The sequence below is a fragment of the Thalassospira sp. ABL2_045 genome, assembly GCF_056161285.1.
On the sequence record NZ_JBSWYV010000013.1, the window covers coordinates 1 to 57,289 of the forward strand.

The window sequence follows — 57,289 nt, forward strand, 5'->3', positions numbered from 1 at the left end:
GCGCCGGCCTGTCACGCCGGAGGCCGCGAGTTCAAGTCTCGTCACTCGCGCCATTCCCTCCCTGATGGGAATGATGAACAAAAAAAGCGCCGCGATTTATCGCTGGCGCTTTTTTGTTTTCCCTAGGACTTTTCCCAAACAAACCGGCGAAATCCGCCAGTGCATTTTTCTTTGTAAAATCGGTCAAAAAACACTTGCCACCCAGAGGCGGTCTTTATATAAACCGCGCCACGCACAAAGCGGGTGTAGCTCAGTTGGTTAGAGCGCCGGCCTGTCACGCCGGAGGCCGCGAGTTCAAGTCTCGTCACTCGCGCCATTCCCTTCCTGATTGGGGATGATGCACAAAAAAAAGCGCCGCGATTTATCGCTGGCGCTTTTTTTGTTTCCGACGTGATCATCGTGCCAGCCCCGCCGCACCCTTTTGGGTATACTTCCCGACAAATTACGCAACTAAAAGTTTGAAGTTTTGTCGCAGAATCTGTCTTTTGATGAATTAGACAGCAATACTGACCGACTGATCATTGATTAATCGTATAAATTATGCTCAGCTCCACAGGCATTTAGCAAACACTTGCAGGCCGCCCCACTTAATATTCGGGCCTGAAGGCGTAAACCAAACCCCGGATGGCTGCGAAGATGAAGCTATTTCGCCTCCGGCCTCCAGTTGGTTGCCTATCAGTCCACGCCTTGGCCTGCAGTCCCACAACAACAAACGGGAGGCGCATCATGCGCAAATTTATCGCAGGGCTGGTCATGGGGACCGCGCTCGCTACCGCACCTTTGATGGCACAGGCCGAAACGCCGAAAAATGCCCTCGTCATGGCGTTTGCCATTGATGACATCATCACGCTTGATCCGGCACAGATTTTCGAGTTTTCCGGCGCTGAATATGCCGGTAACACCTATGACCGTCTGATCGGTTTCGACAATGAAGACGTCTCCAAGATCTATGGCGTGATTGCCGAAAGCTGGGAAGTCTCCGAAGACGGCAAGACCTTCACCTTCAAAATCCGCGATGGCATCGAATTCGCGTCGGGCAATGACCTGACCGCCGAAGATGCTGCCTTCTCGCTGCAGCGCGTGATCCTGCTTGATCAGTCGCCGGCCTTCATTCTCGGCCAGTTCGGTTTCACCGCCGAAAACGTCAAGGAAAAGATCTACGCCGCTGACGAGTCCACCCTCGTCATGGAAGTCGACCAGCCCTACGCACCGAGCTTCGTGCTCTACTGCCTGACCGCAGGCGTTGGTGCGGTTGTCGACAAGGAAGAAGTCCTTGCCCACGAAGTTGACGGTGACCTTGGTCATGAGTGGCTGAAAACCAACTATGCCGGTTCCGGCCCGTTCAAGCTGAACAAATGGACCGCGGGTGAAAGCCTCAGCCTGACGGCGAATGAAGATTACTGGGATGGCGCACCGGAAATGAAGCGCGTCATTATCCAGAGCGTCAAGGAAGCAGCCGCCCAGCAGCTCCTGCTGGAAAAAGGCGATATCGATATTGCCCGTAACCTCGAAGCCGATCAGCTGGCCTCGATTTCCGGCAATGACGACATCAAGCTGCTCTCCAAGGGTAAAGGTGCGCTCTGGTATCTCGGCCTGTCGCAGAAAAACGAATATCTGTCGAACCCGAAAGTCCGCGAGGCGCTGAAATACCTTGTCGATTACGAAGGCATTTCCGAAACCATCCTGGCGGGTCGTTCGCAAATCCATCAGGCCTTCCTGCCGGAAGGTTTCCTGGGTGCCTATAACGAGAACCCCTACTCGCTTGATATCGAAAAAGCCAAATCCCTTCTGGCCGAGGCCGGTTATCCGGACGGTTTCAGCGTAACCATGGATACGCGTAACACCACCTCGATCATGGCAATGGCACAGTCGATCCAGGCAACCTGGGCACAGGTCGGCATCAATCTGGAAATCATTCCGGGCGATGGCAAACAGACCCTGACCAAATACCGTGCGCGTCAGCACGATATCTATATCGGTCGCTGGGGCCCGGACTATCAGGATCCGCACACCAACGCATCGACCTTTGCCTGGAACCCGGACAACTCCGACGATGCCGCTGCCAAGCCGCTGGCATGGCGTAACTCCTGGGATGCGGGTGATCTGACCGCGAAAACCGATGCCGCCACACTTGAGCGCGATGACGCCAAGCGTGCCGAAATGTATGTCGATCTTCAGAAAGAAGTTCTGGAAACCGGTCCGTTCGTGATCATGTTCCAGGAAACCGAAATCGCATCCATGCGCGGTAACGTGAACAACTTCGTCCTCGGTCCGTCATTCGATAACAACTATTATCGTTACGTCACCAAAGACTAATCTCGACGAAGGAGACAACGGTCGTAATGTCCGCTGTTAAACGCAATAAACGGGACGGGCGCAACCGCGCCCGTTTCGCTTCCGGCCCCGCTGCAACTGTACTGCGGCTGGTCTTTTCACTTGCCATTACATTCTTTGGCCTGCTGCTTGTCACCTTCCTGATCGGTCGTGTGTTGCCGATTGATCCGGTTCTGGCAGCGGTTGGTGACCGCGCCCCGCAAGCTGTCTATGACCGCGTGCGCGAGGAAATGGGTCTCAACCTGCCCCTCTGGCAGCAATTCTTTATCTATATTTCCAATGTCCTGCAGGGCAATTTTGGCCAGTCGGTGCTGACGTCCAACTCCGTGCTGGATGACATCAAGCGCGTGTTCCCGGCAACCCTTGAACTGGCAACCCTTGCAACCATCATCGGTGTATTACTTGGCATCCCGGCTGGCGTCTTTGCCGCCATCAACAAGGGGAAATGGCCTGATCACGTGGTCCGCGTGATTGGTCTTGCCGGTTATTCCATGCCGATCTTCTGGCTCGGCCTGATGGGGCTTCTGGTATTTTATATGAAGCTCGACTGGGTCGCAGGTCCCGGACGCCTTGATTCGTTCTATGTCGATTTCATCGAACCGACCACCGGTCTGATGCTGATTGATACCCTGATCGAAGGCGACATGGATCTGTTCTGGAACGCGGTCTCGCACATTATTTTGCCGGCCTCGATCCTTGCCTATTTCTCATTGGCATATATTGCGCGCATGACACGGTCCTTCATGCTCGAACAGCTGAGCCAGGAATACATCCTGACCGCACGGGTCAAAGGCATTTCCGAACACCGCATCATCTGGCGCCATGCGCTGGGCAACGTCATGGTGCCGCTGGTAACCGTGATTGCATTGTCTTACGCCAACCTGCTCGAAGGATCGGTTCTGACCGAAATCATCTTCGCCTGGCCGGGCCTTGGGCTTTACATCACCAACTCGTTGCTCAATGCCGATATGAACGCGGTTCTTGGCGGCACGATTGTGGTAGGTGCGGTCTTTATTGGCGTGAACATGCTTTCTGACGTGCTCTACCGCCTGCTCGACCCCAGAGCGCGGAGATAATCATGACAACACAGACAAACACTTCGCAACCATCGCAGACCGGCCTGAAACAATGGCTGACCTCCGATACGCCAAAATCGCGTTGGCAGGCCAAATGCGGCCGCGCCTGGCTTGGCTGGATCAAGTTCACCGAAAACCGCCTTGCGATGATCGGGCTGTCAATCGTCATCGGGCTAATTCTGGTGACGATCTTTGCGCCGCTTCTGGCGCCCTATGATCCCTTGGCCGCCGATCTTGCCAACCGTATTCAGCCGCCCAGTGCTGAACACTGGTTCGGCACCGATCAGTTGGGCCGTGATATCCTGTCGCGTCTGATCTACGGCGCACAATATACGCTGCTGATTGTGGCCCTGGTCGCAATTACGGCCGCCCCGCTTGGCCTTCTGGTCGGCACGGCTGCGGGTTATTTCGGTGGCTGGATTGATGCCACACTGATGCGCATCACCGATATCTTTCTGGCCTTCCCGAAACTGATCCTGGCCCTTGCTTTTGTCTCCGCGCTTGGACCGGGTCTGGAAAACGCCATTCTTGCCATCGCCATTACCGCATGGCCGCCCTATGCCCGTATCGCACGTGCCGAGACCATCACCGTGCGCAAGTCCGATTTCATCGAAGCCGCCCGTCTTCAGGGGGCGTCGAACATGGGTCTGATTTCCGGTCACATCATGCCGATGTGCATCAGCTCACTGGTCGTGCGTGTCACCCTTGATATGGCCGGTATGATCCTTATTGCGGCGGGTCTTGGCTTCCTTGGTCTTGGTGCTCAGCCGCCAATGCCGGAATGGGGCGCCATGGTCTCCGATGGTCGTCAGTTCCTGCTTGAACAATGGTGGGTGGCCACGGTTCCAGGGCTTGCCATCTTTATCGTTAGCCTTGGCTTCAACCTTCTGGGTGATGGCCTGCGCGATGTTCTTGACCCGCGTGGAGGCGATTGATCATGTCCAATGAAACCCTTCTGTCGGTCAAAAACCTCGAAGTAACCTTCAACACGCCCAAAGGGGATGTCCATGCCGTGCGCGGTGTGACCTTTGATCTTGGCCGTGAACGACTTGGCATTGTCGGCGAATCAGGCTCTGGCAAATCCCAGACTGGGCGTGCCATTCTGGGCCTGACCGCTGCCAACGGCAAAATCACCGCTGATCAGCTGAAATTCCATGATGTCGATTTGGCAAACCTGACGCCAAAACAATGGCGTAAGGTGCGCGGCGCACGCATTTCCATGATCATGCAGGATCCGAAATATTCGCTGAACCCTGTCATGACCATCGGGGATCAGATCATCGAAGCCTACCGCGAGCACCACAAGGTCAACGCCAAGGAAGCCCGCCACCGCGCAATTGATATGCTTGATGCGGTTAAAATCCGCGATCCCGAGCGCGTGTTTAATTCCTACCCGCACGAAGTTTCAGGCGGGATGGGACAGCGCGTCATGATCGCCATGATGCTGATCCCCGATCCCGAACTGATCATTGCTGATGAGCCGACCTCGGCGCTTGATGTCACCGTACAGCTTCAGGTCATGGCCATTCTTGATGACCTGGTCCGTGATCGTGGCATGGCGCTGATTTTCATCAGTCACGACCTGCAACTGGTTTCAAGCTTCTGCGACCGTGTATTGGTCATGTATCAGGGCCACGTGGTCGAAGAAATCAAGGCCTCTGCCCTGCACGAAGCCAAACACCCCTACACCAAGGGGCTCCTCAACTGCTTGCCAACAATGGATGGGGATCATGCCGATCTGCCGATCCTTGAACGCGAAGCAAGCTGGGCCGAAGGGTAAGGGGAACGCAAATGATTGAAATCAACAAACTCAATGCCTGGTTTGACGACAACCACGTTCTCAAGGATGTCGACATCAAGGTGCCGAAAAACGGATCCTATGGCCTCGTTGGTGAATCGGGTTCGGGCAAATCGACGGTGCTGCGCACCATCACCGGCCTCGTCGATGACTGGGAAGGCGAAATTCTCGTCAATAACAAGGAACTCGGCCCCAAACGCGACAAGGATTTCTATCGCCTTGTGCAAATGGTGTTTCAGGACCCGTTCGGATCGCTGCATCCGCGTCATACCATCGACCGCATCCTGACCGAGCCGGTCAATATCCACGGGCTTGGAAATTCTGACGGTCGTGTCGTGCAGGCACTTGAACAGGTCGGGTTGGATAACTCCTTCCGCTTCCGCTATCCGCATCAGCTATCCGGGGGGCAGCGCCAACGTGTTGCGATTGCCCGCGCCCTGATCCTTGAACCCAAGATTTTACTGCTCGATGAACCGACCTCGGCCCTTGATGTGTCTATTCAGGCCGAAGTACTTAATCTGCTCAGTCGCTTGCGCCGCGAGCTTGGCCTGACCTACATTATGGTCAGTCACGACCTCGCCGTGGTGGCGCACATGTGCGACGATATTGCCATCATGAACCATGGCCGTATTGTCGAACGCGCCACCGCCAACCAGTTGGCTGAGGGCACGCTTGAACATCCCTACTCCCAACAGCTCTACAAGGCTGCTGGCGGCTATGACCGCGCCGTTATTGACAGCTTTGTCGACTGGGACTGACCGGAGATACCATGACTTCTGCCACCACGCTTAGCTTCGCAACGCCCTTCGCACCAGCCGACAGCAAACTGACCAACTACCAGCGGCAACACATCCCGGCCTTCACTTGGGATGCCCATGCCTGCCTGCCGCTCGATGAAAAAACCCCGGCAGACCTGCTTGATACCTATGTCGCGGGCCATGTGGATTATGTCTGCGTCAATGTCGGCATGGATATGAACAGCGTTGCCCATATCCTGCGCGTGATCGCGGCCTTCCGCGCCAAGATCGCCGCCCACCCCGACAAATACATGCAGATCGAAACGTTTGAGGATCTGGAAATCGCCAAATCCAAGGGGCTGCTGGGTGTCGGATTTGATCTGGAAGGCTCGGTCATGCTCCAGGACATGCCCGAAATGGTGCCGGTCTTTGCCAAGCTGGGCGTCAAGCAGATTCACTTTGCCTATAACCGCAACAACTCGGTCGCCGGTGGTTGCCACGATGTGGATATCCCACTGACCGACCTGGGTGTTGAAATGGTCAAGGCCGTCAACACCAGCGGCATGATCATGGATTGCTCCCACACCGGACGGCAAAGCTCGCTTGATATCATGCGGGTGTCATCCAAACCGGTCGTCTTCAGCCACGCCAATCCCAAGGAACTGGGTGGTCATGAACGCTGCATTGATGATGAACAGATCAAGGCCTGCGCCGATACCGGCGGCGTGATCGGCATTTGCGGTTTCCAGCGTTTCATCAAATCCAAAAACGCCCCGGAAGTCCCCGACATGATCCGCCACATCAAATATGCGGTTGATCTGGTCGGGATTGACCATGTCGGCATCGGGCTTGATACCATGCCCTCTGTCGCCGGTACAAACGACTTCCCCGATGGCGTCGATAAGGATTATTACTGGCCCGCCGCAAGTGGTTATGGCCCGGCAGCCGGTGGGGCTGCGGTGTTTGATCCGCGCAAACTCCCGGCCCTTGCCGATGCCCTGATTTCAATCGACTATTCTACCGATGACGTCGATAAAATCATGGGTCAAAACTTCATGCGTGTGGCCAAGGCAAGCTGGTAAGATGAAACTCTTAACAGGACTTAGTTCACAAGGTACTTGTGATGATCGTCAGTCTTAGTGACATACGAACTAACCCCGCTGGGTTTGCAGCGATTGGAATGCTAGCGAACCAGTTGCAGAATAGAAGAAATGAGCACGTTCAGATCGACTGTAAGAGTTTGAACTGGATGGATGCCAACATGGCCAGTGCTTTAGGTGGCTTAATAAGTCTCTACGCATTAAGTGGTCTGAATTTCAGCTTTATCAACTTAAAGCCGCGAATCGTTACTATTTTATCCAAAAACGGTTTTTTGCTTAATAAAGCTGTCGACATTCACAATACGACGATTAAATACACGACATTTACACTTGATGAATCTATCCGATTTTCCGAGTACACGGAGCAATACCTGAACACACCAAACATCCCGCTTATGACAACCAGTGTTAAGGATAAATTTTTCGAAGGGCTGGACGAGATTTTTGGAAATTGCTCGATTCACAGCCAGTCACCGACCGGCGTGCATGCATGTGGCCAAATTTATCCCCACCAACACAGAATTGTCTTCACAATTTCAGACGTAGGAGTCGGGATCCCACCACTAGTTCGAAGACAACTTCTTCGCGAATTAACCGATGAAGCCTGTATTGATTTGGCAATGCAAGAAGGCTTCACAACTCGCTCGCTCGATGTACCTGGTGGCTTAGGCCTCAAGATTGTGAAACAATTTGTTGAGAAAAATAAGGGAAAGTTAATTGTCGTCTCTCAACGTGGCTACTGGGAGTTAACGGCCACTGGTTTGAAAGCAAGTCCCATTTTATATCCATATCCGGGAACCTCTGTTAGTATTGAGATTCGAACGGATGATGAAAACGTGTACGATGTCGATGAACACATCGACTTGCAGTCGTTATTCTAGGAGCTAGCGTGAACGTGTTAAAAGTCATAGACGTAGTTGGCACTGGTATTTGCGTCGCCGTTGAAGATGGTCATTTGCTTCATGAAGAACTGTACAAACGCCTAAAAAAGGAAGAGATGGTTCAGATATCTTTCGAGGGCGTTAGGCGCCTAACCACTGCGTTCCTAAATTCCGGAATAGGCCAGCTCTACAACGAATTCGACGAGGAAACTATAAGAAGATTGCTTAGTGTTGCGCCAAACACTGAGCCTCAAAAAGCTGGTCTCATTAAAAAGGCAACTGATAGAGCAAAACAGTTCTATCAGTTGCAAAATTCCGTCTAGCTAATGCCAGCACATCTAATTGATAAAATTCAAGAAGCGCCAACGAATAAAAAGTTCTTTTTTGACACCAACGTTTGGCTGCACCTTTATGGGCCTCACTGCAACTATAAAGACCCTAAGGTTCAGGCGTACTCAAATTTCCTCAAGATTATTCTCGAAGCTCAAGGAAACTCTATTTTTATAGACTACCTTGTGATTGCAGAATTCATAAATAGGTATGTTCGTGATACTTTCCGGCTCCAGCACGAGCAGGATTTCAAGAACTTCAAAGAGTTTCGCAGTTCAGATGAGCATACTTCCATAATCGAAAGCTTATCAGACGAACTATTTCACATTACACAAGACACTGAGACCATTTACTGTGACTTGGCCGAGTTAGATTTGGACTCACTGATCAAGCAAACTGCCGAGGGCAAATCGGATTTCAATGATGTCGTAATACTGACAATTTGTGAGATTAGAGACCTTTGCCTAGTTACAGACGACGCAGACTTCCCTGTCGACAAAATTGAAATATATACACAAAATACAAAACTCGGCGCTTAAGCGCCAATTTTCATCTTCGCTAAACATGCACAAGCCGTCTGAATTGTCCCGGCGATGTGCCGGTCATCGCCTTGAAGCCACGACTGAACGCGGATAGTTCGCTATATCCCAGATGTTCGGCGATATCGGGGATCGGAAGGTCGGTCAGGCGCAGCATGTCGCTGGCGATGCCACCGCGCACTTCTTCGCGAATTTTGCGAAAGCTTGTGCCTTCCTGATCAAGTTCGCGCTGGAAGCTGCGCAGGCTCATGGAAAATTCATCCGCCGCGTCATGAACATCAATCTGACGGTGCCGGCACAATGTCGCGACAATCCATGCCTTGGTCGCGGTCGGCAGATCGACATTCTGTTCAAGCCGTTCGGCGCGGGTCTGAAATTCCGTAACCAACTGCCAATGCCGATCCGGATCGGCGTTTTTCATTGGCTTGTTTAAAAGCTGTGCTGGCAGGAAAAGGGCGTTTTCGCGCTGCCCCAACCGCACCGGACATTTGAAATGATTTTGAAAAATGCCTAATCCACGGTCATTTCGGTGTTCAAAATCAATGCAGTTTGGCTGCCAGTCATCGCCAAGGGCTGCGGATAACAGCGAATGAAATGACGCTTCGCTGAAAATTGCGTCCTGCGTTCGGGTGCGCACGGCATGCTCGGCAATGCGGTACGATAGCTTTGCCTGACCATCCTCGACCGATAGTGAAAAGGATGTGCTGCCCTGAAGGGTCGGGAAAAAGCGCGCGAATTTTTCAAGCCCATGGCCCAGCGTCGGCGCGCTTAAAACCATCTCGGCATGTTTGCCCAGACCACGGCAACCCCATGTATCGCCAAGGAATAATCCCAGTGCTGGATTGTTGGTGGCGTCTGATGCCAGCTCCAGCATGGTGGTAAAAATCATCAAGGGCGTTGATTGCGGCGAGATAAAAAGCCCTGCCCCGGCAAGCCCCGCGCGCGCAGAAAGCCCTACATGATCGATGCCGGACTCACCAAGCATTCCCATCACGCTGTTTAGAACCGAACGGTCAATGGCACCCGAAACACGTTTCATGGGTTATCCATTCCATGGGCAGTTACGAATTCAACGCATTCAATTGATGTGCCAATTGAACGACACCTGCCCATCTGATGCCAGCCGCAGCGATCATTTTGGCACCAAATGTCAAATACAGACCGCCTTGGTTTGGCTAGCGTTTTAGAAATAGAAAAATACAAAATCGCCGATCAGGGAAATCGCGCTCATTCGACATCCCCCGATGGTCAAACGCGTTTGTCGGCAATTGCCTTAAGTCCTGGGAACAACGTCCATTCAAACCCCCTCCGCGCCACCAACGCGGTTGCTATTGCCTGTGTTCGGCCGGCGTGATCCGGCCGGCGATCAGACACCTTCATCAGGGAGAATAAGAATGGATAAATGTTGCAGCAGTGAAAAGGTCGAGGTCACCCACCCGCTTCAGCCCCTCACGGCCGAGGAAATCAACAAGGTCGCCGATATCGTGCGCGCCGATCCGCCTTACGGCGAGAATACCCTGTTTGAAACCATTGAGCTGATGGAACCCGAAAAGGACGAGTTGGCTGATTTCAAACCGGGTGACGCGATTGCGCGCAAGGCACGCGTCAATGTGTTTGATTCGACCAAGGTCAGCGTCACCAAGCTCGTGCTTGATCTCGACGCTGCCAAGATTATCTCGGCCCAGGAACTGCCGGGCAAACGCCCGATGATCCAGCTTGAACAATTTGTCGAGATCGAGGAAATCGTCTGCTCCGACCCGACCTTTATCGCCGCGTGCAAAAAACGCGGTATCACCGACATGTCGATGGTCTGTGTGGATCCCTGGTCAGCGGGTAATTTCGACAAACCGGGCGAAGAAGGCCGTCATCTGGCGCATGTTTTTTGCTGGCTGCGCAAACGCGAAAATTCCAACTTCTATGCCAACCCGATCGAAGGCCTGAATGCAGTTGTCGATCTGCTGTCCAAGGAAGTCATCCGGGTAGATGATTATGGCGGCGCCCCCATCCCCGAGGCCGAAGTCAATTACGAAGCCGATTTCTTCGAAGAAGACGAATTCCAGCCCAAAGCCAAGCCGATCAATGTTGAGCAGCCCGAAGGTGTGAACTTCAAGATGGACGGTAACAAGATCACCTGGCGCAACTGGGAACTCGTGATTGGCTTCAATGCGCGTGAATCCCTGACCCTCCATGACATCAAATTCAATGGCCGCCCGATTGTCCATCGCGCGTCTATTGTTGAAATGACCGTACCCTATGGCAGCCCCGATAACGGCCATTATCGCAAAAACGTCTTTGATATCGGCGAATATGGCATCGGCAAGCTGGCCAATTCCCTGACGCTGGGCTGTGACTGCCTTGGCGTGATCAAATATCTTGATGTCACGCTCAACACCATGAATGGCGAGCCGTGGACGATTGAAAATGCCATCTGCATCCACGAAGAAGACGCTGGGTTGCTTTGGAAACACATGGATTTCCGCACCGAACGCACCGAAAGCCGCCGCAACGCCAAGCTGGTGATTTCCACCATCTGCACCGTCGGCAACTATGAATATGCGCTCTATTGGTATCTGTTCCTGGATGGCATGATCGAATTTGAAGTCAAGGCAACCGGCATCATCAACACCGCCGCCTGCCTGCCCGGTGAACCCGGCAAATATGCGGTTGAGGTCTCCCCGGGTGTTGCCGGTCAAATCCATCAGCACATCCTGTGCGCGCGGCTTGATATGGCGATTGATGGCTATGGCAACAGTCCGGTTGAATGCAACACCTTTGCCGAGGAGCCCGGTCCGGAAAACCCATATGGCAACGCGTTCTTTGAAAAGGAAACCGTGCTGGAATCCGAACTGGCCGCTGCGCGCAAAACCAACCCGGCCTCGCAACGCTACTGGAAGGTCGTCAATCCCAACAAGCTTGGCAAAACCGGTCGTCCCGTGGGCTACAAGCTTGATGCCACCAATTGCGTCACGCCGTTCATCAACCCCGATTATCCATCGGGCAAACGCGCAAGCTTCATTGAAAACCATGTCTGGTTCACTGCCTACGATCCCGAGGAACGCTTCCCTGCCGGTGATTTCATGAACCATTCCGATGGCCGTGGCGGGCTGACCGATTTCATCAAACAGGATCGCGGTCTTCAGAATACCGATCTTGTCATGTGGCATGTCTTTGGCCTGCACCATCAGGTCCGCATGGAAGATTTCCCGGTTCAGCCCTGTGTCACCACCGGCTTCAAGCTGATGCCGATGGGCTTCTTTGATGGCAATCCGGGCATCAACCTGCCGCCGGAAAAGAACGATGCCAGCTGCCCGGCAAAATGCTGATCTGATTTTGGCAATCAGGACATGACATCATGTCGATCCATTATGTGATCATCAGTGGCCTTTTGCTGGGTCTTGCCAGCAGCCTGCATTGCGCGGGGATGTGCGGGGCAATTGCCTCGAACATCCTTGCCGCAGGCGGCCTGCATAAGGGTCCTGCCAACCGGCAATTCCGTGCGCTTGTATTGATGCAGATCGGGCGCAGCACGACCTATGTTCTTGCGGGTCTAGTCGTCGGCGGGATTGGCGGCGCGTTTGATGCCATTCTGGTCACCGCCGGCTGGCAGCCGGTCTTGTGCGTCATTGCCGGGATGGTCGTGATTTATTCCGGTCTGGCGGTCATCGGTGTTGCCCCGGCCCTCCACCGCCTTGATCGTCTTGTGCCGAAACTCCTGTTTCAAACCGCGTTGCGCCCGGCATTGGCAGGCGCCCCAACCAACGGGAGCGCTCCACACACCACGCCAACACCAAACACCACCCCCACTACTGCGTTCCGGGCCGGGCTTGGCAAAGTCTCACTCGGTGCCGCCCTTGGCCTGACACCCTGTGCGATGGTCTACAACGCACTTCTGACCGCTATGATGAGTGGCACGGTCGCCAAGGCCGGACTGTTTATGGCCTGCTTTGCGCTTGCCGCCCTGCCCGCGGTGGTTTTCGCCGCACTTGGCATCAACCTCCTGCACCGGTCAGCAACGCGTGATCACTTGGGGAAAATCGCCAGAAACATGATTGCCTGCGCACTGATTGCGGTCGGGCTGCTCACCCTTGGCGAACCGGCGATGGGCCTGATTGCGCTCTGCCTGCCTGCTTAATCCGAAACAGTCGCGGTCTGACCGACCTCTGCAGGTAGTTCAAGATACAGCTCAGCCCCACCAAATTCATGCACCAGGTCCCCGGCCCTCAGCGTGACGCCAGTGATTTCGGTCGGGATCGAAACACCGGACAGGGACCGGGTAAAGGGCTGCTCATTAACATGCGGATGGGCCAGAACACGCTCCCCCAACACCGCGCCATCCGGCCCGATCACCTGCCAGACATTGGCATAGTGATCCCAGCCGGTATCTTCATGTGCCACGGTCACATCAAACCGATAGGTATCGCTGCCAGTCTTGGTCGCCTTGGCGGCCACCACATCGGCCTCCCCGGCATGGGCAGCGAGCGAAAAGAACAAAGCCCCGCCAACCAAAACCAGACGGGTCATCATACGGGACAGGGCGTGGCTCTGCATGGCGGGGCTCCTGAATTTGTTTTGGTTTTGGTTTTGGCTTAGGCGTCTGCCTCGTCGCGGCGGACCTGGCGCGGGCGGCCTTCGGCGTCGATGGCAACAAAGGTAAAGGTCGCTTCGGTCACCTTGATGCGCGGTGGCTGATTGCGGCGCAGCACCCAGGCTTCAAGATGCAGCACCATCGATGTGTTACCAATGCGTTCGATATCGCCATAGACGCAGACGGTATCACCGACATAAACCGGCCGATGGAATGTCATGCCGTCAACCGCAATGGTCGCTACACGGCCTTCGGCAATCTGGCTGGCCAGCACGCCACCGGCAATATCCATCTGCGACATCAGCCAGCCGCCAAAGATATCCCCACTCGGGTTGGTATCTGCGGGCATGGCAAGGGTTCGGGTACACAAATCACCACGCGGCATGGTGCTTTCTGCGAAAAGGGCTTGCTCTTTCTCTTTCGCCATCAGGCTCACTCCAGTTTGCGGCATGCACATTGCGGCTGCCATTTTTTTATTGGACCTCCCGGTCGCGGTTTTCTGCATCCAGTCTTTGCGAAAATATGATCGGAATTGGCGACCACCACTTGCAATGGATTCAAAAACACATTTTTATGGTCGGTGCGCACCGATCATATGGTACGAACCGATAAAGATATGGTACTCGTTTAGCGCCGAGGCTTCCAAGCCCTGAATATAGACGAACAGATATACGGTATTGGGCCTTGTTTTAACACAATAAAAGAAGTTGCGTTCCGGGGCATGACCGACCTTTTTGAAGATTCAAACCAGTCCACCGACAAAGCCTATTCCGCCAAGGATATTGAAGTTCTCGAGGGGCTTGAGCCCGTCCGCAGACGCCCCGGTATGTATATCGGCGGCACCGATGATGCAGCCTTGCACCATCTGGTCGCGGAAATTCTCGACAACTCCATGGACGAAGCGGTCGCAGGCCACGCCGACTGGATCGAACTGGAATTGCAGCAGGATAATACCGTGCTGGTGCGTGATAACGGGCGCGGTATTCCGACCGACCCGCATCCGAAATTCCCGGATAAATCCGCCCTTGAGGTCATCCTGACCACGCTGCACTCCGGTGGTAAGTTCTCTGGCAAGGCCTATGAGACGTCGGGCGGTTTGCACGGCGTCGGGATGTCGGTCGTGAACGCACTGACCGAGAAATTCCGCGTCGAAGTCTGCCGTGATCGCAAAATGGTGTTCCAGGAATATTCCAAAGGCACCCCGCTCGGTCCGCTGCAGGATGGCGGCGCGATCAACAACCGTCGCGGCACCACGGTTATTTTCAAACCCGACCCCGAGATTTTCGGTGCACGCGCCAAGCTCAAGGCCGCGACCATCTTCCGCATGGCGCGCTCCAAGGCCTATCTCTACAAGGGCGTTGAGATCCGCTGGTCGGTTGACCCGTCGCTTCTGACCAGTGACGACCCGACCCCGCAGCAGGAAGTACTGAAATTCCCCAACGGTATTCTCGATTACCTCGAGATGACCCTTGAAGGCCGCGAAATGATCACCGACCGTCCGTTTGCGGGCGAAGGCAAGTTTTCAGACAGCCCCGGCCGTGTTGAATGGGCGATTGGCTGGCCGGAAAGCGGTGAAGGCTATTTCCATTCCTATTGTAACACCGTCCCGACCCCGCTCGGCGGCACGCACGAGGCTGGCTTCCGTTACGCCCTGACCAAGGCGATCAAGGCCTATGGCGATATGCTGGGTCAGAAAAAGGCATCGGCGATCACCGCCGAGGATGTCTTGGGTGGTGGCTGTGTGATGCTGTCGGTCTTCATCCCGGATCCGCAATTCCAGGGCCAGACCAAGGAAAAGCTTGGCACGCAAAACGCGACCAAACTGGTTGAAACCGCCATTCGCGACCATTTCGACCATTGGCTGACCGGGGATACGGAAAACGCCAAGCGTCTGCTTGAACGCATTATCCTGCGCGCTGAGGAACGTCAGCGCCGCAAGGAGAAAAAGGAAACCAAACGTCAGTCGGCCACCCGCCGTCTGCGTCTGCCGGGCAAGCTTGCCGACTGTTCGCGCTCAATCGCCAGTGGCACTGAAATCTTCCTGGTGGAGGGTGATTCCGCAGGCGGGTCTGCCAAACAGGCCCGTGATCGCGAAACCCAGGCTGTCCTGCCGCTGCGCGGTAAGATCCTCAACGTAGCATCGGCGACCCGCGACAAGATGATGGCCAACCAGGAAATCAAGGACATGATCGAAGCCTTTGGCTGCGGCTCAGGCTCCGATTTCCGCATCAATGATCTGCGTTATGAACGCGTCATCATCATGACCGATGCTGATGTCGACGGCGCGCATATCGCATCCCTTCTGATGACCTTCTTCTATCAGGAAATGCCCGGTCTGATCGAAGGCGGGAATCTCTATCTCGCCATGCCGCCGCTTTATCGTCTGACCCAGGGCGGCAAATCGGTCTATGCGATGGATGACGCCGAAAAAGAAGTTCTTGTCGAAAGCGAATTCAAGAACCGCAACAAGGTCGAGATTTCCCGCTTTAAGGGTCTGGGTGAAATGCCCCCGGCCCAGCTGCGTGAAACCACCATGGCCCCTAAAAAACGCACACTTCTGCGCGTAACCCTGCCGGATGCGGCCGAACCGGATGCACGTGGCCAGACCAAGGATCTGGTCACCCGCCTGATGGGTAAAAAGCCGGAATTGCGTTTCCAGTTCATTCAGGAACATGCCCGTTTCGTCGAAGATATCGACGTCTGATCGGCACCAAAAACCAACACTCAAAACCCGGCCAATGAGCCGGGTTTTTTTATGCCTGTTTGTGAAAACCATCACTTTCCTTTGGAAAAAGCCCCGTCAGGACGTGACTTTGGCCATTTTCAGACAATATCTAGGCAATGGGCGAGTACTTATCCAATCCACCAAAGGAATTCTCCAATGAGTTCGAACACACGCAAACTGACGAAAAAGGCGGCAAAACGCTGTATGTCTCTGGCCACGGTAACAACCGGTATTCTGTTATTGGCCGGGTGCAGCGTCGCCTCAATCGAACGTGCCCATTACAATGTCACCGAAGTCGAAAGCTTCAAGACCGATGGCGCACCAAGTCATGTCATGATGCTTGAAGTGGTTGATGCGGATAACACCTTCACCGACGCGTTCTGGACCGATGCCATGTCAAACCATGGTTTCCCGCCGCGCCTGCGCTTTGTTACCGATCCGGCTGACGTTGGTGCCAACGAAACCCTTAACCCGGAAAGCCGTCTGGTCGCCGTGGTTAATCCGGAAAACGCAACCCGCCGCGGCAAGCTCTGTACGGACCCGCAATCGGTTGGCATGGGCGAAACCGGCAACGATGTCGCTGTACGCTTTGGTTTTTGCTATGGCGACAAAATCATTTCGGAAACCCGGGGACATTTCAGCAAGGACCAGCTTGCCGAACAGATCGAAAGCAACGCCGACACGGTCAACTACCAGCTGTTCCCGCGCAATATGCTGAAAACGGGCGACAAGCACTGCAGCCCGTTCCTGCCGAACTGCTAACGCTTCAGAAGCTCGGCAAGAGCTTCGGCAAAGACGTTCGGCTGCTCTAACGGCACATAGTGCCCGGCACCGGCAATTTCCTGATAAATCGCACCGGGGATGGCATCCGCCATTTCCCGGTGACTTTCCGGGCTGATAATGCGGTCATGCGTACCCACGATGACGCTGCACGGCACATCAATCGTGCCAAGTGTGACCATACTGTCCGGACGCATGGCAACCGCGTGGTTTTGGCGTTCGAAAACACCTGCCCCGCAATCATCACCCATCTCGGTGATCAATGACACCAACGCGTCATCATGGCGGTTATCGGGATGGAGCATTTCATCAAGCATCCCGTCATTAACGGCCACAAATGGCTGCTTGGCCGTGACAATACGCGACAGCAACAAACGCCGGCGGCGCACGGCATCGCTGTCCGCTGTTGCCCTGGTATTGACCAGCATCAGGTGACTGACCCGCGATCCCGCCTGTCGCAGGATTTCAAAAGCCGCATAACCGCCCATCGACATCCCCACCAGCACAAAGCGATCAGGTGCCGTTTCCAGCACCGCACGCGCCATCTCAGCTACCGTATCCTGATCAAACAACTCGCAAAACACCGGCGCAACTGCCGGCTTGGTCGCGTCCGCAAGTGCGGCGTAAGCTTCAAGTGCCGGGTGCCACATGCGCTGATCGGCCAGCATGCCCGACAAAAACACCACGGGCACGCCATCACCTTTTGCGTGCCCGGTCTTCTGATCATGCCGTGATGTCATTTAATCAGCGCGCTCAGTTCCTTGAACTCGGGCGTTCCGGCAACGCGCAGCCATTCAAACATGACACTTTCAGCAGTGACGATCTTCGCCCCGGCATCACGCATCCGCTCAAGACCGAAAATCTTGTCCTGGCCGCTCCGCGATGTCACTGCATCGGCCACAACATAGACTTCACGCCCGCGCTCGATCAGATCCATCACGGTTTGCAGCACACAAACATGGGTTTCCATGCCCACGACAATCACCTGATCACGGCCCGGGCTTTCTTCCATCTTCTCGACAAAGCCATCTGCGGGAATGGCGGAAAACGCGACCTTGGACACAACATTGCCGCCTTGGGCTGTATCACCGGGCTTTTCCAGCAGATCAACAATCTGCTTGGCGGTATGGCCCAATCCCTTGGGATATTGTTCGGTGACGATCACCGGCACGCCAAGCCGGTTGGCGCATTTCACCAGAAAACAGCAATTGGCGATGATTTGGTCCGGCGCCTCACACGCCGGATAAAGCTTTTCCTGAACGTCGATTATCAGCAAACTTGAACGTGTTGCATCCATCAGCACCGGTTTTCTCCCAGAATATTATCGATATTATGCGTAATGGCAGGTTACGCTGCCAAATTGTTGCAAACAAGCCTCTCAAAGACCGCAGAATGGGTTTTCAAAGCCATTTACGCGGCGTTTTTCTTGACTTAATTAAGGCTTGGCTTTACGACGCAATCAGATTTTAGCGATCAGCTTAACCTCAACGCATTTCATTGCGGGAAAACGAACCATATGAATTTCGCCGATCTCGGTCTGAGCGAAGATATCCTCAAAGCCGTCTCTGATGCCGGCTACGACACCCCCACCCCGATCCAGGCTCAAGCTATTCCGTCGGTGCTGATGGCACGCGACATTCTGGGCTGTGCGCAAACGGGGACGGGCAAAACCGCCAGCTTCACGCTGCCGATGCTTGATATTCTCCATCATGGTCGCGCCCGCATGCGGATGCCGCGTTCCATCATTCTGGAACCGACCCGTGAACTGGCCACCCAGGTTGCCGCGAACTTTGACACCTATGGCAAGTATATCTCGCTGTCCAAGGCCCTGATCATTGGTGGTGAATCGGCTGCCGAGCAAAGCAAGGTTCTTGAAAAAGGTGCCGATGTCATCATCGCAACCCCGGGCCGCCTGATCGATACGTTTGAGCGCGGCAAGCTTCTGCTCTCTGATTGCAAGCTGCTTGTGATTGACGAAGCCGACCGCATGCTCGACATGGGCTTCATCCCCGACATTGAAAAGATCGTCAAGATGCTGCCGACACAGCGCCAGACGCTTTTCTTCTCGGCGACCATGCCCAAGGAAATCAAACGCCTTGCCGACAAGTTCCTGTCCAATCCCAAGGAAATCACCGTATCGCCGCCCTCGACCATGGCGACCACGGTCGAACATAAACTCCTTGTGCTGGATGACTTCGACAAGCGCGAAGCCCTGCGTCGCCTGATCCGCGCCGAAGATGTCCGTAACGCCTTTGTGTTCTGTAACCGCAAAAAAGACGTCGACATCCTCTATAAATCGCTGACCAAGCACGGCTTCAATGCTGGTCGCATGCATGGCGATCTGGCGCAAAGCGAACGGACCGAGACGCTGGCAAAGTTCAAATCCGGCGAGATCACCCTTCTGGTCTGCTCGGATGTTGCTGCGCGCGGTATTGATGTCTCTGACGTCTCGCACGTGTTTAACTTCGACGTTCCGTTCAACGCCGAAGACTACGTGCACCGTACCGGTCGTACGGGGCGCGCCGGCCGCGATGGCAAGGCCTTTACCCTGGCCGTGCCCGAAGATGGCAAACTGGTCGCTGCGATCAACAAAACCATCAATATGGACATCCCGCTGACCGAACTTGACGGCATTGAAACGCTTGAGCTGGACTTCTCCGGCAAGAAACGGCGTAACAAGAAAAGCCGCAAGCCCAACAGCCGCGATGACAAATCCGCCCGTCCGGCCAAATCCGACAACAAGTCGGACAAAAAGGACACGGCAGAAGCAAACAAACCGGCACAGGCCGAAGCGCAGCCGCAGAAAGAAGCTGACAGCGCGCCCAAGGCTCCTGCCCGCGAAGCACGCAACAATGACCGGAACAACGATCGCAATAATGATCGCGGCAACAACCGCAATGATCGAAACAACCGGAACAACCGCCGCGACCGTGATGACCGCGATGACAAACCGGTCATCGGCTTTGGCGATCATGTGCCAAGCTTCCTTCTGACCGAAGTCCCGGCTTCAAGCCTGGGCAAAAAGCCTTCTGACGAAGAGGAAGCCCCGAAAAAGGCGACCAAACGCAAGCCGACTGAAAAGTCGAAATCGACCGCAGCCAAAAAGCCGCGCCGTTCGACCAAGAAGAAAGCCGACGAGGCCCCGGCTGAGGACGCAGCACCTGCCGCTGAAGCCACTGAGGCACCGGCAGAATCCGCAAGCGAGGCAACCTCTGACGCCGCACCGGCCAAGGAAGTCAAAAAGCGTGCACCGCGCCGTCCGCGCAAAAAGGCTGCTCCCAAAGCTGACGCAGCAGAGACAGCCGAAAGCGCCCCGGAAAGCAGCGAAGCCGCACCGGCAGAAAGCGAAAGCTAAGCGCCTCAACGACACACTCAAAAAGGCCGTCAGATCGCTCTGACGGCCTTTTTGTATCTGTGTTGGGATCTGGGCGTTAAACCGCGCGGAACAGTCCGGTCGATGTCGGCTTTTCCGGACGCCGCTTGCGCATCAGCTTCAGCATCGTCTCGATCGTGATCGACAATAACGTGGCATGGGTGATCTCTTCGATCTCGTCCATCACCAGCGTCAAAGCGGCCCCGGCATTGGTATCCTGAACAATACTGTTGGACGGGCTTGTCCCGACCTCTTCAAACAGCTGCACGACATCAAGAAGTGTCGTGCGCTTGGCATTGCCACAGAAACGATAGCCGCCACCGGCCCCACGGACCGATTCAACCAACCCCGCCCGGCCCAGATCGCGCAGGACCTTTGCCAGATGGTTGGTCGAGATATTATAGCGCTCGGCAATTTCCGATGCCGAAAGCTGGCGGTCGGTATCTTCGGCCAGTTCCAGCACGGCATAGAGGGCAAACAGCGTTGCCTTTTGCAAGGACATCATCGGCTTATTCCCCCTCGTCCATATCTGTTTCCAGCTGGATGAACGGCCCGGCCATCATCCCCTGTGCGCGGAAGAACGACATCAGGTCGGTCGCATCGCGCGGGATCATGGTGCGGACCTTGGTCACACCGGCATTGCGGAAACAGCGGCAGATTTCATTATAAAGGATCGTACCGATCCCGCCCATGCGCAGCTCCGGCTCGACACTGACGGTGCCGACCCAGCCACACGGGACGGAATTGAATTCCCAGGACCGGACTTCCCCAAAGATACAGCCCAGAAGCGTTCCGTTTTCCTCTGCAATCAGGAAGAAACGGGAATCCTTGCGATTGCCATAACGGGTGAACAGATCGTCCCAGTAATCGGGCTTGCGCAAACCTGTGGTCCGGTCATCAAGATCGACAACATTGGCAAGGTCTGCCTCGACCGCCGGACGGATATTGATTTTATGCTCGCCAATGGTAACCAGGTTATATCCTGGCGTATTTTGCGCAGCGTCCACCATACGTGCCTTTCAGTATATCGGCTGCCAATGTCAGATCGCGTCAGACCGTATCAGACAATGTCAGCCTCCCCCGGCTCCCGGCAGGAGAATAACCACAATCGAAATAAGTAAATTGGTACGATTATACTACACTGCCCGGATGGCAAACGGCAATGATAAGTTCCGCTGCAGGTGCGAGCGTTACCGCCCGAAACACAAGCATTCCAAGGAATTGAACCACATACTTGTATTCCTCGATTCTTGCAAGTCTGCGGCAACCTTTTGATACACAAATTCTGTTGCACCGCACGCTGTCCCCATACAGGATCGGCTGGCAAAAAATACCCTGCGACGCGACGCAAAGATTGACAGAAACGCGAAGTCATGGCTTATCGCGCAGCAGGAATTATGTACAGCCGGTCGGGGATTTGGCAAAATCCACCCTTCCGCCAAGTCAGTTCCCAGGGTGGTTATCAACCCGATTTCTTATCGTCCAAAGGAGTGTGGCACGCCATGGCGCGCAACGGTTTCGACGCAATCGATCGCAAAATTCTTCGTGAAATTCAGGAAGATGGTCGCATCTCCATGGTCGAACTGGCGGACAAGGTCGGCCTGTCCGTGTCGCCCTGCCTGCGTCGCCTGCGCAAACTCGAAGAAAGCGGCGTCATCCGTAAATATGTCGCCCTGCTTGATCCGGCGCATCTTCAGCTTGGCGTGAACGTCTTTGTCACCGTCTCGCTGACCCAGCATGACGAACCGTCGCTCCGCCGCTTTGAAAGTGCGGTTCAGGAACACCCGGAAATCGTTGATTGCTATGCCATGGTCGGCAATCAGGACTACATGATGCGCATCGTCGTGCCTGATCCGGCCGCCTATCAGCGCTTCCTGTCCGAAGTCATGATGAAGCTGCCTGGCGTTGCCAACATGAAATCAAGCTTCACCCTGCACGAAGTCAAAAACAGCACCACCCTGCCGGTCGCTGACGCCGACTGACCTTTGCTGCGACAACAACCAGTCGCTATGCCGCAACCTGTCGTCGATCTGGAATGATCGTCGGAAACAGCACCACCAGTGTCAGTCCGCGCAGCAGGAAGAACCCGTTAAACGCCGCCCACAGGAAATGGTTGCTGTCCATCACGACTGCCCACCAGGCAAAACCGGCACAAATCGCGACCGAGACCAGCATCATGTTGCGCCAATGCTTGGTCTGCATCGCGCCCAGAAACACCCCGTCAAACTGAAAGCCCAGCACACCGGTCACCGGCAGGATCGCCGCCCAGATCAGGTATTCATACGATGCTGTGCGGACCTCGGGAATACTGGTCAGGGCATCAATGATCCACGGCCCGGCCAAGGCAAAGATGGCCGCCATCACGATGGCTGAAATAATACCCCAGACGGTTGTCTTGCGCACCGCCCACAGGAATTGTTTGCGCTTCGCAGCCCCATAGGCTTGCCCGACAAGCGTTTCGGCCGCATGGGCAAATCCATCCAAGGCAAACGATCCAAACATCAAGAAGTTTTGCAGAACCGCATTGGCCGCAAGAGTAACCTCGCCAAACCGCGCGGAAAAACTGGTAAACAGTGCAAAGGCCGATGTCAGGGCCATGGTCCGGATAAAGATATCGCCATTGATCTTCATCAGCCGCGCCAACTGGCTGCGATCCAGAAGCCCGATCCCACGCCATGTCCCGCCAAGCCGTTTTAAATGCGGCTGCATCAGGACCCAGCCCAGCACCACGCCGGAATAATCGGCAATCACCGTCGCCCCCGCGACCCCGCGAACATCCCAGCCGAACCCCTGCACAAACAGGATATCCAGAATGATGTTCAGCGAGTTCAGAACCACCTGAAAGATAAACACCGCCCGACTGTCGCGCATGGCCAGCAACCAGCCCAGCATGCAGTATTGCATAAGCGTCGCGGGTGATGCCCAAATCCGCACATGGAAATAATCGCGTGCGGCGGCCTCGACCGCCGGTGTTGGCGCAATCAGGGTCATGGCCAACTCGATAATCGGCCATTGCAACACCATCACCGCCAAGCCCGCAACAACGGCGATCAGGGCCGCGCGGGCAAACACCGCCCGAACACCGGTGGCATCACGACGGCCATAGGCCTGAGCGGCAAGGCCGGTGGTGGCCATGCGCAAGAAGCCAAAGCTCCAGAACACATAGGAAAAGATCAGCGCCCCGACGGCGACCGCACCGATATAATGCGGACTATCGAGATGCCCGACGACAGCCGTATCAACCGCGCCAAGCAACGGGACAGTGGCGTTGGACAAAATGATCGGCAGGGTCAACGCCAGAACGCGTCGATCACCCTTGCCGAACCAGCGGCGCGTGCGGTTCATCTGGACCTCGGACTATGGATTATGCGGCGGGGCATCCGGCAAACCGGAAGAAATCTTGTGGCACAGAATGACGGACGGCAAAAGACGCGTTTTACTGACCCGCTGTCCAAAAAATCCACATCGTTAACTTTTTGTCCCACCACATGCAGCTTCTGCGCGAATTGTCTGTCGAATGCGCCGTGCCTCGCGCGGCAACTTCCTGAGATCTTCAAACAAGTGGATTCAGGAAAACACTCTAAGCTGTTGTTTTTATGAATTAATTTTAACCACGGAATATCCCGATCCTTTAAATTAGAAAATACGCAGAATTTATACCAAGGTATAGAAAATCAAGACTAAAACCTTGCGCTGGGCCGATTTATGCCGTGATTTACGCAAAAACCGTTCTTCCATCCACAAAGTTATCCACAGGCTGGATCAAGCTGTGGATTTCGCCCAAGCCCATCCTTGGGTGACGCATGGGCTTCAGGACAAAAAATGCTGGTGGTCGCGGGGCTGCATTGCTAAGCAAGTGCAAAGGGAAAATCAGGAAAGCACGTATGAGCACCGACATATTGTTATCTGGTCCGACCGCTGCAGCGGCATCGGGCACCACCAAAAGCGTTGTCATTTTGCTGCATGGCTATGGCGCGGATGGAAATGACCTGATCGGCCTGGCGCCGCATCTGGCACGCGCCCTGCCCGACACGGCATTTTATTCGCCCAACGCACCTTTCCCCTGCGAAATGTCGCCGTTCGGGCGCCAGTGGTTCAGTCTGGCAGAATATGATCCGGAATTCCTGCGCCGTGCGCCGGAAACCATGTCAGGTGCGCTTGCCGCCATGGCAGAAGGCGCGCGCAAAAGTGCCACCTATGTCGATGATTTCATTGATCACGTCATGGAAACCCACGGCGTGACTGCCGATAAAGTGGCACTCGTCGGTTTCTCGCAAGGTACAATGATGTCGCTGCAAACCGCCCCGCGGCGCGAAAATCAGATCGCCGGCGTCGTCGGCTTCTCTGGCGCGTTACTGGGCGAACAAAGCTTTGCTGCAGAAATCAAATCGCGCCCGCCGATGGTCCTGGTCCATGGCACCGCGGATCCGGTGGTCCCGATCGAGGCATCCCGCCTTGCCAAAGAAACGCTGGCCGCCAATGACATTGACGTCAGTCTGCATGAACGTACCGGTCTGCAACACGGTATCGACGAAGAAGGGCTTGGCATTGCCGTCGAATTTCTCCGCAACAGACTGCACTAATCAAAAATTAGTGCCACAGAAAGAGATATCGAAAAGCACCTTATCTTGAACGTAAGGTGCTTTTTTTTCTGCCTGATCGTCCCAACATAACCGCATTATTGCTTGATTTTCAGGCACAATAGCAGCGCGGCAATCAATAAAACCTTTCTTTGACATCACCTTACATAAATTCAGTGTGCAGAAAGTTGGTGCTTTCCACCACAACGAAAACTATACTTCTCTACAATACTACTTCTTTAAACTATACTAAAGAAAACACTTAATCATAAGTTTGTGCGCTCTGGCGCAAGGAAACGCAAGAAAACGGGAACTGATCATGCTTCAGAACATACGAATTGGTCAAAAAGTCGCCAGTTTGTCGCTGCTGTCTCTGCTCGCCTTGCTGGCGATTGCCGTACTTGAACTTCAAACGTTGCGCAGCGGGATGCTCGAAGACCGCAAAGACAAAATTCAGACAACTGTTTCAATGCTAGTAACAGCTGCCCAGTCCTATCAGGACCGCGTTAGCAGCGGCGAACTTTCCCAGGAAGAGGCCGTGACAGAATTCTACCGATGGAGTACGGCAGCACGGTTCGATGACGGCACCGGCTATTTCTTTGCCTATGACGAAAACGGGATCAACAAGCTCCATGGTGCGAAACCGTCGCTTAACGGCACGGATATGAGCCAGGTTAAAGACCCTACGGGCAACTTCATCGTGCAGGACCTCTTGGCTGCGGCTCAAAATCCCGGCGGAGGCTTCTTCTCCTATTTCTGGGTAAAACCCGGCGAACCCGAGGACAAGCTGTTCGAGAAGCTTTCCTATTCCGCTATGCTACCATGGGGCGATGCAATAGGCACCGGCATCTACATTGATGATGTGGATACCGCATTCTGGGAGCAGGTCGTTTTCGTCATGGTAATCATTGCAATTGTTATTGCCCTGATGATTGCATTCTCACTTGCGATAGGCCGTAACATTACAGGTGGGCTGAATAAACTCTCTGCCCGCATGACCGAAATCGCTAATGGCAAACTAGAGGGCGAGATCGAAGGTCAGGACCGCGGCGACGAAGTCGGCGATATGGCCCGTACCGTTGTCGCTTTCCGTGAGCAGGCACTGGAAAACCGGGAACTTCAGAACCGTCAGAAGGAACTGGAAGCCCAGGCAGACAAGCAACGCCGCCAGGACATCACCGATATGGCCGACAGTCTCGAAGACCGGGTCAAAGGGCTTATCCGCTCGATTGCTGGCTCCATCACCGAGATGAAGCAAGCCACATCCACGATGGAAGAAGCCAGCAACACCAACAGTACGCTGGCAGCGGCTGTGGCGTCTGCAACCACCCAGACCTCGACCAACGTGCAAACGGTGTCGTCTGCGACCGAGGAACTGACAGCCTCCAGTGATGAAATCGCCCATCAGATTTCCCAGTCTGCCGAGGTTGCCAATCAGGCCAACGAACAGGCCACCCGCACCAACCAGACGGTTACCGGCCTTGCCGACGCAGCCCAGAAAATTGGCGATGTCGCCAAGCTGATCGGCGATATTGCCGAACAGACTAACCTGCTGGCTCTGAACGCTACCATCGAGGCGGCCCGTGCCGGTGATGCCGGCAAGGGCTTTGCAGTTGTCGCAAGCGAGGTCAAAAACCTCGCCAACCAGACCGCCAAGGCGACCGAGGAAATCAATCAGCAGATCCTCTCGGTTCAGAATGAAACCGGCGAAGCGGTCGAGGCGATCCGACTGATTTCCGAAACCATTGCCCAGGTCGCGGATAGCTCGACCGCGATTGCTGCTGCAGTCGAGGAACAGCACGCAGCAATCGGTGAAATCTCGCGCAATGTTCAGCAGGCAGCTGACGGCACCAGCGAAGTGTCCCAGCGGATTGAAACCGTCAATGAAAATGCCGGTCATGTCTCTTCGGGCACGGGACAGCTTGCGCATTCTGCTGAAAAACTGGTTGATGAAGCACAGTCGCTTGATGAGGCGGTTGAAACCTTCCTTGCCGATCTGCGCAAACGCGCGACCGACTAGGCTACACTTACATCGATACCATCCAACGGGCTGGGGCGAAATGCTCCAGCCTTTTTTTGTTTTTGACAAAAGGATGAAATGGCTTTTGCCGGATTAGGTTCAACGCCTCCCAACTAATTCTGGCAGCGAGAAAGACTGATGAATAAATGCGATGAATTCACTTTCCCTGAGGGGTTCTCGCTTATGCCAGAATTTGCAATTCCAAACATTTAGATAAACTCAATTTATCACGCATGAGAAGCTCAAGTAATCTTGATACCGCACCAAACCATCCCCAAATGCTCCCTCAAAGTATCGCTACCTGTCTATTTCATACTTAGGAAGTCTGCATATGCTGAGAAATATCAAGATCGGTCGCAAAATCGCGTCAATTTCTTTCCTCGCCTTTATAATTATTATGACCCTTTCTTTGGTTCAGCTTTTCAATCTGCGTAGCAATCTTGTCGACGACAGAATGGACAAGATTAAAACTGCGACAATGACGTTAGTAACGGTCGCACAGGAACTGCAAGACAAAGTGGCCTCAGGAACATTATCCCAAGATGATGCGATAGCGCAGTTCTATGAGATTGCAAGGGTTGCAAACTATGACGGCGGAACAGGGTATTTTTTGATTATTTCTGAAGATGTCGTCATGAAGATGCATCCTAAGGCACCGCAACTAAATGGAAAAGACGTTTCAAAACTTGGGGATGCAAATGGCTATTTGATGTCTGTTGACCTTGTAGCTCAAGGCAAAAAGTCCGATGGCGGCTACACGCGATATTTCTGGACAAAACCCAATCAACCCGAAGATCAAAATTTTGAAAAGATATCTTATTCAAGACAACTTCCGTGGTCCGACATCTTAACGACCGGGGTCTATGTAGATGACATTGAATCTAAATTTTGGGAAAATGCACTGCTTATTTTGACATTTGGCAGCGCCCTTTCTGTCTTACTATTTGTGATCGGCTATTTTATAGGACGCGATATTACTGCACCTCTTTCACGACTCTCGCAACGCATGGAATACATCGCGCGTGGAAACCTTGAAGGCAATATTGAGGATCAGGAGCGCGGTGACGAAGTCGGTAACATGGCTCGCACGGTGGTTGCCTTCCGCGACCAGGCAATCGAGAACATCAAGCTTCAGGAAGACCAGCGTGAACTTGAAAAACAGGCCGAGGAAAATCAGCGCAAAGCCCTGATGGATATGGCCGATTCCCTTGATTCTAAGGTCAAGGGACTGATCAGTTCGATCTCGAAATCGATCAAGGACATGCAATTCTCGACCGATGAAATGCGTCAAGCAACCGATATGAACAGCGAACTGTCGGCAGCTGTGGCCTCTGCCACCACCCAGACATCGGGAAACGTTCAGACCGTGTCTGCCGCGACCGAGGAACTCTCGGCCTCCTCGGATGAAATCGCCCAGCAGATTGCAACTTCGGCCAATATCGCCAACCGCGCCAATGACGAAGCGACGCGCACCAACGAAACGGTCACCGGCCTGTCCGAAGCTGCCCAACGCATCGGCGATGTCGCAAGCCTAATCGGCGACATTGCCGAACAGACCAACCTGCTGGCCCTCAACGCCACCATCGAGGCCGCCCGTGCCGGCGATGCCGGTAAAGGCTTTGCCGTCGTCGCGAGTGAGGTCAAAAACCTCGCCAACCAGACCGCCAAGGCGACCGAGGAAATCAATCAGCAAATCCTCGCCGTTCAGAACGAAACCACCGAGGCGGTTGATGCCATCCGCCGGATTTCCGAAACCATCGCCCAGGTCGCCGACAGCTCAACCGCAATTGCCGCCGCGGTTGAAGAACAGCACGCCGCCATCGGCGAAATCTCGCGCAGTGTGCAACAGGCGGCTGACGGCACGCGCGAAGTCTCTGAACGCATCGAGACGGTCAATGACAACGCCGGCAAAGTGTCGTCTGGCACCAACCAGCTTGCCAGCACCGCAGAAAAACTGGTGTCCGAGGCCGTCGCCCTTGATGACGCGGTTGAGGCCTTCCTCGACAATTTGCGCAAAAGCGCAACCAAATAAACAAACCCAGCCTATCCCATACTTTTGAAGGGCCGAGACATTCACGTCTCGGCCCTTTTTCTTGCTTTGCAGCATTTTTCACAAATTTGTTTAGAAACAATTTGTTACACAACACCAAAAAAGAAAAACAACAACCCACCATTGTATTATAATTACTCAATTAATCGCTTGCGCCCTACACTAATGTATATCATCATTTGCGAACATTATGCGTTTTGGGAGTAGCATTTACGAACATTATGCATTTTTTGGGGTGGCATTTGGGGGATTAAAAATGCTGGGGAACCTTAGGATTGGCTACAAAATCGCAGCCTTGTCTATCATCGCGCTGTTGGGCGTTGTCGCCATTGCTGCACTGCAGCTCGCAGAGCTAAGAAGCTCACTTCTTGACGACAGAAAAGAAAAAATACGCTCGACGACAGAGTATGTCGTCGCGATCGCGCAACATTATCAAGACAAAGTCTCTGCCGGGGAATTGACCCAAGATGAAGCAATCTCGGAATTCTATGAAATTGCTGCGTCTGGTAAATATGATGGCGAGATCGGCTATTTCTTTGTCTTTGCCATTGATGGCATGACAGAAATGCATGCAGCCAATCCGGCACTTGAGGGCAAGAACCTTGATGGCCTGCAAGATACAAACGGCACGAACTTCATTCGTGAACTGATCAAGGCTGGCAATCAGCCAGGCGGCGGGTTCTTTTCCTACTACTGGCCAAAACCGGGCATGGACAAGGAACTGACCTTTGAAAAGCTCTCCTATGCCCACCCCCTACCTTGGGGACCGGTGATCGGTACGGGCATCTATATTGATGATGTCGATGCCGCCTTCCGTGAACAGGCCACATTTGTGATTACCATCGGGGCGATCATCTTGTTGGTCATGACCATTGCTGGCGTTGCGATCGGCAAAGACATCACCGGTGGGCTGAAAACACTGGCGGCCCGCATGCGGATCATCTCAAGCGGCGATCTGGATGGCACGATCGAAGGACAGGAGCGTAAAGACGAGGTCGGTGACATGGCCCGCACTGTCGTCTCCTTCCGCGAACAGGCCGTCGAAAACGTCAAGCTGCAGGAAAACCAGCGCGAGCTTGAAGAACAAGCAGAAGCAAATCAACGTGCTGCAGTGATGGAGATGGCGGACTCACTTGATGCCAAGGTCAAAGGACTGATCAGCTCGATTTCGACCTCGATCAAGGACATGCAATCGGCCACCGACGAAATGCGCGGTGCAACCAACATGAACAGCGAATTGTCTGCCGCCGTTGCCTCGGCGACAACCCAGACGTCTGGTAATGTTCAGACCGTCTCGGCAGCAACAGAAGAACTGTCCGCATCCTCTGATGAGATCGCCCAACAGATCGCCAATTCTGCGACCATTGCCAGCCGTGCCAACGAAGAAGCCACGCGGACCAATGAAACGGTCACCGGGCTTTCTGACGCTGCCCAACGTATCGGCGATGTCGCAAGCCTGATTGGCGATATTGCAGAACAGACCAACCTTCTGGCCCTCAATGCCACGATTGAGGCGGCCCGTGCCGGCGATGCAGGCAAAGGCTTTGCCGTGGTCGCAAGCGAGGTCAAAAACCTCGCCAACCAGACCGCCAAGGCGACCGAGGAGATCAACCAGCAAATCCTCGCCGTTCAGAATGAAACCACCGAAGCGGTTGATGCCATCCGCCGGATTTCCGAAACCATCGCCCAGGTCGCGGACAGCTCAACCGCAATTGCCGCCGCTGTCGAGGAACAGCACGCCGCCATCGGCGAAATCTCGCGCAGTGTGCAACAGGCGGCTGACGGCACGCGCGAAGTCTCTGAACGCATCGAGACGGTTAATGACAATGCAGGCAAAGTGTCCTCTGGCACCAACCAGCTTGCCAGCACTGCCGAGAAACTGGTGTCCGAGGCCGTCGCCCTTGATGACGCAGTCGAGGCCTTCCTTGACAATCTGCGCAAGAACGCGTCGTAACACATCACATCAGATCACGAAAAAGCCGCCCCGGAGCTTCTCCGGGGCGGCTTTTCTTCTGGATCGTTAGTGCAGCGCCAATTACGGGCGTTTGGCTTCGATCTCGATTTCGATGGTGACCGGATCACCGACCTGGGATGTATCGGCCCACTGGCCCTGCCCGACGCCAAAGTCGGTACGGTTGATCGTCACAGATCCCTTGGCTTCGGCCTCGTTGCCTTCGATCTCAAGATCGAACGGCAAGGTCACTTCGCGGGTGACATCGCGGATCGTCAAATCGGCAACCGCTTCATATTTGCCCGGCGCGATTTCTTTAAAGGACTTGGTGGCAAACTTTGCCGTCGGCCATTGTGCCGCGTCAAACCAGTCGGGTGAGACGATTTGACTGTCGCGATCAGCATTCTCGGTATCGGCGGACGCAATATCAATCAGCACCTCGACCGAGGAACCGGCAAGATCATCGGGTGAAAACACGATCTCGGCAGTAAAAGATTTGAATTCGCCCTCGAACTCGGCACCGAGCTGCGTACCGGTGAATTCGATTTCGCTGTCATTGGCCTCAACCACCCATGGGTCGGCTGCCTGTGCCGCGCCGGAAAAACCGGCAAGCGTTGTGGCAAGGGCCAAGGCGGGCAGCATTTTGCGTTTCATCTGAAACATGTCAGTTTTCCTCGAGTTTGCCGGGCAACATGCGGCGCAACGTGGCATCGCGATCCCATAAATGATGTTTGAGTGCGGCGAGAATATGAACACCAACCAATCCGGCAATCGCCCAGGACAGCAACCAGTGCGCTGTGCGCAATGTGTCAAACAGTTCCTGATCGGGCGAAACAAGGTTTGGCAGGGTAAACAGGCCAAACACACTGACCGGGTAGTTTGCCGCTGATGACATGGTCCAACCGGTCAAAGGCATGGCAAACATCAGCAAGTACAAACCCAGATGCCCGGCCTTTGCCGCCAGCCGTTCGATCTGCCATTTGCCAAGTTCTTCAGGTGTCGGTTCGCTATGGCGCCAGATCACACGCAGGATCACAAGCGCCAGCACCGTCACACCAAGCGACTTGTGGCGCGATATCCATTCAAGCTTTTCCATGCCGAGCGGCAGGAAATCCATATACCAGCCGATGGAAAATACGCTGATCACCAGAAGCGCCATCACCCAGTGGATGGTCTTGGTCACCGCGCCAAAGGCCTGCTTTGTACTGCGAAGTGTCATAACCGGCTTCCCTCACTGCCAGCCCGGATTGTTCCGGGTCCTACCCAATTTTGTCCGGGCCTAAAATATGATGTGCGCCGCAGCACACTTGCCACAGCGCACATCTTACACCCGGTGAGACAGAATTACTTCTGTTTCAGGAACTCGGAAGAAATCTGAAGTTCGACTTCGTCACCAACACCGCCGACAAGGTAATCCATGCCGTATTCCGAACGGGTCACGGTACCGGTTGCCGAGAAGCCAACAACCGAGTCACCGGTCATCGGATGTTCGCCTTCACCGGTCAGGGTGACGTCAAGAACCAGCGGCTTGGTTTCACCAAGGAAGCTCAGATCACCGGTAACGGTTGCCCCATTTTCGCCAACAAGCTCGACCGAGGTGCTGGTGAAGGTTGCGGTCGGGAAGCTTTCAACATTGAAGAAATCAGCCGTCTTCATGTGGTTATCAAGCGCTTCAACACCGCTATCGATCTGGTTGAGATCGATGGTGATGGTCGCTGAGGATGCCGACGGATCTTCACGATCAAGGGTCAGCTCACCGGTCGTACCGGCAAAACGGCCCTGGAAGTTGGAAAAACCAAGATGGTTGACGATGAAGATCACGCTGGTGTGGGTCGGATCAAGTTTGTAGGTATCCGCCGCCTGGGCTGAGAAAGCCGCACCCGAAAGACCTGCAGCAATGGTCAGCGCAACGCCAGCTTTTTTAATCGACTTAAACATTTTCATTTCCCTCATGTTCACAAGGTGCAGACGAACGCTGCACCACAATAAATCGTCAACTGAAGATGACAGGCGCACCGCTTGCCCTCAAGCCAGCGAAACCGCAACATATATTTTCGTTTAGGGAAACAATCACAAAAACATCTGCCATATTCTTGACAATTTTGGCCCAATCATCGCGAACGCCTTGGCCTTGCGAATAGCTGTTTTCCGCCATTTGGTGATGTCAAACGGGGTAAAGTCCACAAAAAAGCTGACCGCAATTGCGATCAGCTTGTTTCCAATCCGGACCTGATTGGCGTCCAGTTGGGCTTATGGCTGCTCCGGTGCAGCCTGACCTTGCGGTGCGGATTCGCCGCCCTCGCCCTCAGAGCTGGCCGGGCCAAGGCATTCCTTGAGCCACACGTCATAGACCGGATGTTCAAGCGCTGACAGCCCCGGGCTTGAAGCAAACATCCAGCCAGAAAACAGTTGAGTGCGCGTGGCATTGCCATCATCGCGAATGTCGGCAATATCAAGGAAAGTCGCGCTTTCCGGGCGTTCTTCCGGTGGTGTGCGGAAACAAGCATCCACCCGAATTTCGAGCGTCCCGAAACTTGCCGTGCGCCCGACGGGCACCTCAAAAGTCGAAATCCGTGCGGTAATCTTATCAAGCCCCTGCAGTTGGGCGACCGGGGCCGGGCGATAATCAAGCGCCGAAGACGCTGCTCCGATCATTGCACATGTCGAACAAATCGCGGCAATCGCAAAGGATCGTTTCATTGTGGTCTTCAGTCCTGTTTATCGCTTTTGTCATAAGGATTATGCAGTTCGGCCACCAGATCGCGCATCACATTGCGAAACTGTTCTTCGTCACAGCCCATCAGAAGCGCATCTTCCAGCGCATCCTGCATGATTTCGCGCAGTTCGCCGAAATTGTCATTGAGAACCTTGATCTTTTCCACACACGAAAGCGGCGAACCATCGCTTGCCTGCCAGGTGGGGAAGTGATCAACATTTTCGGTCTTTTTCATCAACCGCTCCGACATTCTGTGCAAGGCAGGGTTTACGTTGCTCGCCCTGCCCTTGCGGCCTATCTGCATCAAACCTTGCGGGGCAAACCCGGCAAAATCATGGCCGTAAATCACCGATCCGCGATGGCTTAATTTTCGCTGTTGGTCGAGGAATAGATCACCTGACCAATCAGGTCTTCAAGATTGACCGAACCTTGGGTGTATTCGATCTCGCCACCGGCCTCGATCATGTCGATATCCCCGCCCGGCTCAAGCGCAACAAACTTGCCACCCAGCAATCCGTCGGAGGCAATCTTGGCTGAGCTATCAAGCGGCAGCGCCAGATTGGGCTGCACCGACATTTTGACAACCGCCATATAGGTATCGGGATCCAGTTCCTGTGCGGTTACCGTACCGACCTTGACCCCGGAAACACGGACGTCATTACCGACAACAAGACCGTCGATACGGTTGAAGCTGGCCATGATTTCATAGCCTTCCACCGTATTGATCCCGGCGCGTGAATAGGAATAGGCCGCAAATCCGACCGCAATCGCGATCACGGCAGCACCGGCAATGGTTTCAATCAGTCTGTTGCTCATAGACCTTATCCAATTTGTATCTCATTGATACGTATATTGTATTGCGCGGCGCCAAAACACAACCGCTCAAAACGCGTCAGATATATCCCAAACACAAACGGGCGCGAGTTCCCCCCGCGCCCGCTTGAAATCGGAATTCTTTTGGCTGATCAGCCTTCCGGCGACCAGGCCTGATAATCACCCGTCGCCTCCGGGCGTTTGCCACCACTATATTCGTGGCCTTTCGGGCGATAGGCATGCTTGGTACCCGTCAGGTTCGGCAGGTGATCTTTCTGCCAGTCATACCGGTCTTCGGCCTTGTCAGACAGCGGCGCATCAACGGTGTAATGCAGCCAGGCATGCCATTCAGCCGGAACTTTCGATCCTTCGACGACACCTTTGTAAACAACCCAACGCTTGGTGCGGCGACCCTTTGCCGGAGTCTTTTCGGTGTAATAGGTATTGCCGAAACGGTCTTCGCCAACGCGCTTGCCAAACAGCGCAGTATAAATACGGGTGCCGACGGTGGCCATGTTGGGTCTCTCTCCAGATCTGGTTTGTCCGCCTGAATTTCGGGAAGGCGGCAAAAGGCATCACAGGGCGACACGGTGATACACCCTGTTAATCAAGTGACTTATATGTCGTGATGTGCGGGGAAAGTCAATGTTTCAAGCCGCCCGGAAGGCAAACTGATCAACAAAACCCATGGCATTGCGTCGAATGCGAAATCGATACGTGTTCAGGGTGACTTTTGGCGTCTTAAAACAACCCACAACTGCTTGTGGGGCGACGACTCTTTGATCCCCCTACATCTGGGGCCTTTATCCACCCCGTTATCCACAAACCGCCCCATATATGTAGTAGGCCGCAAGCCTTGTCCTTCCTGCATTTGCGCCTGCAGCAAAAAGAAGACTTTAATATAAATATCAAACTGTTATCATTGGCTTCCATGCTAGGAAAAACAACGAAACGCCGCGTTTTTCGCTTCGCACTGGAAATGGAATGAAAACGGCGTTAGCTTGATCCTGCGTTGTGTAGGTTTACCTCGTTACCACACAATATGTAGTCCGATTCTTTGGACCGACACACAATCACGCTGCGACACAAAGCGCAGTTTTCCGGGCCTCCCGGACCGATTCAGAGATTGTTAACGAGAATCCCTCCAGCATCGAATCAGCAAGACCGCACCTAGCCCACTACATGTTGTGGTAAAAATTACTGTCAACCACAAAGATTAGTGGACTGTGGCGAAATTTTGCCGTTATATTCCTTCCCACGGACCGGCTGGTTCCAAGGGGGGACCACACCACCGACCACCCATAATTGCGACGCTCTGGAAATGCCGGAAAATATCGGCATCGGGGGCAGCGCAAGAGCATTGAGCAAACTATATAAAGTCAGGCGATGTTGGCGCATCACCCGAAAGCGCCCTGTCACGTCTGATCACAACCGGAGCAGACCATGCGGATCACCAGAAAGTTCACTCAGGAAGGCGTCAGCCCATACGCCGATATCGAATTTCGTAAGCTATCCTCCGTCATCAAAAACCCGGATGGTTCCGTTGTTTTTGAGATGAATGACGTTGATATGCCCGCCTCCTGGTCGCAGGTGGCGAGTGACGTTCTGGCACAGAAATACTTCCGCAAGGCTGGCGTTCCGGTTGCGCTCAAACCGGTCAAGGAAAAGGACGTGCCGTCCTGGCTGTGGCGTCAGACCGCTGACACTGCCAAGCTCGACAAAATGCCGGCTGAAAAACGCTACATCAGCGAAACCAGCTCGACCCAGGTCTTTGACCGTCTGGCAGGCACCTGGACCTATTGGGGCTGGAAAGGTGGCTATTTTGACGCCGAATCCGATGCGCAGGCCTTCTTTGATGAAATGCGCTATCAGCTTTCCCACCAGATGGGTGCACCGAACTCTCCGCAGTGGTTCAACACCGGTCTGCATTGGGCTTATGGCATTGATGGCCCGGCACAGGGTCACTCCTATGTTGATTTCAAAACCGGCGAACTGACCAAATCTTCCAGCTCGTACGAGCATCCGCAGCCGCATGCCTGCTTCATTCAGTCCGTTGCCGACGACCTCGTCAACGAAGGCGGCATCATGGACCTTTGGTCACGTGAAGCGCGTCTGTTCAAATTCGGATCGGGTACCGGTTCGAACTTCTCCAATGTTCGTGGCGGCGGTGAAAGCCTCTCGGGCGGCGGTCGTTCGTCGGGCCTGATGAGCTTCCTGAAAATCGGTGACCGTGCTGCTGGCGCCATCAAATCGGGCGGCACCACCCGTCGTGCTGCCAAAATGGTTGTGGTCGATATCGATCACCCAGACATCGAAGAATATATTGATTGGAAAGTCGTCGAAGAGCAGAAAGTTGCTGCCCTCGTCGCCGGATCCAAGCTGGCTGAAAAGCACCTTACCGCTGTTCTGAAAGCGTGCAGCAATTGGGATGGTGATGCAGAATCCGAAGACCGCTTCCTGCCGCGTGCCAACCCGCAGCTCAAAGAAGCTGTGCTGGGCGCCCGCGCCGTGATGATCCCGGATTCCTACATCAACAAGATCATCGAATTCGCCCGTCAGGGCTTCACTGAAATCAGCTTCAAGACCTATGACACCGATTGGGATTCCGAAGCATATCTGACCGTTTCGGGTCAGAACTCGAACAACTCTGTGCGTGTCTCGAACGACTTCCTGCAGGCTGTTCTTGATAACGGTGACTGGGAACTGATCCGTCGTACGGATGGCAAAGTTGCCAAATCGATCTCGGCCCGCGATCTGTGGGACAAAGTCGGCGAAGCTGCCTGGGCTTGTGCGGATCCGGGCATCCAGTACGACACCACGATCAACGAATGGCACACCTGCCCGAACTCGGGTCGCATCAATGCGTCCAACCCGTGCTCGGAATACATGTTCCTTGATGATACCGCATGTAACCTTGCATCGCTCAACCTGATGAACTTCCGTTCTGATGATGGCGGCGTGGATATCGAGGCCTACGAACATGCTGTCCGTCTGTGGACTGTGGTTCTGGAAATCTCGGTTCTGATGGCACAGTTCCCGTCTGACCGTATTGCGGAACTGTCCTATCGCTACCGCACCCTTGGTCTTGGCTATGCCAACATCGGCGGCCTGCTGATGAGCATGGGCATTTCGTATGACAGCGACGAAGGCCGTGCGATTGGCGCGTCGCTGACCGCAATCATGTGTGGCGTATCCTATGCGACCTCGGCCGAAATGGCTGGCGAACAGGGTCCGTTCCCGGGCTATGGCGACAACGCCGACGAAATGCTGCGCGTCATGCGCAACCACCGTCGTGCCGCTTATGGCGAGCAGGAAGGCTACGAAGGCCTGTCGATCAACCCGGTTCCGCTGGTTGCTGCCGATAGCCCCTATGCCGACCTTCCGGTTGCAGCCCGTGCAGCTTGGGACAAGGCGGTCGAGCTTGGTGAAAAGAACGGCTACCGTAACGCCCAGACCACCGTTATTGCCCCGACCGGCACCATCGGCCTGGTCATGGATTGCGACACCACCGGGATCGAGCCGGACTTCGCACTTGTGAAGTTCAAAAAGCTTGCCGGCGGCGGTTACTTCAAAATCATCAACCGCACCGTTCCGGTTGCGCTTGCAACGCTCGGCTATACCGAAAACCAGATCCGCGACATTGAAAAATACGCGGTTGGTCGCGGTACGCTCAAAGGCTCGCCTGCCATCACCCATGATGACCTGAAAGCCAAGGGCTTTGACGACGAAGCCATTGCCAAGGTTGAAGGTGCCCTGAAGAACGCATTTGACGTCAAATTCGTCTTCAACAAATACACCTTTGGCGATGATTTCTGCGTCAACACGCTGGGTCTTGATGCCAAGGCGATCAACAGCATGGACTTTGACATGCTCGCCGCCCTTGGTTTCGACAAAAAACAGATCGAAGCAGCCAACACCTATGTTTGTGGTGCGATGACCCTTGAAGGTGCCCCGCATCTGCGCGACGAAGACCTGCCGGTCTTTGATTGTGCAAACCCGTGCGGCCGTATCGGCAAGCGCTACCTCTCGGCAGAAAGCCACATCCGCATGATGGCCGCGGCGCAGCCGTTCATCTCGGGTGCGATTTCCAAAACCATCAACATGCCGAGCAGCGCGAACATCCAGGATTGTAAAGACGCTTACATGCTGTCCTGGCGTCTGGGCCTCAAAGCCAACGCGCTCTACCGTGATGGTTCGAAACTCAGCCAGCCGCTCAACTCCGCACTGGTGGAAGAAGACGATTACGCAGATCAGCCGACCGCGGCCAAGGCAGCCCAGGCGTCCGAGCAGATCGTCGAGAAAATCATCGAACGCGTTGTTCGTGGCGACCGTCGCTCCCTTCCGGGCCGCCGCAAAGGCTACACCCAGAAGGCCACCGTTGGCGGTCACAAGGTTTACCTGCGCACCGGCGAATACGAAGACGGCAAGCTTGGTGAAATCTTCATCGACATGCACAAGGAAGGCGCTGCTTTCCGCTCCCTGATGAACAACTTCGCAATCGCGGTGTCCATCGGCCTGCAGTATGGCGTGCCGCTCGAAGAGTATGTCGAAGCCTTCACCTTCACCCGCTTCGAGCCGTCCGGCATGGTTTCGGGTAACGATGCGATCAAGATGGCAACCTCCATCCTTGATTACATGTTCCGTGAACTGGCGATCTCCTACCTTGGCCGTAACGACCTCGCCCACGTTCAGCCGTCCGACATCCTGCCGGATGCGGTTGGCGAAGGTGTCGCCGAAGGTGACCTTGGCGAAGCCGCCGAGAAAGCTGGCGATCCGGCGATTGAAACCATCCGCAAGGTGGCATCAAGCGGCTTTGTCCGTCGCAACCTCTATGTGGTTGATGGTGGTGTCCCGGCCGAGGAACGCGTTGTCGAAGTCAAATCGACCGGCACCGATGGCCACAGCCACACACCGGAAACCGCAAGTGCGACCACAGTCACCACGACCACCACGACCGAGGCGGCTGCGATCCTGTCCACCAGCGAAGAAGTCATCGCCAAAACCGATGACAAGATGGACAAGATCCGCGAAGCCCGCATGAAAGGCTATGAAGGCGACGGCTGCCCGGATTGCGGCAACTTCACCCTGGTGCGCAACGGCACTTGCCTGAAATGTGACTCTTGTGGCGCGACCACCGGTTGCTCCTAAGGGCTTAAGCCCTTCAGAAGAATTGACGCAATAAGCAAAACGGCCGGGGAAGTCCCCGGCCGTTTTGCATTATTTCACTTGAATGACGGACAATCTTCTGACGCAATCTAGCCTGTAGTTCCCGCTACCACGCCAAGCTTGTCAAAGGCTTGCATCCAACCACCACCTGCCGCACTCCCTTCTGGCACACCGGCATGGATCATCGTCATGATGGTTTTCCCACCTTCAGAACGTAAATCCACGGTAACTTCTGTTACATCCGGGGTTCCCTCAGGCATTCCCATACTCTGCGCAGATATTATGACGCCGTTCGCATCACACATACTCTCGGTATAGACAAGGCGATCTGGTGCTCGCACTTCCTTGAAAACACCGATAAACCACATTTGAACACTACCGTTCGGTCCTGCCATTTCCATACAAATTTTGCGGACGCCACCAACAGAAACATCCATCTCGACAACGGGTATTTTGGCACTATTGGGGCCGTACCACTGTTTGAACAATTCCGGATCCGTCCACATTTGCCAAACACGATCAGTATCGGCATCAAATTCACGTTCAATACGTAGCCAACCTTGCTGATCAGTCATATTCCGTGCCCTTTTCCTTCAAAACCAGCTCATCAATCTTGTCAAACCTTGTACTCCAGATATTTCTGTATTGATCCGCCCAGTGTACAACCGCTTCCAGCGTGGCGGAGTTCAAAGTGCACGGCCGAAACTGCGCGTCCTTGCCACGGCGCACCAAGCCGGCACGCTCGAGTACGCGAATGTGTTTTGATATCGCCGGAAGGCTCATATCAAACGGTTCCGCTAGCTCATTGACCGTCGCCCCCCCCTCAACGAGCAAATCTAGCATCTGCCGTCGGGTGGAACTGGCCAGTGCGCTGAAGATGAGATCAAGCTGTTTTGCTTCAGTTTCAGTCATACCCCAATTAATAAACCATTTAGTTAATTAATCAATTGGTTTAATTCTGAAGGTATCATTTCATGAATGAAATTAGTAGGATTCCGAAAACTGCGACCACTAATGACCGCAAACTAGCTGGAAAAACTCGAACCATGTCTGCTCTTGCCATTGATTTGGATACCGCTCTCATTGTCCTCGATGTGCAAAAGGCCATCGATGATCCGCGCTGGAACAGCAAAAACAATCCCGATTACGCCGACGTCATCGCAAAACTTTTGGCAGAGTTTCGTGCGGCAAGCCTTCCGATCGTTCATATCCGCCACGAAGAAACCAACCCGGCTTCAAGTTTCTATGTCGATGGCCCGGGACAGCCGTTCAAGGACGAAGCCCTGCCCCTGGATGGTGAAACCGTCATCGCCAAGCAGCAAAACTGCGCCTTTGTCGGAACGTCACTGGAAAAACACCTCCATGATCGCGGCATCAAGCGCCTGATCTTTACCGGTGTGGTCATCCACAATTCAATGGATGTCACCATTCGTTTGGGCCATTGCCTTGGCTTTGAAAACTGGCTCGTGCTTGATGCCACCACGGCAATTGATATGCGAGATGCCAATGGCAAAACCTTCGCCGCGCAGGATGTGTTTGATCTTTATGCCACGGTTCTGGCCTCGGAATATTGCCAGCTGACAGAGAGCTCCGCGGTGATCGCCGCCCTCCCCTGACCGGGAAACGCACCCAAAAACAGTGTTTTGGCACTGCCGGTCAATAAACCGGCACGCCCTGCACAGTCCGCAGCATAGTATCCGCTATTCTCAAGCATGGGTACAAACCGCTGATCAAGTAGATCAGTCATGCGGAGGGTGTGATGAAATCATCCGAAACGACTAACTCGGGCATCAAACAGGGCCGCGTTTCCGTGCAGACGGAATATCGCAGGTTTTTGCATGCCCATCTGCTTCCTGTTGTGATTATTGCGCGCGATACGCCCGATCTTGCCCGCCTGATGGGGGCGTATATCGGGCGGGCGCGCCTGGCCTTGTTGCCAGACTGGGCCTCGACCACAAAGCTTATCAAATCACTTTGCGCCAACCATATCGGAATTCTTGCGGTTCTCGGCTTCCCCGACAACCCGGCATCCATCCCGCTTTCGGCAAGACATGCAAATTCAAATGCAGATGTGACATCCGCGCCAAATAATGCGCCGGATATGTCCCCCCGCACATCTGCCACGGGCATGCGTCGAAACGGTTTGGCGCCGACTGAAACTGTTGCCTGATCCGTGTGTGCAGCACGGTAAAAGATGAAGGGGCCTGATCTCGCGTCCCCCCAAACAACCTGATCAAAGCTCTGTTGATCAGGTTTTAGGCAAGCGCATGCAGCCAGTTCTCATAGCGCTTGTCGAGTGCCCCTTCATCACGGTGGCGTGCATGCGGTGAAATACCCGCACGCACATCCCCCGGCGTAAGGCCATATTTTGTGCGAAACGCCCGGATAAAACCGGCATCCGTCTCATAGCCGCACTCAAGCGCGATATCATAGATCGAACGCTTGCCCTGCATCGGGTCCCCCAGAACCTTGAGCGCATGGCGCAACCGCATATCGCGCAGATACTGATTAACCCCGCCATGTTTCTTGAACAGGCGATAAAGGTTTGATCGCGACAGGCCAAGATCATCCGCCGCCGTTTCTGCATTCAAATCTGGCGATAACAGGTGTTCACGGAAATAGCGCCGGATCATCACGCTCTTTTCGATGTCGTGCCGCATCGACTGGTTCGCATTTGTCTCGCCCGTTGCACCATTCAAACAGGTCGCCAGCAACATGACGATGGTTTGCTGTAATACGTTTATCTGACCGTCGTCCAGTTGATCGATATAGCGATGCATCGACAGGATCTGGTTAAACAGCATCCCGACCAGCGGGTCACGTTCTGAGAGAAAACGCAGGTTGTGACCTTCGGGATCGGTCAGATGATCCTCGACCAGACGCCGGGGCAGAAATAGATGCAGGGAATTGAACTGCTCACTGGCCTGGGCTTCGGTCCGCTGCGACAGATCAAGCAACAGCAACCCGCCGGGTTGAAGCACCTCGCCACCAAGGCCGATATCGGATTTTACCCCGCCATCGGTGTAAAGCTGGACGTTATAATGATCCATACCATCGGCTGCGATCATCTGGGCCGTGCGCGAAAAGCTTTGTGAACAGCTTTGCGCCTCAACCATCATCAGGTCGCGATGGCGCCAGGAATCAAGATTGGCAACGAAGCCGTCTGCACGCATCCTGCGGTCCGCATCCACGCTATAGATGCAGTTGATGCTTTCTTTCCAGATCTCGAACTGTTTGGCACTGGGCAAATCACGCAAGGAAAAGCGTGACCTTTCAAGCACCGTGCTCTTGGGCGATCGTTGTTGCGTCATACCTTGACAGCTTTAATCAGAAAATCATTCTTAGTTTCACAATGCGCCTCTTCCGGTTGATTATCAAGCACCTTTAAATTCGCATAATATTATGAAAAGCAAATGCATATATAATAATTCCTCCAGAAACAAACGAAAGTCCTTCTGAAAAATCACGAAACTATGCGACCGGTATTCCCCCGCCAATGTTTCCTTCCGGGTAACAAAAATAGCAAATGGCAACACACTGTTGCCAAACCGTGACTGGTCAATATCCCCGATGCGGCGCATATTCATATCAAATGATTGAATAACCCATCGAGGTTTTCCCATGACGAACACAGCTTCAAACACCGGCAGCAGCGCACAAAGCCTTGCGCCGATCTTCATTTCCCACGGATCGCCGATGGTGGTGGCGCGTCAAAGCACGCCGGCCTTCCACTTCTTTGTCGATGAACTCTCGAAAATGACCGATGGCGTGCGCGCCATTCTGATGATTTCCGCCCACTGGCAGGCCGCCGCGCCGACGATCTCGACCGCCGCCAAGCAGGAAACCATCCATGATTTCTACGGCTTCCCTCGTGCGCTTTATGATCTGCAATATGCCGTTGATGGCGCCCCGGAAATGGCGCGCGAAATCGCCGAGGAAATCGGCATTGATACCGACGCTAACCGCGGCCTTGATCACGGTGCCTGGATGCCGATGTACCTCGCCCGCCCCAATGCCGACATTCCGGTCTTTCAGCTTTCCATGCTGGGCCATGGCAATGCGCGCGATCATTATGAACTGGGTAAAAAGCTGCGCAAACTGGGCGAGAAAGGCATTCTTGTCCTTGCCAGTGGTGCCATGACCCACAATCTGCGCGCGCTTGATTTCAACGAAGGCCCGCCGCAGACTTGGGCAACCAATTTCACCGACTGGATGCTCAAAAAGATCGAGGCGGGCGATATCAACGCCCTGCTTGATTATCGCGATACCGCGCCGGGCGCCAAAATGGCCCATCCCGAGGACGACCACCTGATGCCGCTTTATGTTGCGCTGGGTGCCGCCCCCGAAGGCTTTGCTGCCAAGGTCCTACATAACAGTTACGAGTTCGGCAACCTTGCCATGACCGCCCTTCGCTTCTACGATCAGAGTGAGCTCAAAACTGCGGCCTGACGGCGGTTCTTCTTTGTGATCCCGTCCGGCCCCAAGCCGGACGGAGTTCCATGCTTTCACAAGACCAAACAACCCTTGAAATCCCCACCAACGGTCAGGGATTGTACGAAATCACCGAACCGGTCCAGTCATGGGTGGCTGAAACCGGTCTTGTGCGCGGGCAACTGACCGTTTTCGTCCGCCACACATCCGCCAGCCTGACCATTCAGGAAAATGCAGACCCGGATGTCCGGCTCGATCTTGAAAGCTTCTTTGGCCAACTGGTACAGGAAAATCCCAGCCTCTATCGCCACACCTGCGAAGGCCCGGATGATATGCCCGCCCACATCAAATCAGCCCTGACCGATGTGTCGCTGACCATCCCGGTTTCAAACGGCCGCGCCGTACTTGGCACTTGGCAGGGCGTTTATCTGTTTGAAAATCGCCGCGCGCCCCATCATCGCAAGGTCACCCTGCATCTGATTGGAGAATAGCTGGCGACCTCCGGGATTAGGCCGCCTGTTCCGACGCGGATACCCAAAGCCCTTTCACCTGAATCTCAAGCAGTTCGCGCAATGTCGCGCACATGTCTTCGCAATCGAAATTCTGCGTGCTGAAATGCTCGTGAATGGTGAAGAGAAACAGCGCCATCAGGGTCTTCTGTATAAGATAAGGCGGCAAGTCCGGGTTAAGCTCCCCCGAAAGCTGCGCCTCTTCAATCAGCGCCTGAACAGCAGCAACCAGCCCGCTGCTTTCCATGACGGAATGCACAGCGCCCTTTCTGGGCGAAAACACGATCTGCTGCATGATCACTTGCCACAAACCGGGATTAAGCCCGACCTGCGTAAACCGGTAGGACGCAATATGCATGACTTTATCAACAAAGGACCATTCCGGGTCCATGGTATAAAGCCCTTTTTCAATGGCCTCCGCCATTTGCGCGCCCACACAGCAAATGAGCAACTCTTCCTTGGTCGGAAAGTGATTGAAAATCGTGCCTTCGGCAACGCCGGCCTTCTTGGCAATCTCGCGCGTTGGCACGGCATCAAAGGCCCCACTGCAAAAACATTCCCGTGCCGCATTAAGGATCTTTTGCCGGGTTTCTTCACGTTGCGCAGTCCGAATATTCATCAACACCCCCTAAAATGAGCACACTCATTGAGTATACTCATTAAAACAGTATAAGGCGGATGTCAATTCCCACAGGTTACAACCGCACCTAAAGAATGCTCGTTATCAGACTGGAAACGTCAGGCAGCCGCCCGGGCCTGTTTTCTGGCCCGCTTGCTGGCCCGCAACCCCAGAAGGCTGTGAATGACAAGGGTGCTGATGACGACCGATCCGCTGATCAGGGTCATCTCGTCGGGCACTTCATTGACAAACACCCAGACCAGAAACGATCCAAAGATCGCCTCATTAAGCATGATCAAGCTGACTTCTGCCGCCGGAATTTTGCGCGAAGCATAAGCAATCAAAAGGAATGACGCCGGTAACACCCAGAAACCCATCAACAAAAGCCAGATCCAGTCTGCCCCGATTGGCGAAAACGGCTCAGCACCTGGCAACAACACCAGCGAGACGACAAAAGACCCAAACAGCATGCCCTTGATCGCATCGACATCAGACTTGGCCCCCAGCACGTTGAAATAACCCGCCATGCAGATCGACGCCCCAAGGGCCAGCATATCACCCAGCGCATTTGCTCCGCCAAACCCGGCACTAAACAGGCTGAGCAACGCAACAAACACCACAACCGATGCAATCCAGGTCCGCATCGGTTGGGAACGTTTGAAAATAAACACCCCGATCAACCCGGCCAGAAGCGGCGTCGCGGCGATAATGATCAATGTATTGGCCGCATCGGTATTGCGCACCGAAAACATGAAAAGCGTGCAGGTCCCGCCGTAAAACAGCCCGGTCAGCATTTCATATCTGCTGGGCCGGATGGATTGCACAATGCTCTTGCCCTGCTGCGCCCCATTCCAAAGCGCAACACCCAAAAGCGCCATGCTCAAAAAGCCCATCCGCCAGAACGCGGTTGTAAAATCATCGGCTTCTATCAGACGCAGCAAAAGCGCATCCGGCGACAGGATCAAAACCCCCAAAAGGGCAATCCAGCCACCATGCACATGCCTCATCTGATCCCGTAACGCCATCTGATCCAACCTTTTCGCGGCATGCGCCGCGCCAATACGACAAAAAACAAAGCAGCACGCGGTATGCTGTGCTGCCGAGGCCCCATTGTTACGGGCCTTTCCCCTTATGGCAATTCGATTTTTTTCAACAGTTCTTGAATGGGTTTCGGGCCCGTGCCCGCCCCGCAGATCCGGCGATTGCAGCGATACAAAGAAATGGTTTTGTTTGCCCGCCAACCCCGATAAGTTGGGGGCAAATTTGAACATCTGCCACGCAACAAGGATGGATCATCATGGCTGGTAAAATCGACGCCCATCTCGCCAATCTCGGCATCACGCTTCCGACCGCAACCGCCCCGGTGGCGAACTATGTGCCCTATGTGGTTTCCGGCAATCTGGTCCATATTTCCGGTCAGATCACCATGGAAAATGGCGAACTGAAATTCGTCGGCAAACTTGGTGCGGATTATGACGTCGAAACCGGTCAGAAAGCTGCGCGTCTTTGCGCACTCAACCTCGTCGCACAGCTGAAAGCCGCCATCGGCGATCTCGACAAGGTCACCCGCGTTGTCAAACTGAACGCATTCGTCAATTCCGCCCCCGACTTCACCGATCAGCCCAAAGTCGTCAATGGCGCCTCTGACATCATGGTCGAAATCTTTGGCGATGTCGGAAAACATGCCCGCTCGGCCGTTGGCGTTGCCGCCCTGCCACTCGGCGTTGCGGTTGAAATTGACGGCATTTTCGAAGTCGCCAACTGATTTCACTGCCGCCAAATCATCAAGGCCGGGCGGATCTGCCCGGCTTTTTTATGCCCGGCCACCACCTTGTTCTTGACCTTAACCGGGGTTGAGGTCGGACAAGACCGCATCACATCCATCGCGGAGGAAGAAAATGCGCGTCTTTGTCACCGGTGGAAGCGGTCAGATCGGATCGGCCATTATTGAAAACCTGATCGATCATCAACACGATGTGCTGGCACTTGCCCGCTCGGATGCCAGCGGCACCATGCTGGCCAATCTTGGCGCAACGCCGATCATGGGCGACATAACAAACCCCGCTGCGTGGGTCGGGAATTTGCCCCCTGTCGATGCGATCATTCACACCGCCTGCACCTTTGGCGATGACATGGCCGAAACCGACCGCGTCCTGCTTGATCACCTGATCTCCGCCGCCCGTGACATGCCCGGCCCTGTGCGCTTTGTCTATACCGGCGGCACGTGGCTCTTTCCACGGACTAGGCCCGGTGAGGCCATTGATGAGAGCTGCCCATTCGATCCCTTGCCCGATTTTCAATGGATGTGTGCGGGCATTGATCGGGTGCGCGGCAATGACGAGATTGATGGCATCATCATTCATCCCGCGTGTGTTTACGCCAACGGGCGGCATGGACACTACGGGATGCTGTCGCGCCATATCGAAACCGCACGCAGCGAAAACCGCGTCACGGTTATCGGTGGCTCCGATATCACCCTGCCGATGATCCATGCGGATGATCTGGCGGACCTCTATCGCCGGGCTCTGTGCGACGCCCGGCCCAAATCATCCTGGTTCGGTGCGGCCATCAATGGCATGAGCAACCACCGCCTCGCCCAATTGATTGCACAACAGTTCGGGGGCGACGATTGCAAGATCGAGACGATCAGTACCCAAACCGCCATGGACCGCTTTGGCAGTTGGGCGGCGGGCCTTGCCCACCATCAAGTCATGGAAAATCACGCTGCCCTGCGCGACCTTGGCTGGTCACCGAAGCACCTCGATCTCGCGGCTGAGATCAAATCAATGGCAAAACCGGCTTCATGACGCGCCAAAGTTAACGGCGTTAACTTTCCGTACTGATGGTCTTAAGTCCAACCACCCCGGCAATGATCATCAACAGGAACACAGCCTTAACCGCCGCCATCGGCTCCTTGAGGAACAGCCAGCCGATCAGTGCAACCGACGCGGTCCCAAGCCCGGCCCACACCGCATAGGCAGTCCCCACCGGAATAATGCGCAACGTCATCGACAGGAACCAGAAGCTGAGCCCATAAACCCCAAGGCTTAGAACCGTGAAACGCCAATCGGTAAATCCGTTGGAAAATTTCAGCGATATCGTCCCGATCACTTCAAGACTGATCGCAACAAACAGAAATACCCAGGCGAGCATCTTTGACGTCCTTAACTGTAAGGGGTGGTGGCGGCAGGCATTTCCAAAGTGGCCGAAAACGCTCTTTGGGGCAATCCCCACGCCAAACGGACAAAATCACCTTGCTGTAATCTGGATCAAACCCGCGCCAATTTGATTGCGTATAGTAACGCAACAGGGCACATTGCCCGGCATGGATTAATGGCGATGGCAGCACAGATCTGGGCCGCCATCCCCGGCCAAGAAACAGGATAAACAGTCATGATCGAAACCGATATTCTGATTGCAGGCGGCGGCATCGCCGGAATGAGTGCTGCGGCACGTTTTGCGGCAGATGGCCATCAGATCGTGATTGTCGACCCCGCTCCTGCCGATATCGGCGAAGGCACGGATTTGCGCACCACCGCTTTCCTTGAGCCGGGCATCGAAACCCTTAAAAAGGCTGGCGTATGGGATGCCATCAAACCGACCGGTGCGGAACTGCGCGTCATGCGGATTGTCGATGCCGGCGGCACGGAACGCACCCCGCGTGAAACCGCCGACTTTGATGGCGCGGAAACCAAGAACGGCTTCTTTGGCTGGAATGTCTCGAACAAGGCCGCCCGTGTCGCCCTGATGGCGCGCCTGGCGGAACTGGACAATGTCGATTTCCGCTTCTCGACCAAGGTGACGGCTTTCAAAAGCACCGCACGCTACGGCGAGGCAAAGCTGTCAGATGGTCAGACCGTACAGGCCAAAGTCGTGATCGCAGCAGACGGTCGCAACTCGTCGCTGCGTGACATGGCCGGGATCAAATACAAACGCTGGGCCTATGATCAAAGTGCTTTGGTCTTTGTCGTCACCCACGACAAACCGCATGACAGCATCTCGACCGAAATTCATCGCACCGGCGGTCCGTTGACGCTCGTCCCGATGCCCGATCTTGATGGCAAACCCTGCTCATCGGTGGTCTGGATGGTCCCGGCCAGCCGCGCCGATGAACTGAACGCCATGAGCGACGAGTCCCTATCAGCCGACATCACCAAGGACACCATGAACCTGTTTGGCCCGCTGACCGTCGCAAGCCCGCGCGCCGTCTGGCCGATGATCTCGCAAGTGCCATCGCGCCTGATTGCCGCGCGCCTTGCATTGATTGCGGAATCCGCCCATGTCGTGCCGCCGATTGGCGCACAAGGGTTGAATATGAGCCTGCATGACATCGAAACCCTGGCCGAACTGATGGCCAAGGCCAAACTGCACGGCGAGGATATCGGCGCAACCCCGCTTCTGAAATCCTATGAACGGCGCCAACTACCGAAAACCGTGGCCCGCGTCGGCGGCATCGACTTGCTTAACCGCGCATCCATGTTCGAACCCAAAACACTCCGCGACCTGCGCTACGCCGGCCTCACCGCCATCAACCGCATCGGCCCGTTTCGCAAACTCGCCATCAAGGTCGGCGTGGGCAAATAGGCCGCCGCAGAGCAAAATCGTCTGTAAAACCTGACATTTTATGCGCTTTGCCGAAGACCCTCTTCATGGTCTTCGGCAAATCTAGTATGCCGTACTGTACCTCTGGCAGGCATGCATACAAAAAGAGTAACAAGTCCATCATCAATCAACTATTGATCGAAATCGCAATAGATATATGATTTCTATTAGATAGAAATTATATGGGGACGATTTCAAATGCTGAAGAATGGTCAACCGCATCCAGACGAAACGCAGACGCCCAATATTCTCCTTGCACAGGACGGCATCCCGTTTTTCCCCGAATACGCACATTTTGTGACACTTTTTCTGAAGCATGACAGACGCGATTGCCGCGATCACTGGTCTCACGCTGCAAAAGAAATCAAACAGAAATGCGCACAACTTAAGGACCATACGGTTTGTATTTGTGGTGTTGATTATAACCTTTGGGAAGAGTGGTGTGACCAACATGACATGCCCTATCCCGTTGGGATCACCGGCAAAGAAGGCCTGGACCAGGAACCATTTTCAGATACCGGCGGGCAGCTCTGGTTTCATATAAAAAGTGATAACGTCAAAAATTGTGACCTGATAGCAAAGGATATCTTGCATTCCTTTGAGCTGTTAATTGATCATTCCATTCAAACGACTGCAGAAAAACGCAAGGAAGGTAAGGTTTTCGCCGAACGTTTCCGTGACGCCATGGTTAACCCTGTTGACCCGATCAACATCTCGGAAAGATGCACTATCGGTAATTCAGACGCCTATTACCGTGGCGGGGCTTATGTCATCCAGCAAAAATTCAAACACAATTGGTCACGTCTCGACGATATGTCGATGATCGAGAAAGAAGACATGGTTGGACGCAACCATGACAACACAATTGTCCCGATGCCCGATGATCGCAGCCACATCAAATGCGTGCGCCAACTCAATGGAGAACGTGTAACCCAACGCATTCTCCGTCAAGCCATACCTTATGGTTTCGCGCCAGAGGGAGGCGGGCGCGAAGAAGGCGTTTATTTCGTGGCCTATGCAGATAGTGGAAGTGTCTATAACGAATTGATTAAAAACATCGTTGGCACAAAAAAGGGTTTTGTGAAGGACAAACTTCTTAGCAATAGCCACGCAGAATCTGGCAACTTTTGGTTCATCCCCCCCTCACGGTTTATCGATGATCAATCCAGCAAAGCAAATCTTGATGTTCCGCTAAACGACTACTTCGATCTGCGCAGCCAGAACGGCTACATGTTCTACAATAACCGTGATTACCTTCATAAAGTCCAGAAGGTGAACGGAACCGGTGTCGACGCGGTCAGCGACCGGATAATGGTCTTGCTGGGCCAGACCTTCAGTCGCTGGAACGATACATGGCAAAAACCATGTGACATGCCATATATCGGCCATTTGAACGACTATCTGGCAGAACCACAATGGAGCGAATTTTCACACATTGGCCAAAGCGCGTCAGCACCCCTGCGCAAAGGGCTTGCCATTAAAATCAGTCTTTCTGATGTGCTTCGCCGTGAAGAGTTCCGTGACAAGGCAAAACTGTTTAACATCAAGCCTTACGAAATTATTGTTGGCAACCTGCCCCCTTTGACACTCGGCAGCGGAACTCAGGTTATGGAGTACCTGACCGAGGACGAGAAAATCCAGGGTTTCTTTGGCATGCTGAATGAATATTCGGCAACGGGCCACAACATCCCCAATTATCACAAGGCCCTGCGGCTTGGTGTCCGAGGGCTTCTGGACGAGGCGAAGACAAAGCTCTCGGATGCCACCGTCAGCACAAAAGACTTTTATCAGTCTGTTGTGTGGGCTTTGGAAGGTTTGCAAAACTTTATTTCTGGATATGGCGCGCTGGCGCGGCAAGCCATGGATGAAACGCCAGATGAAAACATATCCCTGAAACAGGTGTATCGCGAAATCGCAGAGCGTATGGAAAGGCTAGCCAATCATAAACCCGATGGCTTCGTTGACGGTCTGCAGCTCGTATTCCTGATCAATTGCTCATTGCATCAAACAGGCGAACCCATGTCACTGGGCCGCCTGGATCAGTATTTGATTGATGCCTACCAGCATGACATCGCTGCAGGCAAGATCACACGCAGTGCAGCACAGGAGGCGATTGACGCCTTCTGGCTAAAGATGGACGAGACTGTTCTGTATAATCGCCAGAACATGAAAGACTATCTGACATATGGCACAGGTGCTGTCTTTTACTCTGCTGGCAACTTCCCGCAAGGTTCCGCCCTTAACCAGTGGGTTCAGCAGGTGACGCTTGGCGGTTACCTGCCAACAGAGGATGCTGAACCCGAAGACGGTTGCAACGAGCTCACGCTGCTTTGCTTACGCGCCGCACGCAGGTTGCCCTTGAACGCCCCATGTGTTTCCTTGCGTGTACATCGCAAAATGGACTCTGAGCTTCATCAGGAAATCATCGCTGAGGCGGGAAAAGCTATATTGTCAGGTGGCGCTCATCCAATCCTTCTCAACGACGACAAGCTTTGCACCGCACTGAAAAACAGCGGACCTCTGACCACCGCCAACTCACGTGATTATGTCTGCGATGGCTGCTATGAACCCATCATTCAAGGGAAAAGTGAATGGGCGTTCAGCTATGTTCCCATTCTTCCCGTGGTCGGCATGGCGATGAACCAGGGGGCAACAATAGCTGGCGCAGGATGGGTTCATTTGCGTGGCCTTAAAAATGGTTGGAATTCTCCGCCTCCCGAAGACATCCATTCCTTCGAGGAATTTCTCGACATTTTCTTTACCCAATACAAATGGCAGATCAATGCATTCTACAATTCGCTGATGAATTCCTACGGCGATCTCTGGCCGATCTGCCCGAGCCCACTCTTCTCTTCCATGACAGATGGCTGCATGGAAACAGGTCGTGACATGACCAATGGCGGGGCCGACTATCACATCGTTGCACCAATGATGTGCGGAATTACCAATGCCATTAACGCGCTCTATGCCATCAAGAAGATGGCATTTGATAAAGAAACCGCTGTCACCGATCTCAGTGAGTTGCGTCAAGCTCTGTTCACCAATTGGGGCCTGAACATGCAAGAACCCTTCCACAATGTTCTTGCTGGGCCGGTCCGCGCCGAATCCAAAGCTCTACGTTATAAAGAACTACGCGCACATGCACTGGCTTTGCCCAAGTTTGGAGAAGGCAAATCCGACGAACTTAAACATCTGGGCGAACAGGTTGTTGGTAAATGCGTTCAGATCATCCGCGACGGGATCGACAATCCCCTTCCTTCCATCAAGGCCGCTTACGACAAGCTAAAGGAAACATACAGCCTGCCCGACAAAGAGTTTGCGTTCACAATCACACCTGGTGTCGGTACATTTGAGGACAATCTTGGACTTGGTTTTACTATGGGTGCATCAGCGGATGGCCGGATAGAAGGCGAAACGATTGCGGATGACTTCTGCCCTTCACCAAGCCCGGTAGATATGCCACCGCAATCACAGAACCATGATTTGGTAAAAGGCCTTAAAGACTGGAACACTGACCCGATCAATTTCGGTCTGTCGAACGCATCTCCAATTGATCTCAACATTGAAGAGAACTTCGGTCTCGAGAACGTAAAAGACGTTATTCGCATGTTTGCAGACAGTGAGATCGGCTCGAACCTGATCACAATGACAACGGCTGATCCGGACACCTATGCAAAGTCACTAGTCTATCCGGAAAAGTATGACCTTGTGCGGGTTCGTCAGGGAGGGTGGAGTGAGTTCTATATCGCCATGTTCCCCGAACACCAAAATTACATCGCGCGACGTCCTTACTACAGCATCAAGCATTAAACGTTGGGCACTGGTCATTCACCAACACACCGAATGACCAGGCTTTTACTGGCAGGAGAATCAAATGAAATTTGCCATGGTTGCGTTCTTATCCGCCCTTGTATTGTCAGGATGTACGTCATCTGGCAACAACCATGCAACTCTCTCGTCGGTTGGCTCTTTTGTGGAAATGGAAAGCAAAATAGCGTCTTGGAACGACCCGGCCATTGCCAACACTTTGATCGTCATGGACGATGACGATACCCTGACGATGATGGATTGCCCGGAGCAGAACGATCCCGATGCGTGTCAGTATATTGGTGGTCCAGCTTGGTATGCTTGGCAATCGGACATTCTAGATGAACCAGACAATCCCTATCGCGTTGCCAAGAGCGAAAATGATCTTCTCGACATATCGGCTCTTCTGCTTTCCATGAATCAAATGCCGTATACTGATCCGAATATCCCGGTGGTTTTGCAAAACCTCGTCGACAAAGGCGCACGTCTGCTGGTTTTAACCGCCCGTGGCAACAGCAATCTATCTGCTACCGAAGCGCAATTCACAAAGCTCAAAATCCAAAACACAGACTTTCTCAGCTTCATAAAAGATAACGCACTTCTGGGAAGTCGCAGCGATATTGCAAGTATCGCGGGGCCTGTTATTCCTGCTGACTGCCCAGCACGAATTCCTGTGACTTATCAACAAGGCGTGATGTATGTCTCAGGACAAAACAAAGGTCTGATGTTACAATGCCTGATGGCAATTACCGACGCTGGCAACGTCCGAAATATCGTATTTCTTGATGATACGGCGGCAAATGTTCAAGACGTTTATGATGCATTCAAAAACAACAGTAACTTAAACGTCCTTGCCTTGCATTACACTAAGCTCGAAAAGCACAAAGAAGCCCTAAGCGAAAAGACAGGCGCCACCGCATCCGGCAATAAGTATCAGATAAAAGCACATACGCGCTGGACTGGTCTTAAAGCTGTACTCGAACAGCAATTATTGCAGCCCAATCTGCCAGATACCAACTGAAGCCAAGAAATATAGCTCTTCAGTCTGACTGACAGCCTGGCACCTGGGGCTCAGGGCATTCAACGGCCCAGAGCCCCAGTGCAATATCCGTTCCTCATCATACAATCAGTTTGCCGTTCTCATCAAAGAACGGATGCGGTCCGTCATATTGGTCGACATAGGCCAGATAGGTCAAAAGGCAGTTCTGCTTTTCATCCCAGCGGTGCAAATGCATTGCGGGCGGCTCCATGGTGAAGGCTGACGGCCCGTCATCGCGCAGATCCAGCGCAACCTGATGAGCGATTGAGGGCGCAACAATCAATGGCACGCCCGCCCATCTGGTGTGGATCGGACGATGAAGATGGCCACACATGATCGCCTGAATACGGTCTTTGTGTTCCAGCACGATCTGGGCAAATGTCTCCGCCCCGCTTAGCAGTCGCTGATCATCCATATGCTTGATCCCGACCTCGACCGGCGGATGATGGATAAACAAGACACAAGGCCGGTCGTCACCGTCATTTAGCGTGCGCTCAAGCCAGTCCAACCGCACAGAACACAACTTGCCCTCTGGCCGACCTTCATCAAGACTATCAAGCGCGATCAGCCGGATCGGTCCGGCATCGACCACATAATTGATGAACCCACTGCCGTCTTCGATCGGCATCGCATCGGGAAAGGCTGCCCGCAGTGGTGTGCGTTGGTCATGGTTGCCCGGGATCATATAGAACGGCACGTCAAGGTCGCGCAGAATATCGGCCACCAGCGCATATTCATCCGACGTGCCCAGATCGCCAATATCACCTGTAAACAGAACCATATCCGGGCGCGGCACCATGGCATTCACCCGTGCCGCAGCCCGTTCAAGGGCCGTTGCCGTATCGACCTTGCGATAAGCCAGACGCCGCCCGGCACCGATATGCAGATCGGTCAATTGCGCAATAAGCATGTTCTTGAAGTCTCTCGTATCTGGAAATTGTTATTATTGTTGGGATTGGCAAATGTCAGCGCGCGGCAAACACGGCGAGGCGCTCAGGCACCAATCGACAATGCACCGTCTCGCCCGGCATCATGGTTGTATCCGGATCGGTATCAACCAACACAGCCCCCTCGCCGATGCCCGAAACCGTCACACGCAATCGTTCCCCCAAATAGGAAACGGCCTCGACCGTGGCGGTGAAATGGGCCTCCTCAGCACTGCAAAGCGCAAGACCATCGGCCCGGAAATAAATCTCTGACATGCCGTCGGTGGTCTGGCTGGCATTCCATGCGGGTGAAACATCAACATCAACCCGGCCCAGTAACGCCCGGCCCTGATCGATATCGACCTTCAGACAGTTACTCGCCCCGACAAAATCGGCGACAAACGGGGTTTTCGGCGCGCGATAGATTTCCTGTGGCGTCCCGATCTGCGCGACCTCTCCCTTTTGCATCACCACGATCCGATCACCTAGGGCCATGGCTTCTTCCTGATCATGAGTGACGTAAATCGCGGTAATGCCAAGCTTGCGCAAAAGCGCATTGATCTCGGTCCTCAACCTCACGCGCAGCTTGGCGTCAAGGGCGGTTAACGGCTCATCCAAAAGTAATACACGCGGGCGCGGTGCAATGGCCCGCGCAAGGGCGACACGCTGACGCTGCCCACCGGAAAGCTGATCGACACGGCGATTGGCCAGCATGTCGATATGCATCATTTCCAGCATCTCGCGCACGCGTTGGTCACGCTCGGCCTTGGCAACCTTTTGCACCTTAAGGCCATAGGCGACGTTTTCGGCCACCGTCATATTGGGAAACAGCGCATAGGACTGAAACACCATGCCGACCCGACGTTGCTCAATCGACTGGCGGGTCACGTCATCTTCGCCAAAATGGATCGCGCCCCCCGCATCGGGGAATTCCAACCCGGCAATCATGCGCAAAATCGTCGTTTTGCCACAACCCGACGGCCCCAGCAAAACCAGCGTCTCCCCCGCCGTAATCGACAGATCAAATGGCATCAAGGCGCGCGTACCATCGGCAAAGGTCTTGGCACAGTTTGTCAGCTTGATCGCAGTTCCGGCGTCTTGCGCCCGCCCTGCCTTGTTCTGGGAAATGGTCATTATTTATCCTTCGCCGTCGCACGTGCGGGCTTGCTGCCGCGGTTTGCCAGTACTTGCATGGCAATCAGCAACGGCATGATCAGTACAAAGAAAATCAGGGTATAGGCACTACCGATCTCAAGACGCATGGAGGCATAGGAATCCGCAAGCCCGACCGGCAGCGTCTTGGTCAATGGCGTATGCAACATCCAGGTCAGGTTGAACTCCCCGACCGACAGTGTCACCACCATCAATGCCCCGGCCAGAATGCCCGGCTTGGCATTGGGTACAATCACGGTACAGAACCGTCGCCAGAACCCGGCACCAAGGCTGGCCGCACCTTCTTCAAGGGTTTTCATATCCATCGCCGACATCACGGCTGCAACAGACCGCACCATGAATGGCAGGGTAAACAGCACATGCCCGGTCAGGATGAAAAGCCAACTGGATCGATATCCACTGACCCCGCCATAGGTAATCAAAAGTGCCAACGCCAATGCCAGGCCGGGGATGGCCACCGGAAGGGTCAGCAATTCTTCAAACAGCCGGGTGGCCCGGCCGGGCTTGCGCACCAAAACATACGCCAACGGCACGCCTGCAATCAGGGTCACAAACAGGCACGCAATCGCCAGCCACAATGACAAGAAGATGCTTGATGCATAAAGGTCCCAGACCTCGAATATCCAGCG

At 54.2% G+C, this 57,289-nt stretch carries 54 protein-coding genes and 1 tRNA gene (1 of these 55 cut by a window edge); 31 read left to right on the top strand and 24 right to left on the bottom strand.

Annotation, left to right across the window (positions count from 1 at the left end; all coding sequences use genetic code 11):
• From ACXAIA_RS16535 to ACXAIA_RS16585, 11 genes are all read left to right on the top strand, one after another.
• Positions 1-262: hypothetical protein (locus ACXAIA_RS16535; RefSeq protein WP_475350298.1), on the top strand; the 262-nt coding region annotated here is incomplete at its 5' end.
• Positions 240-316 (top strand) — tRNA-Asp (locus tag ACXAIA_RS16540). The genes ACXAIA_RS16535 and ACXAIA_RS16540, both read left to right, overlap by 23 nt.
• Before the next feature lie 410 nt (positions 317-726).
• Positions 727-2,316, top strand: coding sequence for an ABC transporter substrate-binding protein (locus ACXAIA_RS16545; protein ID WP_475350299.1), 1,590 nt, complete (start codon positions 727-729; stop codon positions 2,314-2,316).
• 26 nt (positions 2,317-2,342) lie between these two features.
• Positions 2,343-3,410, top strand: coding sequence for an ABC transporter permease (locus tag ACXAIA_RS16550; RefSeq protein WP_475350300.1), 1,068 nt, complete (start codon positions 2,343-2,345; stop codon positions 3,408-3,410).
• Positions 3,411-3,412: 2 nt separating this feature from the next.
• Complete coding sequence (gene nikC, locus ACXAIA_RS16555) at positions 3,413-4,345, top strand: nickel transporter permease (protein ID WP_475350301.1); 933 nt, start codon at positions 3,413-3,415, stop codon at positions 4,343-4,345.
• A 2-nt stretch (positions 4,346-4,347) separates the two neighbouring features.
• Positions 4,348-5,190, top strand: a complete 843-nt coding sequence (locus ACXAIA_RS16560; RefSeq protein WP_475350302.1) for an ABC transporter ATP-binding protein — start codon at positions 4,348-4,350, stop codon at positions 5,188-5,190.
• An 11-nt stretch (positions 5,191-5,201) separates the two neighbouring features.
• Positions 5,202-5,966 carry an ABC transporter ATP-binding protein gene (locus ACXAIA_RS16565; RefSeq protein ID WP_475350303.1) on the top strand — a complete coding sequence of 255 codons (765 nt, stop codon included), beginning with the start codon at positions 5,202-5,204 and terminating at the stop codon, positions 5,964-5,966.
• An 11-nt stretch (positions 5,967-5,977) separates the two neighbouring features.
• Complete coding sequence (locus tag ACXAIA_RS16570; protein ID WP_475350304.1) at positions 5,978-7,027, top strand: dipeptidase; 1,050 nt, start codon at positions 5,978-5,980, stop codon at positions 7,025-7,027.
• A gap of 41 nt (positions 7,028-7,068) precedes the next feature.
• The gene (locus ACXAIA_RS16575) at positions 7,069-7,926 is read left to right on the top strand and encodes a hypothetical protein (RefSeq protein WP_475350305.1); all 858 of its coding nucleotides are present in this window, start codon (positions 7,069-7,071) and stop codon (positions 7,924-7,926) included.
• A 14-nt stretch (positions 7,927-7,940) separates the two neighbouring features.
• Positions 7,941-8,249: an STAS-like domain-containing protein gene (locus ACXAIA_RS16580; protein ID WP_475350386.1), complete on the top strand. Its 309-nt coding sequence runs from the start codon at positions 7,941-7,943 to the stop codon at positions 8,247-8,249.
• Between the two features lie 3 nt (positions 8,250-8,252).
• Entirely contained in the window at positions 8,253-8,795 is a 543-nt protein-coding gene (locus ACXAIA_RS16585) for a PIN domain-containing protein (protein ID WP_475350306.1), read from the top strand.
• Positions 8,796-8,814: 19 nt separating this feature from the next.
• Here the strand turns inward: ACXAIA_RS16585 and qhpR are convergent, their stop codons facing one another.
• The gene (qhpR, locus tag ACXAIA_RS16590) at positions 8,815-9,834 is read right to left on the bottom strand and encodes an AraC-like transcriptional regulator QhpR (protein WP_475350307.1); all 1,020 of its coding nucleotides are present in this window, start codon (positions 9,832-9,834) and stop codon (positions 8,815-8,817) included.
• Between the two features lie 355 nt (positions 9,835-10,189).
• On the opposite strand from qhpR, the gene ACXAIA_RS16595 reads away from it, so the two are divergent.
• Entirely contained in the window at positions 10,190-12,118 is a 1,929-nt protein-coding gene (locus tag ACXAIA_RS16595; RefSeq protein ID WP_475350308.1) for a primary-amine oxidase, read from the top strand.
• Between the two features lie 29 nt (positions 12,119-12,147).
• On the top strand, positions 12,148-12,927 hold the full coding sequence (locus ACXAIA_RS16600) for a sulfite exporter TauE/SafE family protein (protein ID WP_475350309.1): 780 nt from the start codon (positions 12,148-12,150) through the stop codon (positions 12,925-12,927).
• Here ACXAIA_RS16600 and ACXAIA_RS16605 read toward each other — a convergent pair.
• Complete coding sequence (locus tag ACXAIA_RS16605) at positions 12,924-13,343, bottom strand: hypothetical protein (protein WP_475350310.1); 420 nt, start codon at positions 13,341-13,343, stop codon at positions 12,924-12,926. The two genes, ACXAIA_RS16600 and ACXAIA_RS16605, sit on opposite strands and share 4 nt — an antisense overlap.
• A gap of 38 nt (positions 13,344-13,381) precedes the next feature.
• Complete coding sequence (locus ACXAIA_RS16610; RefSeq protein ID WP_475347496.1) at positions 13,382-13,807, bottom strand: acyl-CoA thioesterase; 426 nt, start codon at positions 13,805-13,807, stop codon at positions 13,382-13,384.
• Between the two features lie 294 nt (positions 13,808-14,101).
• On the opposite strand from ACXAIA_RS16610, the gene parE reads away from it, so the two are divergent.
• Both parE and ACXAIA_RS16620 read left to right on the top strand, forming a co-directional pair.
• The gene (gene parE / locus ACXAIA_RS16615) at positions 14,102-16,084 is read left to right on the top strand and encodes a DNA topoisomerase IV subunit B (protein WP_475350311.1); all 1,983 of its coding nucleotides are present in this window, start codon (positions 14,102-14,104) and stop codon (positions 16,082-16,084) included.
• Positions 16,085-16,261: 177 nt separating this feature from the next.
• Complete coding sequence (locus ACXAIA_RS16620) at positions 16,262-16,867, top strand: hypothetical protein (protein WP_475350312.1); 606 nt, start codon at positions 16,262-16,264, stop codon at positions 16,865-16,867.
• Here the strand turns inward: ACXAIA_RS16620 and ACXAIA_RS16625 are convergent.
• On the bottom strand, positions 16,864-17,625 hold the full coding sequence (locus ACXAIA_RS16625; RefSeq protein WP_475350313.1) for an alpha/beta fold hydrolase: 762 nt from the start codon (positions 17,623-17,625) through the stop codon (positions 16,864-16,866). The two genes, ACXAIA_RS16620 and ACXAIA_RS16625, sit on opposite strands and share 4 nt — an antisense overlap.
• Positions 17,622-18,182: a hydrolase gene (locus ACXAIA_RS16630; protein ID WP_475350387.1), complete on the bottom strand. Its 561-nt coding sequence runs from the start codon at positions 18,180-18,182 to the stop codon at positions 17,622-17,624. The genes ACXAIA_RS16625 and ACXAIA_RS16630 overlap by 4 nt, the downstream gene beginning before the upstream one ends.
• Positions 18,183-18,401: 219 nt before the next feature.
• Between ACXAIA_RS16630 and ACXAIA_RS16635 the strand changes: the two genes are divergently transcribed.
• Positions 18,402-20,240, top strand: a complete 1,839-nt coding sequence (locus tag ACXAIA_RS16635) for a DEAD/DEAH box helicase (protein ID WP_475350314.1) — start codon at positions 18,402-18,404, stop codon at positions 20,238-20,240.
• Between the two features lie 76 nt (positions 20,241-20,316).
• Here the strand turns inward: ACXAIA_RS16635 and ACXAIA_RS16640 are convergent, their stop codons facing one another.
• Entirely contained in the window at positions 20,317-20,763 is a 447-nt protein-coding gene (locus ACXAIA_RS16640; protein ID WP_062957798.1) for an Rrf2 family transcriptional regulator, read from the bottom strand.
• 4 nt (positions 20,764-20,767) lie between these two features.
• Complete coding sequence (locus tag ACXAIA_RS16645; RefSeq protein WP_475350315.1) at positions 20,768-21,268, bottom strand: GNAT family N-acetyltransferase; 501 nt, start codon at positions 21,266-21,268, stop codon at positions 20,768-20,770.
• A gap of 492 nt (positions 21,269-21,760) precedes the next feature.
• On the opposite strand from ACXAIA_RS16645, the gene ACXAIA_RS16650 reads away from it, so the two are divergent.
• Positions 21,761-22,240 (top strand): Lrp/AsnC family transcriptional regulator, encoded by a 480-nt coding sequence (locus tag ACXAIA_RS16650; protein ID WP_475347519.1) that lies wholly within the window; start codon positions 21,761-21,763, stop codon positions 22,238-22,240.
• Between the two features lie 25 nt (positions 22,241-22,265).
• Here the strand turns inward: ACXAIA_RS16650 and ACXAIA_RS16655 are convergent, their stop codons facing one another.
• On the bottom strand, positions 22,266-23,603 hold the full coding sequence (locus ACXAIA_RS16655) for an MATE family efflux transporter (protein ID WP_475350316.1): 1,338 nt from the start codon (positions 23,601-23,603) through the stop codon (positions 22,266-22,268).
• A 539-nt stretch (positions 23,604-24,142) separates the two neighbouring features.
• Between ACXAIA_RS16655 and ACXAIA_RS16660 the strand changes: the two genes are divergently transcribed.
• The 4 genes from ACXAIA_RS16660 to ACXAIA_RS16675 all read left to right on the top strand — a co-directional run bounded on the left by ACXAIA_RS16660 (position 24,143) and on the right by ACXAIA_RS16675 (position 30,862).
• Positions 24,143-24,841, top strand: a complete 699-nt coding sequence (locus ACXAIA_RS16660; RefSeq protein WP_475350317.1) for an alpha/beta hydrolase — start codon at positions 24,143-24,145, stop codon at positions 24,839-24,841.
• A 316-nt stretch (positions 24,842-25,157) separates the two neighbouring features.
• The gene (locus ACXAIA_RS16665; RefSeq protein WP_475347516.1) at positions 25,158-26,858 is read left to right on the top strand and encodes a methyl-accepting chemotaxis protein; all 1,701 of its coding nucleotides are present in this window, start codon (positions 25,158-25,160) and stop codon (positions 26,856-26,858) included.
• A 397-nt stretch (positions 26,859-27,255) separates the two neighbouring features.
• Complete coding sequence (locus tag ACXAIA_RS16670) at positions 27,256-28,890, top strand: methyl-accepting chemotaxis protein (protein ID WP_475350388.1); 1,635 nt, start codon at positions 27,256-27,258, stop codon at positions 28,888-28,890.
• A gap of 274 nt (positions 28,891-29,164) precedes the next feature.
• Entirely contained in the window at positions 29,165-30,862 is a 1,698-nt protein-coding gene (locus ACXAIA_RS16675) for a methyl-accepting chemotaxis protein (RefSeq protein ID WP_475350318.1), read from the top strand.
• 81 nt (positions 30,863-30,943) lie between these two features.
• Here the strand turns inward: ACXAIA_RS16675 and ACXAIA_RS16680 are convergent, their stop codons facing one another.
• The 7 genes from ACXAIA_RS16680 to ACXAIA_RS16710 all read right to left on the bottom strand — a co-directional run bounded on the left by ACXAIA_RS16680 (position 30,944) and on the right by ACXAIA_RS16710 (position 34,903).
• Positions 30,944-31,522, bottom strand: coding sequence for a YceI family protein (locus tag ACXAIA_RS16680; RefSeq protein ID WP_475350319.1), 579 nt, complete (start codon positions 31,520-31,522; stop codon positions 30,944-30,946).
• 1 nt (position 31,523) lies between these two features.
• Complete coding sequence (locus ACXAIA_RS16685) at positions 31,524-32,078, bottom strand: cytochrome b (RefSeq protein WP_475350320.1); 555 nt, start codon at positions 32,076-32,078, stop codon at positions 31,524-31,526.
• A gap of 125 nt (positions 32,079-32,203) precedes the next feature.
• Positions 32,204-32,797 carry a YceI family protein gene (locus ACXAIA_RS16690; RefSeq protein WP_475346247.1) on the bottom strand — a complete coding sequence of 198 codons (594 nt, stop codon included), beginning with the start codon at positions 32,795-32,797 and terminating at the stop codon, positions 32,204-32,206.
• 312 nt (positions 32,798-33,109) lie between these two features.
• Positions 33,110-33,559 carry a DUF2155 domain-containing protein gene (locus ACXAIA_RS16695; RefSeq protein ID WP_475350321.1) on the bottom strand — a complete coding sequence of 150 codons (450 nt, stop codon included), beginning with the start codon at positions 33,557-33,559 and terminating at the stop codon, positions 33,110-33,112.
• A gap of 8 nt (positions 33,560-33,567) precedes the next feature.
• Positions 33,568-33,810, bottom strand: a complete 243-nt coding sequence (locus ACXAIA_RS16700; RefSeq protein ID WP_167725297.1) for a hypothetical protein — start codon at positions 33,808-33,810, stop codon at positions 33,568-33,570.
• A gap of 128 nt (positions 33,811-33,938) precedes the next feature.
• The gene (mlaD, locus tag ACXAIA_RS16705; RefSeq protein ID WP_475346249.1) at positions 33,939-34,391 is read right to left on the bottom strand and encodes an outer membrane lipid asymmetry maintenance protein MlaD; all 453 of its coding nucleotides are present in this window, start codon (positions 34,389-34,391) and stop codon (positions 33,939-33,941) included.
• A 149-nt stretch (positions 34,392-34,540) separates the two neighbouring features.
• The gene (locus ACXAIA_RS16710; protein WP_475346250.1) at positions 34,541-34,903 is read right to left on the bottom strand and encodes an NADH:ubiquinone oxidoreductase subunit NDUFA12; all 363 of its coding nucleotides are present in this window, start codon (positions 34,901-34,903) and stop codon (positions 34,541-34,543) included.
• A 928-nt stretch (positions 34,904-35,831) separates the two neighbouring features.
• Here ACXAIA_RS16710 and ACXAIA_RS16715 point away from each other — a divergent pair.
• The gene (locus ACXAIA_RS16715; RefSeq protein ID WP_475350322.1) at positions 35,832-39,536 is read left to right on the top strand and encodes a vitamin B12-dependent ribonucleotide reductase; all 3,705 of its coding nucleotides are present in this window, start codon (positions 35,832-35,834) and stop codon (positions 39,534-39,536) included.
• A gap of 107 nt (positions 39,537-39,643) precedes the next feature.
• Here ACXAIA_RS16715 and ACXAIA_RS16720 read toward each other — a convergent pair whose 3' ends face one another.
• Together ACXAIA_RS16720 and ACXAIA_RS16725 are read right to left on the bottom strand one after the other, a co-directional pair.
• A complete protein-coding gene (locus ACXAIA_RS16720; protein ID WP_475350323.1) occupies positions 39,644-40,129 on the bottom strand; it encodes an SRPBCC family protein in 486 nt (161 codons plus the stop codon).
• The gene (locus tag ACXAIA_RS16725) at positions 40,122-40,466 is read right to left on the bottom strand and encodes an ArsR/SmtB family transcription factor (protein ID WP_475350324.1); all 345 of its coding nucleotides are present in this window, start codon (positions 40,464-40,466) and stop codon (positions 40,122-40,124) included. The genes ACXAIA_RS16720 and ACXAIA_RS16725 overlap by 8 nt, the downstream gene beginning before the upstream one ends.
• A 134-nt stretch (positions 40,467-40,600) precedes the next feature.
• Between ACXAIA_RS16725 and ACXAIA_RS16730 the strand changes: the two genes are divergently transcribed.
• Complete coding sequence (locus tag ACXAIA_RS16730; RefSeq protein ID WP_475350325.1) at positions 40,601-41,170, top strand: isochorismatase family protein; 570 nt, start codon at positions 40,601-40,603, stop codon at positions 41,168-41,170.
• A 143-nt stretch (positions 41,171-41,313) separates the two neighbouring features.
• Complete coding sequence (locus ACXAIA_RS16735) at positions 41,314-41,724, top strand: hypothetical protein (protein WP_475350326.1); 411 nt, start codon at positions 41,314-41,316, stop codon at positions 41,722-41,724.
• Positions 41,725-41,809: 85 nt separating this feature from the next.
• On the opposite strand, the gene ACXAIA_RS16740 is transcribed toward ACXAIA_RS16735, so the two are convergent.
• A complete protein-coding gene (locus ACXAIA_RS16740) occupies positions 41,810-42,865 on the bottom strand; it encodes an AraC family transcriptional regulator (protein WP_475350327.1) in 1,056 nt (351 codons plus the stop codon).
• 310 nt (positions 42,866-43,175) lie between these two features.
• Here ACXAIA_RS16740 and ACXAIA_RS16745 point away from each other — a divergent pair, with 310 nt between their 5' ends.
• Both ACXAIA_RS16745 and ACXAIA_RS16750 read left to right on the top strand, forming a co-directional pair.
• Positions 43,176-44,003, top strand: a complete 828-nt coding sequence (locus ACXAIA_RS16745; protein ID WP_475350328.1) for a DODA-type extradiol aromatic ring-opening family dioxygenase — start codon at positions 43,176-43,178, stop codon at positions 44,001-44,003.
• 50 nt (positions 44,004-44,053) lie between these two features.
• Positions 44,054-44,476: a secondary thiamine-phosphate synthase enzyme YjbQ gene (locus tag ACXAIA_RS16750; RefSeq protein WP_475350329.1), complete on the top strand. Its 423-nt coding sequence runs from the start codon at positions 44,054-44,056 to the stop codon at positions 44,474-44,476.
• A 16-nt stretch (positions 44,477-44,492) separates the two neighbouring features.
• Here ACXAIA_RS16750 and ACXAIA_RS16755 read toward each other — a convergent pair whose 3' ends face one another.
• Together ACXAIA_RS16755 and ACXAIA_RS16760 are read right to left on the bottom strand one after the other, a co-directional pair.
• Entirely contained in the window at positions 44,493-45,113 is a 621-nt protein-coding gene (locus ACXAIA_RS16755; protein WP_475350330.1) for a TetR/AcrR family transcriptional regulator, read from the bottom strand.
• Between the two features lie 119 nt (positions 45,114-45,232).
• On the bottom strand, positions 45,233-46,138 hold the full coding sequence (locus ACXAIA_RS16760; RefSeq protein WP_475350331.1) for a DMT family transporter: 906 nt from the start codon (positions 46,136-46,138) through the stop codon (positions 45,233-45,235).
• Between the two features lie 272 nt (positions 46,139-46,410).
• Here ACXAIA_RS16760 and ACXAIA_RS16765 point away from each other — a divergent pair, with 272 nt between their 5' ends.
• Together ACXAIA_RS16765 and ACXAIA_RS16770 are read left to right on the top strand one after the other, a co-directional pair.
• Positions 46,411-46,878, top strand: coding sequence for a RidA family protein (locus tag ACXAIA_RS16765; RefSeq protein WP_475350332.1), 468 nt, complete (start codon positions 46,411-46,413; stop codon positions 46,876-46,878).
• A gap of 133 nt (positions 46,879-47,011) precedes the next feature.
• Positions 47,012-47,920, top strand: coding sequence for an NAD-dependent epimerase/dehydratase family protein (locus ACXAIA_RS16770; protein ID WP_475350333.1), 909 nt, complete (start codon positions 47,012-47,014; stop codon positions 47,918-47,920).
• A 19-nt stretch (positions 47,921-47,939) separates the two neighbouring features.
• Here the strand turns inward: ACXAIA_RS16770 and ACXAIA_RS16775 are convergent, their stop codons facing one another.
• Positions 47,940-48,266: a DMT family transporter gene (locus tag ACXAIA_RS16775; protein WP_475350334.1), complete on the bottom strand. Its 327-nt coding sequence runs from the start codon at positions 48,264-48,266 to the stop codon at positions 47,940-47,942.
• Between the two features lie 240 nt (positions 48,267-48,506).
• On the opposite strand from ACXAIA_RS16775, the gene ACXAIA_RS16780 reads away from it, so the two are divergent.
• From ACXAIA_RS16780 to ACXAIA_RS16790, 3 genes are all read left to right on the top strand, one after another.
• The gene (locus ACXAIA_RS16780; protein WP_475350335.1) at positions 48,507-49,697 is read left to right on the top strand and encodes an FAD-dependent oxidoreductase; all 1,191 of its coding nucleotides are present in this window, start codon (positions 48,507-48,509) and stop codon (positions 49,695-49,697) included.
• Between the two features lie 216 nt (positions 49,698-49,913).
• Positions 49,914-53,525: a Dyp-type peroxidase gene (locus tag ACXAIA_RS16785; protein WP_475350336.1), complete on the top strand. Its 3,612-nt coding sequence runs from the start codon at positions 49,914-49,916 to the stop codon at positions 53,523-53,525.
• 64 nt (positions 53,526-53,589) lie between these two features.
• Entirely contained in the window at positions 53,590-54,543 is a 954-nt protein-coding gene (locus ACXAIA_RS16790; protein WP_475350337.1) for a DUF2608 domain-containing protein, read from the top strand.
• Between the two features lie 97 nt (positions 54,544-54,640).
• Here the strand turns inward: ACXAIA_RS16790 and ACXAIA_RS16795 are convergent, their stop codons facing one another.
• The 3 genes in view from ACXAIA_RS16795 to ACXAIA_RS16805 are tightly spaced (at most 55 nt apart) and all read right to left on the bottom strand, a layout consistent with a single transcriptional unit that may run on beyond the window.
• A complete protein-coding gene (locus ACXAIA_RS16795; RefSeq protein WP_475350338.1) occupies positions 54,641-55,471 on the bottom strand; it encodes a phosphodiesterase in 831 nt (276 codons plus the stop codon).
• A 55-nt stretch (positions 55,472-55,526) separates the two neighbouring features.
• Positions 55,527-56,621 carry an ABC transporter ATP-binding protein gene (locus ACXAIA_RS16800; RefSeq protein WP_475350339.1) on the bottom strand — a complete coding sequence of 365 codons (1,095 nt, stop codon included), beginning with the start codon at positions 56,619-56,621 and terminating at the stop codon, positions 55,527-55,529.
• Positions 56,621-57,289 carry the 3' portion of an ABC transporter permease gene (locus ACXAIA_RS16805; protein WP_475350340.1) on the bottom strand. 141 nt of this gene lie beyond the right edge of the window, so only the last 669 of its 810 coding nucleotides appear in the window; the start codon falls outside the window, past its right edge — the gene reads right to left on this strand; the stop codon is at positions 56,621-56,623. Before ACXAIA_RS16805 ends, ACXAIA_RS16800 begins: the two co-directional genes overlap by 1 nt.

Bases quoted from the DNA above. Each gene is read 5' to 3' on its own strand.
- ACXAIA_RS16575 (WP_475350305.1), top strand. From the start codon at position 7,069: ATGATCGTCAGTCTTAGTGACATACGAACTAACCCCGCTGGGTTTGCA.
- ACXAIA_RS16685 (WP_475350320.1), bottom strand. From the start codon at position 32,078: ATGACACTTCGCAGTACAAAGCAGGCCTTTGGCGCGGTGACCAAGACC.
- ACXAIA_RS16545 (WP_475350299.1), top strand. From the start codon at position 727: ATGCGCAAATTTATCGCAGGGCTGGTCATGGGGACCGCGCTCGCTACC.
- ACXAIA_RS16605 (WP_475350310.1), bottom strand. From the start codon at position 13,343: ATGCAGAGCCACGCCCTGTCCCGTATGATGACCCGTCTGGTTTTGGTT.
- ACXAIA_RS16745 (WP_475350328.1), top strand. From the start codon at position 43,176: ATGACGAACACAGCTTCAAACACCGGCAGCAGCGCACAAAGCCTTGCG.
- ACXAIA_RS16610 (WP_475347496.1), bottom strand. From the start codon at position 13,807: ATGGCGAAAGAGAAAGAGCAAGCCCTTTTCGCAGAAAGCACCATGCCG.
- ACXAIA_RS16695 (WP_475350321.1), bottom strand. From the start codon at position 33,559: ATGAAACGATCCTTTGCGATTGCCGCGATTTGTTCGACATGTGCAATG.
- ACXAIA_RS16740 (WP_475350327.1), bottom strand. From the start codon at position 42,865: ATGACGCAACAACGATCGCCCAAGAGCACGGTGCTTGAAAGGTCACGC.
- ACXAIA_RS16770 (WP_475350333.1), top strand. From the start codon at position 47,012: ATGCGCGTCTTTGTCACCGGTGGAAGCGGTCAGATCGGATCGGCCATT.
- ACXAIA_RS16680 (WP_475350319.1), bottom strand. From the start codon at position 31,522: ATGTTTCAGATGAAACGCAAAATGCTGCCCGCCTTGGCCCTTGCCACA.
- ACXAIA_RS16660 (WP_475350317.1), top strand. From the start codon at position 24,143: ATGAGCACCGACATATTGTTATCTGGTCCGACCGCTGCAGCGGCATCG.
- ACXAIA_RS16585 (WP_475350306.1), top strand. From the start codon at position 8,253: ATGCCAGCACATCTAATTGATAAAATTCAAGAAGCGCCAACGAATAAA.
- ACXAIA_RS16595 (WP_475350308.1), top strand. From the start codon at position 10,190: ATGGATAAATGTTGCAGCAGTGAAAAGGTCGAGGTCACCCACCCGCTT.
- ACXAIA_RS16750 (WP_475350329.1), top strand. From the start codon at position 44,054: ATGCTTTCACAAGACCAAACAACCCTTGAAATCCCCACCAACGGTCAG.
- ACXAIA_RS16780 (WP_475350335.1), top strand. From the start codon at position 48,507: ATGATCGAAACCGATATTCTGATTGCAGGCGGCGGCATCGCCGGAATG.
- ACXAIA_RS16570 (WP_475350304.1), top strand. From the start codon at position 5,978: ATGACTTCTGCCACCACGCTTAGCTTCGCAACGCCCTTCGCACCAGCC.
- ACXAIA_RS16635 (WP_475350314.1), top strand. From the start codon at position 18,402: ATGAATTTCGCCGATCTCGGTCTGAGCGAAGATATCCTCAAAGCCGTC.
- ACXAIA_RS16670 (WP_475350388.1), top strand. From the start codon at position 27,256: ATGACCCTTTCTTTGGTTCAGCTTTTCAATCTGCGTAGCAATCTTGTC.
- ACXAIA_RS16715 (WP_475350322.1), top strand. From the start codon at position 35,832: ATGCGGATCACCAGAAAGTTCACTCAGGAAGGCGTCAGCCCATACGCC.
- ACXAIA_RS16735 (WP_475350326.1), top strand. From the start codon at position 41,314: ATGAAATCATCCGAAACGACTAACTCGGGCATCAAACAGGGCCGCGTT.
- ACXAIA_RS16760 (WP_475350331.1), bottom strand. From the start codon at position 46,138: ATGGCGTTACGGGATCAGATGAGGCATGTGCATGGTGGCTGGATTGCC.
- ACXAIA_RS16755 (WP_475350330.1), bottom strand. From the start codon at position 45,113: ATGAATATTCGGACTGCGCAACGTGAAGAAACCCGGCAAAAGATCCTT.
- ACXAIA_RS16630 (WP_475350387.1), bottom strand. From the start codon at position 18,182: ATGGATGCAACACGTTCAAGTTTGCTGATAATCGACGTTCAGGAAAAG.
- ACXAIA_RS16620 (WP_475350312.1), top strand. From the start codon at position 16,262: ATGAGTTCGAACACACGCAAACTGACGAAAAAGGCGGCAAAACGCTGT.
- ACXAIA_RS16720 (WP_475350323.1), bottom strand. From the start codon at position 40,129: ATGACTGATCAGCAAGGTTGGCTACGTATTGAACGTGAATTTGATGCC.
- ACXAIA_RS16700 (WP_167725297.1), bottom strand. From the start codon at position 33,810: ATGAAAAAGACCGAAAATGTTGATCACTTCCCCACCTGGCAGGCAAGC.
- mlaD (WP_475346249.1), bottom strand. From the start codon at position 34,391: ATGAGCAACAGACTGATTGAAACCATTGCCGGTGCTGCCGTGATCGCG.
- nikC (WP_475350301.1), top strand. From the start codon at position 3,413: ATGACAACACAGACAAACACTTCGCAACCATCGCAGACCGGCCTGAAA.
- ACXAIA_RS16565 (WP_475350303.1), top strand. From the start codon at position 5,202: ATGATTGAAATCAACAAACTCAATGCCTGGTTTGACGACAACCACGTT.
- ACXAIA_RS16550 (WP_475350300.1), top strand. From the start codon at position 2,343: ATGTCCGCTGTTAAACGCAATAAACGGGACGGGCGCAACCGCGCCCGT.
- ACXAIA_RS16675 (WP_475350318.1), top strand. From the start codon at position 29,165: ATGCTGGGGAACCTTAGGATTGGCTACAAAATCGCAGCCTTGTCTATC.
- ACXAIA_RS16790 (WP_475350337.1), top strand. From the start codon at position 53,590: ATGAAATTTGCCATGGTTGCGTTCTTATCCGCCCTTGTATTGTCAGGA.
- ACXAIA_RS16640 (WP_062957798.1), bottom strand. From the start codon at position 20,763: ATGATGTCCTTGCAAAAGGCAACGCTGTTTGCCCTCTATGCCGTGCTG.
- ACXAIA_RS16785 (WP_475350336.1), top strand. From the start codon at position 49,914: ATGCTGAAGAATGGTCAACCGCATCCAGACGAAACGCAGACGCCCAAT.
- ACXAIA_RS16600 (WP_475350309.1), top strand. From the start codon at position 12,148: ATGTCGATCCATTATGTGATCATCAGTGGCCTTTTGCTGGGTCTTGCC.
- ACXAIA_RS16655 (WP_475350316.1), bottom strand. From the start codon at position 23,603: ATGAACCGCACGCGCCGCTGGTTCGGCAAGGGTGATCGACGCGTTCTG.
- ACXAIA_RS16725 (WP_475350324.1), bottom strand. From the start codon at position 40,466: ATGACTGAAACTGAAGCAAAACAGCTTGATCTCATCTTCAGCGCACTG.
- ACXAIA_RS16795 (WP_475350338.1), bottom strand. From the start codon at position 55,471: ATGCTTATTGCGCAATTGACCGATCTGCATATCGGTGCCGGGCGGCGT.
- ACXAIA_RS16560 (WP_475350302.1), top strand. From the start codon at position 4,348: ATGTCCAATGAAACCCTTCTGTCGGTCAAAAACCTCGAAGTAACCTTC.
- ACXAIA_RS16665 (WP_475347516.1), top strand. From the start codon at position 25,158: ATGCTTCAGAACATACGAATTGGTCAAAAAGTCGCCAGTTTGTCGCTG.
- ACXAIA_RS16765 (WP_475350332.1), top strand. From the start codon at position 46,411: ATGGCTGGTAAAATCGACGCCCATCTCGCCAATCTCGGCATCACGCTT.
- ACXAIA_RS16730 (WP_475350325.1), top strand. From the start codon at position 40,601: ATGTCTGCTCTTGCCATTGATTTGGATACCGCTCTCATTGTCCTCGAT.
- ACXAIA_RS16775 (WP_475350334.1), bottom strand. From the start codon at position 48,266: ATGCTCGCCTGGGTATTTCTGTTTGTTGCGATCAGTCTTGAAGTGATC.
- ACXAIA_RS16650 (WP_475347519.1), top strand. From the start codon at position 21,761: ATGGCGCGCAACGGTTTCGACGCAATCGATCGCAAAATTCTTCGTGAA.
- ACXAIA_RS16710 (WP_475346250.1), bottom strand. From the start codon at position 34,903: ATGGCCACCGTCGGCACCCGTATTTATACTGCGCTGTTTGGCAAGCGC.
- ACXAIA_RS16690 (WP_475346247.1), bottom strand. From the start codon at position 32,797: ATGTTTAAGTCGATTAAAAAAGCTGGCGTTGCGCTGACCATTGCTGCA.
- qhpR (WP_475350307.1), bottom strand. From the start codon at position 9,834: ATGAAACGTGTTTCGGGTGCCATTGACCGTTCGGTTCTAAACAGCGTG.
- ACXAIA_RS16800 (WP_475350339.1), bottom strand. From the start codon at position 56,621: ATGACCATTTCCCAGAACAAGGCAGGGCGGGCGCAAGACGCCGGAACT.
- ACXAIA_RS16625 (WP_475350313.1), bottom strand. From the start codon at position 17,625: ATGACATCACGGCATGATCAGAAGACCGGGCACGCAAAAGGTGATGGC.
- ACXAIA_RS16645 (WP_475350315.1), bottom strand. From the start codon at position 21,268: ATGGTGGACGCTGCGCAAAATACGCCAGGATATAACCTGGTTACCATT.
- parE (WP_475350311.1), top strand. From the start codon at position 14,102: ATGACCGACCTTTTTGAAGATTCAAACCAGTCCACCGACAAAGCCTAT.